58 protein-coding genes (2 of these 58 cut by a window edge) are annotated in these 57,671 nt (G+C 36.1%); 19 read left to right on the plus strand and 39 right to left on the minus strand.

Going from position 1 to position 57,671, the window contains the following annotated elements:
- From MKX29_RS02125 to MKX29_RS02140, 4 genes are all read right to left on the minus strand, one after another.
- Nucleotides 1-710, minus strand: the 5' portion of a protein-coding gene (locus MKX29_RS02125) for a DNA-3-methyladenine glycosylase family protein (RefSeq protein ID WP_341103675.1). 154 nt of this gene lie to the left of the window's left edge; the window shows 710 of its 864 coding nt (coding positions 1-710); it begins with the start codon at nucleotides 708-710; its stop codon lies beyond the left edge, outside the window.
- A 325-nt stretch (nucleotides 711-1,035) separates the two neighbouring features.
- Nucleotides 1,036-1,830: a delta-lactam-biosynthetic de-N-acetylase gene (gene pdaA, locus MKX29_RS02130; protein ID WP_341103677.1), complete on the minus strand. Its 795-nt coding sequence runs from the start codon at nucleotides 1,828-1,830 to the stop codon at nucleotides 1,036-1,038.
- Between the two features lie 125 nt (nucleotides 1,831-1,955).
- The gene (locus MKX29_RS02135; RefSeq protein ID WP_341103679.1) at nucleotides 1,956-3,506 is read right to left on the minus strand and encodes a fumarate hydratase; all 1,551 of its coding nucleotides are present in this window, start codon (nucleotides 3,504-3,506) and stop codon (nucleotides 1,956-1,958) included.
- A 167-nt stretch (nucleotides 3,507-3,673) separates the two neighbouring features.
- Nucleotides 3,674-3,856, minus strand: a complete 183-nt coding sequence (locus MKX29_RS02140; RefSeq protein ID WP_095370074.1) for an SE1561 family protein — start codon at nucleotides 3,854-3,856, stop codon at nucleotides 3,674-3,676.
- A gap of 144 nt (nucleotides 3,857-4,000) precedes the next feature.
- On the opposite strand from MKX29_RS02140, the gene yfkAB reads away from it, so the two are divergent.
- Nucleotides 4,001-5,128, plus strand: coding sequence for a radical SAM/CxCxxxxC motif protein YfkAB (yfkAB, locus tag MKX29_RS02145; protein WP_341103681.1), 1,128 nt, complete (start codon nucleotides 4,001-4,003; stop codon nucleotides 5,126-5,128).
- A 34-nt stretch (nucleotides 5,129-5,162) separates the two neighbouring features.
- On the opposite strand, the gene MKX29_RS02150 is transcribed toward yfkAB, so the two are convergent.
- Nucleotides 5,163-5,972, minus strand: a complete 810-nt coding sequence (locus MKX29_RS02150; protein WP_224935471.1) for a YfkD famly protein — start codon at nucleotides 5,970-5,972, stop codon at nucleotides 5,163-5,165.
- Between the two features lie 346 nt (nucleotides 5,973-6,318).
- Nucleotides 6,319-7,377 (minus strand): calcium/proton exchanger, encoded by a 1,059-nt coding sequence (gene cax / locus MKX29_RS02155; RefSeq protein WP_341103683.1) that lies wholly within the window; start codon nucleotides 7,375-7,377, stop codon nucleotides 6,319-6,321.
- 157 nt (nucleotides 7,378-7,534) lie between these two features.
- Here cax and MKX29_RS02160 point away from each other — a divergent pair, with 157 nt between their 5' ends.
- Together MKX29_RS02160 and MKX29_RS02165 are read left to right on the plus strand one after the other, a co-directional pair.
- Nucleotides 7,535-8,713 (plus strand): MFS transporter, encoded by a 1,179-nt coding sequence (locus MKX29_RS02160; RefSeq protein WP_251163101.1) that lies wholly within the window; start codon nucleotides 7,535-7,537, stop codon nucleotides 8,711-8,713.
- A gap of 191 nt (nucleotides 8,714-8,904) precedes the next feature.
- Complete coding sequence (locus MKX29_RS02165; RefSeq protein ID WP_224935464.1) at nucleotides 8,905-10,824, plus strand: heavy metal translocating P-type ATPase; 1,920 nt, start codon at nucleotides 8,905-8,907, stop codon at nucleotides 10,822-10,824.
- Nucleotides 10,825-11,030: 206 nt separating this feature from the next.
- Here the strand turns inward: MKX29_RS02165 and MKX29_RS02170 are convergent, their stop codons facing one another.
- Together MKX29_RS02170 and MKX29_RS02175 are read right to left on the minus strand one after the other, a co-directional pair.
- Nucleotides 11,031-11,855: a YihY/virulence factor BrkB family protein gene (locus tag MKX29_RS02170; protein WP_095370079.1), complete on the minus strand. Its 825-nt coding sequence runs from the start codon at nucleotides 11,853-11,855 to the stop codon at nucleotides 11,031-11,033.
- A 20-nt stretch (nucleotides 11,856-11,875) separates the two neighbouring features.
- Nucleotides 11,876-12,226, minus strand: coding sequence for a YtxH domain-containing protein (locus tag MKX29_RS02175; RefSeq protein WP_224935461.1), 351 nt, complete (start codon nucleotides 12,224-12,226; stop codon nucleotides 11,876-11,878).
- Between the two features lie 148 nt (nucleotides 12,227-12,374).
- Here MKX29_RS02175 and MKX29_RS02180 point away from each other — a divergent pair, with 148 nt between their 5' ends.
- Complete coding sequence (locus MKX29_RS02180; protein ID WP_191815858.1) at nucleotides 12,375-12,602, plus strand: DUF1128 domain-containing protein; 228 nt, start codon at nucleotides 12,375-12,377, stop codon at nucleotides 12,600-12,602.
- A gap of 44 nt (nucleotides 12,603-12,646) precedes the next feature.
- Here MKX29_RS02180 and map (MKX29_RS02185) read toward each other — a convergent pair whose 3' ends face one another.
- Both map (MKX29_RS02185) and MKX29_RS02190 read right to left on the minus strand, forming a co-directional pair.
- Entirely contained in the window at nucleotides 12,647-13,393 is a 747-nt protein-coding gene (gene map / locus MKX29_RS02185; RefSeq protein ID WP_224935458.1) for a type I methionyl aminopeptidase, read from the minus strand.
- Between the two features lie 114 nt (nucleotides 13,394-13,507).
- Nucleotides 13,508-14,023, minus strand: coding sequence for a type 1 glutamine amidotransferase domain-containing protein (locus tag MKX29_RS02190; protein ID WP_341103688.1), 516 nt, complete (start codon nucleotides 14,021-14,023; stop codon nucleotides 13,508-13,510).
- Between the two features lie 341 nt (nucleotides 14,024-14,364).
- Between MKX29_RS02190 and MKX29_RS02195 the strand changes: the two genes are divergently transcribed.
- Nucleotides 14,365-14,685 (plus strand): helix-turn-helix domain-containing protein, encoded by a 321-nt coding sequence (locus MKX29_RS02195; protein ID WP_095370084.1) that lies wholly within the window; start codon nucleotides 14,365-14,367, stop codon nucleotides 14,683-14,685.
- 147 nt (nucleotides 14,686-14,832) lie between these two features.
- On the opposite strand, the gene sinI is transcribed toward MKX29_RS02195, so the two are convergent.
- From sinI to MKX29_RS02225, 6 genes are all read right to left on the minus strand, one after another.
- On the minus strand, nucleotides 14,833-14,958 hold the full coding sequence (gene sinI, locus MKX29_RS02200) for a DNA-binding anti-repressor SinI (RefSeq protein WP_224935452.1): 126 nt from the start codon (nucleotides 14,956-14,958) through the stop codon (nucleotides 14,833-14,835).
- A 316-nt stretch (nucleotides 14,959-15,274) separates the two neighbouring features.
- Complete coding sequence (locus MKX29_RS02205) at nucleotides 15,275-16,180, minus strand: pseudouridine-5'-phosphate glycosidase (protein WP_341103692.1); 906 nt, start codon at nucleotides 16,178-16,180, stop codon at nucleotides 15,275-15,277.
- A 14-nt stretch (nucleotides 16,181-16,194) separates the two neighbouring features.
- Nucleotides 16,195-17,289, minus strand: coding sequence for a carbohydrate kinase (locus MKX29_RS02210; RefSeq protein WP_341103693.1), 1,095 nt, complete (start codon nucleotides 17,287-17,289; stop codon nucleotides 16,195-16,197).
- A 118-nt stretch (nucleotides 17,290-17,407) separates the two neighbouring features.
- On the minus strand, nucleotides 17,408-18,175 hold the full coding sequence (motB, locus tag MKX29_RS02215) for a flagellar motor protein MotB (protein WP_289433188.1): 768 nt from the start codon (nucleotides 18,173-18,175) through the stop codon (nucleotides 17,408-17,410).
- Nucleotides 18,172-18,960 carry a flagellar motor stator protein MotA gene (gene motA / locus MKX29_RS02220; protein ID WP_289433187.1) on the minus strand — a complete coding sequence of 263 codons (789 nt, stop codon included), beginning with the start codon at nucleotides 18,958-18,960 and terminating at the stop codon, nucleotides 18,172-18,174. The genes motB and motA overlap by 4 nt, the downstream gene beginning before the upstream one ends.
- A gap of 205 nt (nucleotides 18,961-19,165) precedes the next feature.
- On the minus strand, nucleotides 19,166-19,543 hold the full coding sequence (locus MKX29_RS02225) for a DnaJ family domain-containing protein (RefSeq protein ID WP_341103695.1): 378 nt from the start codon (nucleotides 19,541-19,543) through the stop codon (nucleotides 19,166-19,168).
- A 94-nt stretch (nucleotides 19,544-19,637) separates the two neighbouring features.
- Between MKX29_RS02225 and MKX29_RS02230 the strand changes: the two genes are divergently transcribed.
- On the plus strand, nucleotides 19,638-19,799 hold the full coding sequence (locus MKX29_RS02230; RefSeq protein WP_224935434.1) for a hypothetical protein: 162 nt from the start codon (nucleotides 19,638-19,640) through the stop codon (nucleotides 19,797-19,799).
- Nucleotides 19,800-19,850: 51 nt separating this feature from the next.
- Here the strand turns inward: MKX29_RS02230 and hutH are convergent, their stop codons facing one another.
- Nucleotides 19,851-21,338, minus strand: coding sequence for a histidine ammonia-lyase (gene hutH, locus MKX29_RS02235; RefSeq protein WP_341103697.1), 1,488 nt, complete (start codon nucleotides 21,336-21,338; stop codon nucleotides 19,851-19,853).
- A 312-nt stretch (nucleotides 21,339-21,650) separates the two neighbouring features.
- Between hutH and MKX29_RS02240 the strand changes: the two genes are divergently transcribed.
- Nucleotides 21,651-23,744 carry a DNA topoisomerase III gene (locus tag MKX29_RS02240; protein ID WP_341103699.1) on the plus strand — a complete coding sequence of 698 codons (2,094 nt, stop codon included), beginning with the start codon at nucleotides 21,651-21,653 and terminating at the stop codon, nucleotides 23,742-23,744.
- Between the two features lie 198 nt (nucleotides 23,745-23,942).
- Complete coding sequence (locus tag MKX29_RS02245; RefSeq protein ID WP_095370091.1) at nucleotides 23,943-25,175, plus strand: aminopeptidase; 1,233 nt, start codon at nucleotides 23,943-23,945, stop codon at nucleotides 25,173-25,175.
- 220 nt (nucleotides 25,176-25,395) lie between these two features.
- On the opposite strand, the gene MKX29_RS02250 is transcribed toward MKX29_RS02245, so the two are convergent.
- Together MKX29_RS02250 and MKX29_RS02255 are read right to left on the minus strand one after the other, a co-directional pair.
- Nucleotides 25,396-25,566, minus strand: coding sequence for a hypothetical protein (locus tag MKX29_RS02250; RefSeq protein WP_341103701.1), 171 nt, complete (start codon nucleotides 25,564-25,566; stop codon nucleotides 25,396-25,398).
- 174 nt (nucleotides 25,567-25,740) lie between these two features.
- Complete coding sequence (locus MKX29_RS02255; protein WP_224935421.1) at nucleotides 25,741-26,820, minus strand: hypothetical protein; 1,080 nt, start codon at nucleotides 26,818-26,820, stop codon at nucleotides 25,741-25,743.
- A 295-nt stretch (nucleotides 26,821-27,115) separates the two neighbouring features.
- Here MKX29_RS02255 and mscL point away from each other — a divergent pair, with 295 nt between their 5' ends.
- The 6 genes from mscL (at nucleotide 27,116) to tatC (ending at nucleotide 31,890) form a co-directional block, all read left to right on the plus strand.
- On the plus strand, nucleotides 27,116-27,547 hold the full coding sequence (mscL, locus tag MKX29_RS02260) for a large conductance mechanosensitive channel protein MscL (protein WP_341103703.1): 432 nt from the start codon (nucleotides 27,116-27,118) through the stop codon (nucleotides 27,545-27,547).
- 122 nt (nucleotides 27,548-27,669) lie between these two features.
- Nucleotides 27,670-28,305 (plus strand): Bax inhibitor-1/YccA family protein, encoded by a 636-nt coding sequence (locus tag MKX29_RS02265; protein WP_341103705.1) that lies wholly within the window; start codon nucleotides 27,670-27,672, stop codon nucleotides 28,303-28,305.
- A gap of 120 nt (nucleotides 28,306-28,425) precedes the next feature.
- Nucleotides 28,426-29,175, plus strand: coding sequence for a gluconate 2-dehydrogenase subunit 3 family protein (locus MKX29_RS02270; RefSeq protein WP_224935411.1), 750 nt, complete (start codon nucleotides 28,426-28,428; stop codon nucleotides 29,173-29,175).
- A gap of 24 nt (nucleotides 29,176-29,199) precedes the next feature.
- Complete coding sequence (locus MKX29_RS02275; RefSeq protein ID WP_251163115.1) at nucleotides 29,200-30,909, plus strand: GMC family oxidoreductase; 1,710 nt, start codon at nucleotides 29,200-29,202, stop codon at nucleotides 30,907-30,909.
- Between the two features lie 25 nt (nucleotides 30,910-30,934).
- Nucleotides 30,935-31,141: a twin-arginine translocase TatA/TatE family subunit gene (gene tatA / locus MKX29_RS02280; protein WP_251163116.1), complete on the plus strand. Its 207-nt coding sequence runs from the start codon at nucleotides 30,935-30,937 to the stop codon at nucleotides 31,139-31,141.
- A 23-nt stretch (nucleotides 31,142-31,164) separates the two neighbouring features.
- Complete coding sequence (gene tatC / locus MKX29_RS02285) at nucleotides 31,165-31,890, plus strand: twin-arginine translocase subunit TatC (protein WP_224935404.1); 726 nt, start codon at nucleotides 31,165-31,167, stop codon at nucleotides 31,888-31,890.
- Between the two features lie 112 nt (nucleotides 31,891-32,002).
- Here the strand turns inward: tatC and MKX29_RS02290 are convergent, their stop codons facing one another.
- Nucleotides 32,003-32,287: a hypothetical protein gene (locus MKX29_RS02290; protein ID WP_224935400.1), complete on the minus strand. Its 285-nt coding sequence runs from the start codon at nucleotides 32,285-32,287 to the stop codon at nucleotides 32,003-32,005.
- A gap of 298 nt (nucleotides 32,288-32,585) precedes the next feature.
- Nucleotides 32,586-34,103, minus strand: coding sequence for a cardiolipin synthase (gene cls / locus MKX29_RS02295; protein ID WP_224935729.1), 1,518 nt, complete (start codon nucleotides 34,101-34,103; stop codon nucleotides 32,586-32,588).
- 105 nt (nucleotides 34,104-34,208) lie between these two features.
- Here cls and MKX29_RS02300 point away from each other — a divergent pair, with 105 nt between their 5' ends.
- On the plus strand, nucleotides 34,209-34,709 hold the full coding sequence (locus tag MKX29_RS02300) for a GNAT family N-acetyltransferase (RefSeq protein WP_341103708.1): 501 nt from the start codon (nucleotides 34,209-34,211) through the stop codon (nucleotides 34,707-34,709).
- A 47-nt stretch (nucleotides 34,710-34,756) separates the two neighbouring features.
- On the opposite strand, the gene MKX29_RS02305 is transcribed toward MKX29_RS02300, so the two are convergent.
- The 3 genes from MKX29_RS02305 to MKX29_RS02315 all read right to left on the minus strand — a co-directional run bounded on the left by MKX29_RS02305 (nucleotide 34,757) and on the right by MKX29_RS02315 (nucleotide 36,938).
- Nucleotides 34,757-35,089 (minus strand): SCP2 sterol-binding domain-containing protein, encoded by a 333-nt coding sequence (locus tag MKX29_RS02305; protein ID WP_095370103.1) that lies wholly within the window; start codon nucleotides 35,087-35,089, stop codon nucleotides 34,757-34,759.
- A gap of 354 nt (nucleotides 35,090-35,443) precedes the next feature.
- On the minus strand, nucleotides 35,444-35,962 hold the full coding sequence (locus MKX29_RS02310) for an acyl-CoA thioesterase (protein ID WP_224935394.1): 519 nt from the start codon (nucleotides 35,960-35,962) through the stop codon (nucleotides 35,444-35,446).
- Between the two features lie 61 nt (nucleotides 35,963-36,023).
- Complete coding sequence (locus tag MKX29_RS02315; protein WP_224935392.1) at nucleotides 36,024-36,938, minus strand: magnesium transporter CorA family protein; 915 nt, start codon at nucleotides 36,936-36,938, stop codon at nucleotides 36,024-36,026.
- 132 nt (nucleotides 36,939-37,070) lie between these two features.
- Here MKX29_RS02315 and MKX29_RS02320 point away from each other — a divergent pair, with 132 nt between their 5' ends.
- Complete coding sequence (locus MKX29_RS02320) at nucleotides 37,071-37,328, plus strand: hypothetical protein (protein WP_224935388.1); 258 nt, start codon at nucleotides 37,071-37,073, stop codon at nucleotides 37,326-37,328.
- 20 nt (nucleotides 37,329-37,348) lie between these two features.
- Here the strand turns inward: MKX29_RS02320 and MKX29_RS02325 are convergent, their stop codons facing one another.
- From MKX29_RS02325 to MKX29_RS02365, 9 genes are all read right to left on the minus strand, one after another.
- Nucleotides 37,349-37,864 carry an RNA polymerase sigma factor gene (locus MKX29_RS02325; protein ID WP_224935386.1) on the minus strand — a complete coding sequence of 172 codons (516 nt, stop codon included), beginning with the start codon at nucleotides 37,862-37,864 and terminating at the stop codon, nucleotides 37,349-37,351.
- A gap of 97 nt (nucleotides 37,865-37,961) precedes the next feature.
- On the minus strand, nucleotides 37,962-39,287 hold the full coding sequence (locus MKX29_RS02330) for an oligosaccharide flippase family protein (protein WP_289433178.1): 1,326 nt from the start codon (nucleotides 39,285-39,287) through the stop codon (nucleotides 37,962-37,964).
- Nucleotides 39,288-39,895: 608 nt separating this feature from the next.
- On the minus strand, nucleotides 39,896-41,782 hold the full coding sequence (abc-f, locus tag MKX29_RS02335; RefSeq protein WP_341103711.1) for a ribosomal protection-like ABC-F family protein: 1,887 nt from the start codon (nucleotides 41,780-41,782) through the stop codon (nucleotides 39,896-39,898).
- 207 nt (nucleotides 41,783-41,989) lie between these two features.
- A complete protein-coding gene (locus MKX29_RS02340) occupies nucleotides 41,990-42,181 on the minus strand; it encodes an RAxF-45 family protein (protein WP_341103713.1) in 192 nt (63 codons plus the stop codon).
- 431 nt (nucleotides 42,182-42,612) lie between these two features.
- Nucleotides 42,613-43,248 (minus strand): response regulator transcription factor, encoded by a 636-nt coding sequence (locus MKX29_RS02345; protein ID WP_095370110.1) that lies wholly within the window; start codon nucleotides 43,246-43,248, stop codon nucleotides 42,613-42,615.
- Nucleotides 43,245-44,288 carry a sensor histidine kinase gene (locus MKX29_RS02350; RefSeq protein ID WP_341103715.1) on the minus strand — a complete coding sequence of 348 codons (1,044 nt, stop codon included), beginning with the start codon at nucleotides 44,286-44,288 and terminating at the stop codon, nucleotides 43,245-43,247. The genes MKX29_RS02345 and MKX29_RS02350 overlap by 4 nt, the downstream gene beginning before the upstream one ends.
- The gene (gene liaF, locus MKX29_RS02355; RefSeq protein ID WP_341103717.1) at nucleotides 44,285-45,016 is read right to left on the minus strand and encodes a cell wall-active antibiotics response protein LiaF; all 732 of its coding nucleotides are present in this window, start codon (nucleotides 45,014-45,016) and stop codon (nucleotides 44,285-44,287) included. Before liaF ends, MKX29_RS02350 begins: the two co-directional genes overlap by 4 nt.
- A 98-nt stretch (nucleotides 45,017-45,114) precedes the next feature.
- Nucleotides 45,115-45,759: a PspA/IM30 family protein gene (locus tag MKX29_RS02360; RefSeq protein ID WP_289433176.1), complete on the minus strand. Its 645-nt coding sequence runs from the start codon at nucleotides 45,757-45,759 to the stop codon at nucleotides 45,115-45,117.
- Between the two features lie 26 nt (nucleotides 45,760-45,785).
- The gene (locus MKX29_RS02365) at nucleotides 45,786-46,124 is read right to left on the minus strand and encodes a lmo0954 family membrane protein (RefSeq protein ID WP_224935367.1); all 339 of its coding nucleotides are present in this window, start codon (nucleotides 46,122-46,124) and stop codon (nucleotides 45,786-45,788) included.
- A gap of 167 nt (nucleotides 46,125-46,291) precedes the next feature.
- Between MKX29_RS02365 and MKX29_RS02370 the strand changes: the two genes are divergently transcribed.
- On the plus strand, nucleotides 46,292-47,206 hold the full coding sequence (locus MKX29_RS02370; protein ID WP_341103721.1) for a VanW family protein: 915 nt from the start codon (nucleotides 46,292-46,294) through the stop codon (nucleotides 47,204-47,206).
- Between the two features lie 639 nt (nucleotides 47,207-47,845).
- On the opposite strand, the gene rraA is transcribed toward MKX29_RS02370, so the two are convergent.
- Nucleotides 47,846-48,325 carry a ribonuclease E activity regulator RraA gene (rraA, locus tag MKX29_RS02375; protein ID WP_224935361.1) on the minus strand — a complete coding sequence of 160 codons (480 nt, stop codon included), beginning with the start codon at nucleotides 48,323-48,325 and terminating at the stop codon, nucleotides 47,846-47,848.
- 310 nt (nucleotides 48,326-48,635) lie between these two features.
- Nucleotides 48,636-49,778 (minus strand): trans-sulfuration enzyme family protein, encoded by a 1,143-nt coding sequence (locus tag MKX29_RS02380; RefSeq protein ID WP_341103724.1) that lies wholly within the window; start codon nucleotides 49,776-49,778, stop codon nucleotides 48,636-48,638.
- 176 nt (nucleotides 49,779-49,954) lie between these two features.
- Here MKX29_RS02380 and MKX29_RS02385 point away from each other — a divergent pair, with 176 nt between their 5' ends.
- On the plus strand, nucleotides 49,955-51,478 hold the full coding sequence (locus tag MKX29_RS02385; RefSeq protein WP_224935354.1) for an FAD-dependent oxidoreductase: 1,524 nt from the start codon (nucleotides 49,955-49,957) through the stop codon (nucleotides 51,476-51,478).
- Between the two features lie 389 nt (nucleotides 51,479-51,867).
- Here MKX29_RS02385 and MKX29_RS02390 read toward each other — a convergent pair whose 3' ends face one another.
- Complete coding sequence (locus MKX29_RS02390) at nucleotides 51,868-53,019, minus strand: DEAD/DEAH box helicase (protein WP_341103728.1); 1,152 nt, start codon at nucleotides 53,017-53,019, stop codon at nucleotides 51,868-51,870.
- 240 nt (nucleotides 53,020-53,259) lie between these two features.
- Here MKX29_RS02390 and MKX29_RS02395 point away from each other — a divergent pair, with 240 nt between their 5' ends.
- Nucleotides 53,260-54,480 (plus strand): MFS transporter, encoded by a 1,221-nt coding sequence (locus MKX29_RS02395; RefSeq protein ID WP_341103730.1) that lies wholly within the window; start codon nucleotides 53,260-53,262, stop codon nucleotides 54,478-54,480.
- Nucleotides 54,481-54,528: 48 nt separating this feature from the next.
- Here the strand turns inward: MKX29_RS02395 and MKX29_RS02400 are convergent, their stop codons facing one another.
- The 3 genes from MKX29_RS02400 to map (MKX29_RS02410) all read right to left on the minus strand — a co-directional run.
- Nucleotides 54,529-55,791, minus strand: coding sequence for a S8 family peptidase (locus tag MKX29_RS02400; RefSeq protein ID WP_341103732.1), 1,263 nt, complete (start codon nucleotides 55,789-55,791; stop codon nucleotides 54,529-54,531).
- A gap of 439 nt (nucleotides 55,792-56,230) precedes the next feature.
- Entirely contained in the window at nucleotides 56,231-57,223 is a 993-nt protein-coding gene (locus MKX29_RS02405) for a zinc-binding dehydrogenase (protein WP_341103734.1), read from the minus strand.
- A 241-nt stretch (nucleotides 57,224-57,464) separates the two neighbouring features.
- On the minus strand, nucleotides 57,465-57,671 hold the 3' portion of the coding sequence (gene map, locus MKX29_RS02410) for a type I methionyl aminopeptidase (RefSeq protein ID WP_224935339.1). The gene runs 537 nt beyond the window's last position; the window shows 207 of its 744 coding nt (coding positions 538-744); the start codon falls outside the window, past its right edge; it ends in the stop codon at nucleotides 57,465-57,467.

Raw genomic sequence — 57,671 nt, forward strand, 5'->3', positions numbered from 1 at the left:
AGATTATCTCTCCCTAAACCAAACATCAAAAAATTCTGCACTGTCCATGGACCTACGCCTTTTAATTTAATCAGTTTATCATGAATTTCACGATCTGACAGTTCTTTTAGTTGCAATAAAGATAATTGCTTTTCTGCTAACTCTTTAGCAATCCCAATAACATACTCTGCTTTCCTACCACTGAATTGTAATGCCCTTAAATCTTCAATTGTTACATTAGCTACTGTTTCAGGATCAGGATAAAACCAAGCACCATCTTTCTCATAACCAAACTTATGCACAAACCTCATTGTAAGCGTATAAGCAAATTTCATATTCAATTGTTGATGAACAATACATTTGAGGAGCGAACCAAATAAATCAAAATCTAACACAAAAGGTGTTCCATAATGAGCAAGAAATACATGACGCAAATCCGTTTTTAGAAAATGTTGATGAACATCTGCTAAGGGAATATTCCACCGAAAAATATCTGTTAATCTAACCAACGCTTCTTCTTTTGTTGCTTCATTTAATCCTGTCATAAGAAATTTAGGTTTGTTCGTTGTACCCAAACCGGTGATCGTAACAACGACGGATTCATTTTGTAACTTAAGGGGTACCTTTAACATTCTCTTGTCTCGATTCACCCAAATAAGCGGGTCACTTGATAAGCGACTTAAAACAGCATCAAAATTATAGGGTCCACCTATTTCTTTTATTATCTCCATTCACCGTTCATCCTTCACTGTTTTTTCTCGTATTATACTAAGGATCTTTTTATGAGCTTTTTCAACTGTCTTCTATCAAGACGAATACCTGTTCTTACATATAATTATAACAAGAATTTCACAATGATTTAATGGGGATTTTTACTTCTTATAAATGATGAATACTGCATCTATTATTTATGTTGCTTATAAATTTTGATGGAACTTTGTTAGCTTTGTTTTTCGCTTTTTTATGACTTATAGATCCAAAGCACTCTCTGTTTGCCATTATCCTTTCTTTATAAATCAAAACACCTACAATGAAGTTCATTGTAGGTGGTGACTGTTAATATAAGTAGGAGCTATCCAAGGCTTGGCTCCACATAAGATCGTCTAATGATTTGAATTCATATCCTCGTTTTTTTAAATCCACAATTGCTTGTTGCAAAGCATCTGCATTATCTTTTGATACTGTGTGTAATAATAATATGCTTCCTGGATGAATCTGCTTCATAATGTTGTCATAGGAGTATTTCCAGCCTTTTTGTTGATCTGTTTTCCAATCAACAAAGGCTAGAGACCAAAAGATATGGGTATAGCCCAATTCATTTGCGTAAGCCAATCCTTGTTCGTTAAAAATACCACGAGGTGGTCTTAAATAGGACATATGTTTAACACCTGTTAACTTTTCCGTCTCAGCTCTCACTTTTTCTAATTCTTGTTTATATTTATCGCGACTAATCCTTGTCATATCTGGGTGAGTCCAAGAATGGTTGCCGATTATATGTCCGTCCTTTGCCATCCTTTTTACTAAATCTGGTGCCGTACGAATATAATGACCTGTAATAAAGAATGTCGCAGGTACTTTTTCTTTTTTAAGCACATCAAGAATTTTATCCGTATACCCATTTTCATACCCATTATCAAAAGTAAGATAAATTTCTTTTTTAGTCGGATCTCCCTTATAAACAGATTGATGCTTTGTTAGAAGATTATCAAGCATTTTTCCCGCTTCCGCCGGCGATTCATTCTGTGCTTTTTTAATTCCCCAATGGATAGGAGCATGGCTGAATTCGCTTGCTGAGACAGGGATTGAACAGATAAACAGAAAGATACTTACTAATATCATCAATTTTTTCATAGCGCTTCTCCTTCTTTTTTTCTTATTGTTTGCTAGCAACAATAAATTACGAGCGCTAAAAGTTTCCAAAATAGTTATCCATATAAAAAAGAGACACCACTCTATGTTGGTGTCTCAAGAACAAATTAAAATACACGTTCTTTAAATTTCGCTAGCTTCTCTAACGAGGATTTGTCTACATCTCTATGAAGACTATTTCCGTGAGAATCCATTGTAACTACTGCTGTGAATCCTTCTACACGTAGGTGCCACATTGCTTCTGGAATACCGAAGTTCATTAAATCAACACCTTCTACTTCTTTAATACAATCAGCATAATATTGCGCTGCTCCACCAATTGCATTTAAGTATACTCCACCATGCTCTTCTAGCGCTTTTAATGTTTTCGGTCCCATACCGCCTTTTCCAATCACGGCGCGAATACCGAATTTTTTCATAATATCTCCTTGATATGGTTCTTCACGGATACTTGTAGTTGGACCTGCTGCTTTTACATGCCATTTTTCTTGATCATCTTTCATCATTACTGGTCCACAATGATATATTACTTGTCCATTTAAATCTACAGGGGCATCGTTCTCCATTAAATGATGATGGATCGCATCACGACCTGTATACATTCGACCATTGATTTGGACCACATCGCCAACTTTAAGTTCACGGATTTGTTCCTCTGTTATTGGAGCTTGAAGCGTAACAACTTTTGTTTCTTGTTCATCTTCTGTTGTTGCAGCGGTTTCTTGCGCTGCTTCGTCAGCAAAATTAATTTTTTCACCATCTTGATAGTGCCATTCATTAATTTCACCAGTGTCAGGATTTACTTTTACCCCAAGTCTACGATATGCCCAGCAATTATAGGCTACAGATACGAAAAAGCTAGCAGGAATACGATTCATCACACCAACTTTACATCCTAATAAAGTCGTTTCTCCTCCGAACCCCATTGTCCCAATTCCAAGCTCGTTTGCATTTTTAAGAACATATTCCTCAAGTTTTCGTAAATCTTCATTTGGATTTACATCATCTACAGAACGGAATAGTTGTTCCTTTGCTAAATCATAACCAGATGAACGATCTCCGCCAATCCCTACACCTATGAATCCTGCACTACATCCCTGTCCTTGTGCTTGATAAACCGAATGCATAATACATTTACGGATACCATCTAAATCACGTCCGGCTCTTCCTAAACCATCAAGTTCTGCAGGCAAACTATACTGTATATTTTTATTTTCACAGCCGCCGCCTTTTAGAATTAAACGAACGTCTATATACTCTTCTTCCCACTGATCAAATTTAATAACTGGTGTGCCACCACCTAAATTATCTCCGCTATTAGCACCTGTTAAGGAATCAACAGAGTTAGGTCTCAATTTACTATCGTTTGTTGCCTCTGCAATAGCATTCTTAATTGCTTCTTTAATCTTTAGTTGATTGACGCCAACTGGTGTTTTGATTTTAAATGTCGGTAATCCTGTATCTTGACAGATTGGCGATACGTTATCATCTGCCATAGAGATATTATTTGTAATTGTTGCCAGACTCATCGCTGATCTCGTACCAGCACTTTCTCTTTCTTTTGCTACCTTAATTGCCCGACGAACATCCTTTGGTAAATTCGTCGAAGTTTCTACAATTAAGTCGTACATACTTTTTTGGAATTGCTCCATATTCATTTCTCAAAGTTCCCCTTTCCCTTTGCGACCGATCAATTTCTTTTGCGAAAAATTAGAATCATTATCGTATACCATTATATACTCATTCTTTAGTCAAGAAAAGACCAACTGTAGAAACAAAAAAATGGTGAAACCCAATTTTTTTTAGAGGGTTTCACCACTTCTTTTTAATCTCTATGATTAAATTCCCTTACTTTAGATTCAAGATCGTCGATCATTTCGATGAGACGATCAACATCCTCTAACTCCGTGTTTTCAGGTTCTATCGCATCTAATACGTCCATAAACATATGAAGACGTTGCTTTAAGAAAGCTACTTGATTGTCTTTATCAGTAATTGAATTGCCCACAGTATTCGCTCCTTTCTCTACACAACTTTAATCCTACATGAAATGCAATAGAGCTGCAATAAAGGTTTATTTTTCATTAAAGGTTGACAGAAGCTTACGTTAGATGAATAATGACTACAGATTTACTTAAAGGAGTTTTTTTGAATGATATCTCAAACGTTACCAATTTCACCAAGTTATGACCCTTGGGAAGCTTATATGGATATCGATGATTATGGAAAATTAACCTTATCCAATATTGAATTTACAACTACGGTTTTATGCAATATGCGTTGTGAGCATTGTGCTGTTGGTTATACTCTGCAACCAAAAGATCCTGATGGACTTCCTGTTGATTTATTAATCAAACGCTTAGAGGAAATCCCGCAATTGCGTTCACTCTCTATAACGGGAGGCGAACCGATGCTATCGAAGAAATCAGTTCATAACTATGTGATCCCTCTTTTTAAGTATGCTCACGAACGCGGTATTCGAACACAAATTAATTCTAACCTCACATTAGATAGAGGTAAATATGATAGCATTATCCCTTATTTAGATGTTTTACATATTTCTCATAACTGGGGTACCGAAGAAGAATTTATTGAGGGTGGTTTTGCTATGATGGAAAGAAAACCATCCATAAAGCAAAGACAGGTACTCTTTGATCGTATGATCGAGAATAGTAAAGAACTCGTACAAGCTGGTGTAATGGTCTCTGCTGAAACAATGTTAAATAAAAGAACATTACCCTATTTAGAGAAAATCCATAAGCAAATAACAGAAGAAATGCATTGTCAACGTCATGAAGTTCATCCAATGTACCCTTCAGATTTTGCATCTACTCTCGAAACTTTATCATTAAAAGAAATGCGCCAAGCAATCCATCATCTATTGGATATTCGTGACAAAGATTCTTGGATGTTGTTTGGAACATTGCCGTTTTATCCATGCAGCAATAATGAAGAAGACTTAGCTTTATTACAACGTCTTCATAATGAGCAGAATGTCACTGTTAGAAATGATCCTGATGGTCGTTCAAGACTAAATGTAAACATTTTTACTGGTGATGTGATTGTAACGGACTTTGGTGATACACCTCCTTTAGGGAATATACAGACAGACGCACTTCCATCTGTTTTCGATAAGTGGATGGAAACGAAGCTTGCTAAGTCTTTAAATTGCCATTGTAGTGAAGCAAGATGTTTAGGGCCAAATGTGTTAGTAAAAGACAGTTATTACCCTGAAATAGACTTCCAAACTAAAAAAGCAAATATCTCAGTTGAGAAATAGAAAAGTGCGCCAATAAAATGGCGCACTTTTCTATTTAACGTGGTCGTTCCGAAACAATAAATCCAAATGAGACATGATCCTGTATTGGAATCCATGCGCCAATTCCTTGAGAGGTAATATTTTTCACTACTAAGGTTTTTTTGCTTCCTTTTAACATTATATAAACTTCACCATAAGTAACTTTCCCTTTTTCATTAATAGCAGGTGCGTATGCATATAGGTAGCCCAAGCGGTTGATTGCAACATGATATTTATGATCTTTTTTCGTTCCTGCTCCTACAATCGTTTCAAAGGATAAGGGTAATCCACTTTTTTCTGTCGCCTTCAACAACATCATCTTTTTTACATCTTGCGCATGTGGAACCTTGGATGTAAGTCCACCTTTCACTACCTTTTGCATTTCTTGAACATAATTCATTTGAAAGACCGCATCTCCCCCGCGATTATCAAAATAATTCGTATTGATCTTTTGAAACTCCCAATTAGGTGATGTTTCTTGTGATTGATAATTGAGTGGCCATTGACCTAAATAAACAATCGCACGGTATCCGATGGCAAAAGGTGTACTATTTACTGTTGTTTCATTTAACATACGTATTAATTCAGGGTTATCTATTTTTACTCTTGATGTCTCCATTAATTCTTGTGTTAATTCACTCGGCTGTAATGTTGGTAAATCTTGAGCAGGGTTTGGATACGTATTGTCCTTTTCTACATTTAAAACAGAACTTGGTATCTCTATCGTTTCCCCCTTTGTTTCTATTTTTCCTTCAGCAGATGTCGCTGATTGAAAGGATGTCACCCCAATGGTCATCAATACTAAAGCATATAGCCATTTCTTCATTTCTCTTACTCCTTTCAAACTTATATGCATTAGTTTTTTCGTATGATGTGAATATTATCCATAAAGGAAAATAAAAAAGTAACATTTTTGTAATGTTTTGAATATTTACAAAAGTTTTTATATATTTTATACTATTTATACACTCACTCGAAAGGAGGGCAGCTTCATTACGATTCGCTTTATTTATGAACAAACACCATAAAGGAGTGGTTAATGAATTCAAGCGAATGCACACTAGCAGTCCTCGATTAAATACTTAATGAGTTTAAAACAAAATTGCAAGCGCTTCCTTTTTATTCGAAATATTTCAAAACGACTCCCGGCTAACCTCGGAGTCGTTTTTTTATTATAGTAAATAAAAGCCTATACCGATGATAAAATAAGCTGCTAGAAGGGTGCCACCCTCAAACCAATTAGACTCACCATCGTTGGAGATAACAACCATTAGAAAAACAGCTGATACCATCGTGATTAATTCTGGTACTGTAAATACGAGCGGCATCGCTACAGGGAAAAGTAGCGAGATAAGGACAAGAATGGGCGCGACAAACATAGCAATTTGTAAAGTAGAACCAACGGCAATCTCTACGGCAATATCCATTTTATTTTTCGCAGCCATAATAATCGCTGAAGCGTGTTCTGCGGCATTCCCTACAATTGCAACGATAATGACGCCGATAAACAATTCCGACCAACCAAATGTCTGTCCTACTTCCTCAAAGGTGTGAACAAGATTTTCAGAAATATAGGCTACAGCTAATGTAGCAAGGGCTAATACTAAAATGGATTTTCCTTTGCTCCATTCTGGTTCTTCCTCCACTTTCTTCTTTCCGTCTTCATCCTCTTTATTATACACACCTCTATGTGTAACTAATTTAAAGAATAATGCGGCTAAGTATAAAGCCATCAGGATGATGCTTATTCCAATACTAAAGATCATCGTCTTTTCTTCATTCATTGACATTGAAAATATTTCAGGAATAACGAAAGCCACAATGACTGCAAAGATGAGTAAGCCTGCATTATGGCGTGCATCATGGATATTAAAGCTTTGCCTTTTAAACTTTATACCTCCAATAAAAAAGGAAAGGCCGGCTACTAATAATAAGTTACCTAATACACTTCCTGTTAATGATGCTAAAACAACACCAATTAATCCCTCTTTTAATGCAAAAATCGCAATGATTAATTCAACCGCATTGCCGAAGGTCGCATTTAACAATCCACCAATTCTAGGACCAGCAATAATACTCAAACTTTCTGTCGATCGCCCCATAAAACTAGCTAAGGCAATGATAGCAACACAATAAATAATGAACATCAATGTACTTGACCAATGTAGAAGACTTCCTATTACGGATAACGGTACGCCAATAAATACGAGTATAGCAAATACTTTATTCATCCCATCCTCCTCAAAAAATCGCTTTACATTTCTTAAGATAAACATTTTTAAGGATTGTTATGAAAAGATTATGATTATTCTCTTGTCAATTTCTTCTTCCACATATAATATCTATTGTGGTAGAAGATTTATTATTTTCATTTATTGAGGTTATTTTATGGACAAAAAACTAAGAGTAAGGTTTTGGATTTTAGTATTCATTGTTGCGATATCAGGTTTTAGTCAAGGGATGCTATTACCGCTCATCGCTATCATTTTTGAAGGTGATGGTGTATCTTCAAGTTTAAATGGCTTAAATGCAGCAGGTTTATATATTGGTATTTTACTTATTTCACCTTTCATGGAATATCCCCTAAGAAAATATGGATATAAACCAGTCATTATTATCGGGGGACTTCTTGTAGCTACTTCCCTCTTATTATTTCCACTATGGAAGAGTTTTTGGTTTTGGTTTATTTTAAGGTTATTGATTGGAATAGGCGACCACGCCCTCCATTTTTCAACACAAACATGGATTACGTCATTTTCTCCTGAACGCAATCGAGGGAGAAATATTTCCATCTACGGATTATTCTTTGGGATTGGGTTTGCTGTTGGACCACTAATGACACCATTAGTTCATATAAGTGAATCTCTTCCATTTATTATTTCTTCCCTCTTTTGTTTTATTGCATGGGGGTTTGTGTTCTTTCTCGATAATGAGCAGCCACAGCAAACAATCGCTGTTCAATCACTAAAAGGGACTTTCCATCGTTTTTACGATGTATCTACTTATGCTTGGATTGCCTTTATTCCACCATTTAGTTACGGGTTCTTAGAATCGTCAATAAATGGGAGCTTCCCTGTTTATGCCGTGCGCATGGGAATAGAAGTCTCATCAGTTTCGTTATTGCTTACCTCATTTGCTGTCGGAGCAATTATTTTTCAATTGCCTTTAGGGATGTTAAGTGACCGCTATGGACGAAGAAATATTTTAATGATTATTTTATTCTGTGGTTTTATTCTTTTCTCTTCTGCTGCGGTATTTGAACAGAATGTCAACATTCTTATGTTGCTACTATTTTTAGCAGGTATGGCTGTAGGAAGTACTTTTTCATTGGGAATTAGTTATATGACAGATTTAACTCCCACTCAGCTTTTACCTACCGGAAATCTTCTTTGTGGTGTTGCCTTTAGCTTAGGTAGTCTTATTGGACCCTACGCAGGCGGTTTATTTATTCAATATATACAATCACTAAGCTTTTTCGCCGTTATTAGTGGGATGATGCTCATTAATTTTACGATTATCGCTTATTTTGGTCGCCATAAGATGAGCAAGCAATCGTTTCACAGTTAAATTATGTTTAAAAAACGTCTAATATAGAGAATAACCCTTTTCAAAAGTTACAATATAATGTAAAATTAAAGCAATTAAATATTATCAATTCGGCACTTTTTCTGCTGTCACCTATATGGTGGCAGCTTTCGTCGTTTTTAAGGGTAATGATGTTGATTATTCTTCTCAATGAGAATGGAGGAAATGAAAATATGGAAGGAAATGTCCTAGTACAAAAACAATCGCAATCATCTAGTCAATTATTCGAAAAGTTACTACCACATATCGAGCTTATAGCCGCAATTACTTCAGGTGTTTTTATTCTTATCGGTTGGTTACTTAGTAAAGGAGGCTATGAAACAACTTCTATCACTATCTTTATCTTATCTTTTATTATCGGAGGGTTTGCGAAGGCAAAAGAAGGTATTGAAGAAACGATTGCTAATAAGGAATTAAACGTTGAAATGCTGATGATTTTTGCCGCAATCGGCTCCGCAATTATTGGCTATTGGATTGAAGGTGCCATTCTTATTTTTATCTTTGCAATGAGTGGCGCACTAGAAACTTATACAATGAATAAAAGTAAAAAAGAAATTTCTAGCCTTATGGATTTGCAACCTGAAGAAGCTTTATTAATTCATGAGGATGGTGAAGAAGTTGTTCACGTTTCTACACTCCAAATCGGAGATAAAATTCTAGTTAAACCAGGGGAACGCGTTCCCTCTGATGGAATCATTGTCTACGGACAAACAACTATAGATGAAGCAACGATTACTGGTGAATCGATTCCTGTAACAAAAGGGTTATCTGAAGAAGTGTATGCCGGCACCGTCAATATGAATGGAGCCATTAAAGTAGAAATCACTAAAAAAGCGGATGAAACTCTTTTTCAAAAAATCATTCAGCTGGTCCAATCAGCACAAAGTGAAAAGTCCCCTAGTCAGTTATTTATAGAGAATTTCGAAGGAAAATATGTAAAAATTGTACTACTGACCGTCGCACTCATGCTATTTCTCCCACACTTCTTACTTGGATGGAGTTGGAACGAAACATTTTACCGTGCCATGATTCTTCTAGTAGTCGCCTCACCTTGTGCACTTGTCGCCTCTATTATGCCGGCTACATTGTCTGCGATTTCAAATGGAGCAAGACAAGGAATTTTATTTAAAGGCGGGGTACATTTAGAGAACTTAGGCCATATTAAAGCCATTGCGTTTGATAAAACAGGTACTTTAACTAAAGGACGACCGGAAGTAACAGATTTTATTACTCTACACACTCAGCATCGTGATGATTATTTACGCATTGTTGGATCAATTGAAAACCATGCAAACCATCCACTTGCTACTGCCATCGTCACGTATACAAAAGAAGAACAGAGCTCTCCTCTAATAGAGCCCGAATCAATCGAAGATGTACCGGGATGGGGCATTAAAGCAGTGATTAACGGCGTCACTTGGAAAATTGGTAAACCATCATTTATTTTGAACAATAACGAACTTGCGCCAGAATTAAAAGAACAGCAAGAAACATTAGCATCGAATGGTAAAACGATCGTTTTATTTGAACGCGATCATGAGGTGTGTGGATTAATCGCATTAAAGGATCAGGTTCGTCAAGAAACGAAGGCTGCGGTTAAACAATTAAATGATCAAGGTATTTACACCATCATGTTAACAGGCGATAGCCAATCCACCGCTCAAGCCATTTCTGCTGAAGCTAATGTAGAAGACTTTATTGCAGAATGTTTGCCAGAAAAAAAAGTGGATCATGTTAAGGAATTAAGAAATCAGTATCAACAAGTAGCAATGGTTGGAGATGGAATTAACGATGCGCCTGCACTTGCGACTGCAAATGTTGGGATTGCCATGGGAGAAGGAACCGATGTTGCATTAGAAACAGCAGATATTGTTTTAATGAAAAACGATCTTCCTAAAATCGCTCATGCAATTGCCCTATCCAAACGCATGAACACCATTATTAAACAAAATATTGTTTTCTCTATATCAGTTATTATGCTGTTAATTTGCTCCAATTTTCTACAGATATTAGACCTTCCTTACGGTGTAATCGGTCACGAAGGTTCAACCATTTTAGTGATATTAAATAGCTTAAGGTTGTTGAAGAACTAAAAAAAGCAGCTATCCAAGTGTGTGAATGGATAGCTGCTTCTTTATTTAATGATAGCCGTTTTGCTTATTAGCCGAACTAGATGTTTTTTGTTTAGGTTTATTTTTACCTTTTTGTTTTGTGTTACCATCCTTATTTGCAGTCAATGTACTCACCCTCCTTAAGCTTAGGTTGTCCATTTATGCACCTTACAATCAGGTAACTTTTACTATGTGTTTTTCACTTTGCTGTATTTATTTAACAATGCGTTTATTTCTCCACCAATCATAATAATAATACCCGTTAAATAAAACCAAATCATTAATATAATGATTCCACCAATACTCCCATATGTCGCCGAGTAATTTCCAAAATTACTCACATAATAAGAAAACGCATAGGAAGATAGAATCCAGCCAATTGTAGCAAAAAGTGAACCTGGGATAACTGTCACATTGGTTAAACGCTTATTAGGAGCAAACCAGTACAATCCACTAAAGATAATAAAGATGATAAGCGGACTCGCCAGCCATCTAAGGGCATTCCATATGCTCAAAAATTGCTCAGTCAATCCAAATGCATCAAAGATAAATAGACCAATTTGTCTCCCAAACACAGGTAATAATAATGCTACTAAGAAAACAAAAACCATAGAAATAGTTAAAAGCATAGCAATACCTCTTGCAACAATAAATGATCGACTTTCAACGACATCATATGCCTTATTAAAAGCCCTCATGATGCCATTTATCGCGGCAGACGCGGACCACAATGTACCGATAATACCAATTGATAACAGAGCCCCATTTTTCGTTGTGACAGCACTCAAATTGTCTTCCAATAATGACATAATTTCTTTTGGTGCGAAATCTCTAACGATAGCAAATATATCCTCTTGAGTAATCGGTAAATAAGGTAGCAATGATATCAAAACAATTAATAATGGAAAAAGTGATAGAAGAAAGAAGTAGGCCAATTGTGCAGCTACGCCGAAAACATCATCCTTATCTATTTGCTCCCATAGTTCCTTTCCAAAAGTAGTGACTTGTTTCATCAGCGATCCCCCAAACCTTGTTAGTTATTCCTAACATTCCCTTCTAACGTCGCTTCTGAAACCTCTACTTCACTTTTAGGGTCATTTAAGGCTTCTCTTGTTTCAATTGCTTTTGTTTTAATATCCTCAATTGTGGTCGTTAAGAAAGCCACATCTTCGCCGATTTGCTGGGCGGCTGTTCTAACCTTTAAAGAGACACCTTTCACTTGTTGAACGGCTTCATCGGGATTTTTTATGTAATATTTTGCACTTTCTGTCGTTTCTCTGCATTTAGATTTTGCATTTTCTCTTGTATCACGGTCTAGCATCGTGAGCGCTCCGCCTGCTATCGCTCCAAGGACAACACCTTTCCAAAACAATGATTTTCCCATTTTCCTCACTCCTTTTTTTTTTTTATCTACCTATACTTTATTTTCTTTTTTTCGCTAAAAACACGCAAGCTTTACACCTATCAATGGTTGACTTTTCACTTTAACCATGGAAAGATTATACTACTGATATATTATGGGGGGAAATCAAGTGAATTTATCACAGAAATCAACTGAAAATGTCGATTTTATGATCGAAAAAATCAAGGAAAAACTAAAAGTATTAAATATTGGCGCCATTAAATCTTCTCATTTTGACGAAGAAATGTATGAAGAATTAAAAGATATTTACGATTTAGTGATGAAAAAAAATCATTTCAGTCCTAATGAAATGCAAGCAATCGCTGAAGAATTAGGAAACTTGCGCAAGAATAAATAAGTCCTTATTATAAGCAGCTGCAAATCATGCAGCTGCTTTTAGTTTTATTGCTCAGTTAAAATCGTGATACCATCTTTACCGACAGCAATGGTATGTTCATATTGAGCTGATAGACCACCATCAACTGTTCGCGCAGTCCAGCCATTTTGATCCATCTTCATATGGTGCATCCCAGTATTCACCATTGGTTCAATAGTAAAAACCATACCTTCTTTTATTCTTGGTCCTTTATGAGGGAGGCCAAAATGAGGAACATCCGGCTTTTCGTGGATGCTTGCCCCTATCCCATGACCAATAAATTCCCTTACTACCGAGAATCCTTTCTCTTCAACAAACTGTTGAATCGCATAACCAATATCTCCAATTCGGTTGCCTATCTTCACCTGCTCAATTCCTTTATATAATGATTCCTTTGTGACATCTAATAGGGTAGATACCTTTTCATTCACTTCTCCAACGCCGTACGTCCAAGCAGAATCTGCAAGAGCACCATTATAATTGACCACCATATCAATCGTTACAATGTCGCCTGATTTTAATGGTTCCCTCCTCGGAAATCCGTGACAAATTTCATCATTAATGCTGGCACAGGTAGCATATTCATACCCGCGATAGCCCTTTTGCTCAGGTGTAGCCCCTATTTTCTTCAGATAGGCATCGACAAATTCTTCAATTTCCCATGTGGTTACACCCGGTTTAATTCTCATGGCAATCTCTTTATGACATTCAGCAAGTACCTTACCTGCTTCATGCATCTTTTCAATCTCTCTAGGTGATTTCAACACGATCAATAGCAAAACCTTCTTTCAGTCACTGTTATATTAAAAGTTATTATACTCTACTTATTAATATTAGCGCTGAATGAAAAGTTTTACAAAAATCATGCAACGTTTGCTTTTCAGAAATTATCCGAGTAATTTTAAAGACTCTCTTGTAAAGGCAGGAATATCATCAGGTGTACGGCTCGTCACAAGTTGATCCTGACAAACCACTACTTCTTTATCCTGAAGTTTAGCTCCTGCATACTCCATATCTACATGAATCGATTTATAGCCTGTTGCTCCTCTACCTTCTAATGTTTTAGCAGAAATTAATAATTGTGGTCCATGACAAATAGCAAAAACAGGTTTTTTCGCATCCATCATCTTTTTCGTAAATTGAACAAAACGATCATCTGCTCTTAACATATCAGGAGAAAATCCACCTGGAATAAAGAGAGCATCAAACTCATCTGCATTCACATCATCTATACCTTTATCAATTGTCACTTGATCATTACCTTGTTTCCCTTTTACGACTTTACCAGCCTCAGATTCAATTGTAATAACCTCATGTCCTGCTTCCTTATAACTTTTTGCTGGCTCTGTATACTCAGAGTCCTCAAACATATCGGTAATTAGACAAGCAATTTTTTTACTCATTTACTATCTCTCCTTTATGGTTTATATTGTTGGTTATATTATGTCCGTTCCCTGAAAGTCTTCCCTTAAAACATATATGTATGTTAATTAATATATCAAAGAAAACATGCTCTACAACTATACTTGATATTTATTTTCTGTTAAAATTCTTTTAGAACGGTAAGAATTCAATCTATTCAGTTTATACAGTCTCATTTATATCGGCAGCTCCGTAATGTAATGATTAAAAATTTTTTATTACAATTAAAAGACTAAGCGATTACAATTTACGGACATAAGCGGTTGGATTCTCTTTTTTTGATATGATACTGTTAACAACAAAGATAGATAGGGTGAACGTGATGATTGGTAATCGAGTCAAAGCATTAAGACAAGAGAAAAAAATGTCTTTATCAGAGCTTGCAGATCAAGCAGGAGTAGCAAAATCCTACTTAAGCTCATTGGAGAGAAATTTACAAACGAACCCTTCCATTCAATTCCTCGAAAAAATCGCAGCTGTACTCAATGTACCTGTTGATCACCTTATCCATGATCAAATTAATAAAGAAGAATTAGATACTGATTGGATAAATATAGTCAAAGAAGCGATGGAATCTGGGGTTTCAAAAGAAGAATTTCGGGAGTTTCTCGACTTTAATAAGTGGAAGACTAGAAATAAATAAGACAAGCTTACAAACGAATCTATAAAGATAAAAAGAGATATGAATGAAACCTCCGATAATCACGAAGATTATCGGAGGTTTTTTTTATATTTTTTTCCATTCTAACCATAATTGTAAGCTCATTAATTCGGAGGCCTCGACGTCATGTTAATCCTCTTCTTTAGCTTGTAGAAAAATTCTCACCTCTTCTTTATTCAAACCTAATTGTTTTGCTTCTTCAATAAGGGCAAGCCATTCTTCATCTAGTGTTTCTATAACTAAAGACCGTTCCAAATTAAATCCCCCTTTAGACTTGAAGCATATTCTCCATTAGTCCTATTTTACAATAAACCCCACTTTATTTTCAGACTATTGTAGATATTTACATTTTACTACTTGTTCATTCTAAAATCTGCTAATTTTTTTCTTCATTTTCAATCAAAAAACGACAAGTGTATAATGAAAGTTGTAGAATAGAGGAAAAAATCGGAACTTTCGAGTCAAAAACTACCCATAAATAAAAAAACCGAACTTCAATTCCTCCCTTTAAAAGTTTGATTGATGTTCAGTTTCCTCTTAGATTTTATAATTGAATACTTTATATCTTGAATTATAATTGCATAGCAAGTTTTGCCCCAATTTCAGCATTATGCTTAACTAATGCAATATTGGCAGCCAAGCTTTTACCACCGGTTAATTCTTTAATCATAGATAAGAGAAATGGTGTGATTTCTTTCCCTGAGATACCTTCTTCTTCTGCGTGAACAAGAGCTTGATCAATCATCTCATTCATTTCCAATTCATTCATAGCATCCGCTTCTGGTATCGGATTAGCAATAACTAGCCCTCCATTTAAGCCTAGTCCCCACTTTACTTTCATCATTTCAGCAATTTCTTTTATCTCATCCACACGAATAGTAACATTATACGGGCTCTTTCTCGTATAAAAAGCGGGTATCTTATCTGTACGGTAGCCGATGATTGGGACACCATATGTTTCTAAATATTCAGCTGTTAATTTAATATCGAGGATCGATTTAGCACCGGCACAAACGACAGCGACATTTGTCTTTGCTAATTCCTGCAAATCGGCTGATATATCCATTGTTTCACTTGCCCCTCTGTGCACACCTCCAATACCCCCTGTTACAAATACTTCAATCCCTGCTAGTTCTGCACAAATCATCGTGGCAGCAACAGTTGTCGCTCCATGTTTCTTCGCTGCAATGACATAGGGAAAATCTCTTCTGCTAACTTTCATAATTGAATTGTTCGTTGCAAGTAGTTCAAGTTCTGAGTCTGATAGCCCAATTTTAATTCTACCTTCTATAATAGCAATGGTTGCTGGGATTGCCCCATTCTGCCTGATAATCATTTCAACTTCTTTGGCTGTTTGCACATTTTGAGGGTAAGGCATACCGTGAGAGATGATTGTTGATTCGAGTGCGACAATTGGTTTTAACTGTTTTTTTGCTTCGATCACCTCATCAGAGTAATCTAACCAATCTTTTCTCATTTGTAACAACTCCTCTAAAAATATTCTTGAAAGGCATGTTGTAGTTTCTTTTGGCTTAATTGTGGATGAACCGTTTCCTTACTTGTAAGCGTTACACTTGCACAGATTATTCCTATTTTACAAGCATCTTCTATATGCATGCCTTTATGATGTGCATAAATAATTCCTGATGCTAAGGCATCTCCAGCACCTGTTACATCAACGACCTGAACAAAAGGGGGCATAATAGCTCCTGCCTCTCCATCTTGTGTGGCGAAAACAAGGCCCTTTTCCCCTCTCGTTATTATCACTCTTTCTACACCCTTTGCTAAAATGATTTCACATGCTTTAAAGTAATCTCCTTCACTTGTAAGTTTTACTCCAGAAAGCAAACTTGCCTCATCTTTATTGGCAATAAGAAAACTCACACCTAATAGTTGAGCAGGGAGTCTTTTTATTTTCGCTGTAGATACTGTCGTAATACATAATGGTGTGTTGAATTGTTTACATTTTTCTATTACTCTTGTCAATATAACACTTGGGAAATTTGTATCGAGAACAACCATTTTAGCCGAAGTAAAATACCCCCATCGTGATTCGATTATCTCCATATCGAGGACATCGTTAATTTCCATATCAGATAATGCTATTCTCATTTCTCCCTTTTTATCCAACACTGCTGTATAAGTTCCTGTTCGGCAAGTAGGTATAATAATCGATGGTGTTGTATCTACTAGTGGCTTTAGGCGATCTAACAACCATGTACCTTCGTGATCTTCACCGATAACAGATAATAAAGAAACGGACATTTCAAGTCTAGCCAAATTCTCCGCGATATTCCTTGCTACCCCTCCTCCTGTTTGTTCAGTTTTCGCAGGATTCGATGTCCCTTCATCTAAGCTGTCCACAGCTTGCAATTTTCTATCAATATTGGCAGCGCCCACACATAAAATAGATGGTTGCTTTGGTAAAATATAAGCCCTACCTAATATATAGCCATTTTTTGTAAGAGAGGAAATATAGCCTGCAACGGTAGAACGAGAAATGCTTAAGCTGTCTGCTAGCTCAGACTGTGAAATATAAGGATTATCTTTTATGGAATTTAAAATTTGCTGCTCTTTTTCATTCAATGGCTCCCCCTCCTTAAAACATTTGTCTATATCATAAACAATAGTTTGATATTTCTGCAAATTCTAATTATATTCATGGGGGGTTCTACATAAAAAAACAGATAAACTCTTTCGAAGTTTATCTGTTGGTTGTCAATTCTCTCGGAAGTATTAAAATTTCTACTCTACGATTTCTTTCTCTTCCCGTAACCGTTTCATTCGATTCTTTAGGTTTATATTCACCAAAACCTTTGGCGCTAAACCATTCAGGATTAAGTTCTGGATTATGTAAAAGGACTTTCATGAAATTGACAGCTCTCATTACACTGAGTTCCCAGTTTGACTCAAAATTAGCATTCCGTATCGGTACATTATCTGTATGTCCGCTAATAATAATATTTCTTGGAGGATTCATCACAAGTAGTTCAGAGATTTCTTCTGCTGTTTGTATATCTCTAGCTCTTACTTCTGCACTACCTGAAGAGAATAATACATTATCTCGAATCGTCACAAGCAGTCCTTCAGTTGTAAGCTCCGTTTCAAACTTATCAGTAATATCATTACTGATAATATAGTGATCAACTTTGGCTTTTAATTTTTTAAGTTCCTCAGTATCTTGTTCCTCATCAGAAAGACCAGACAGTTGACTAGCTGACACACTTTCTTTTTTTTGAGGGGCCATACTTCCTTCTGGCATTGGGCTAGGAAAATCAATTACACCATTACCTCCAGAAAAAACCTCATTAAACGCTGTGGACATTTTTTGAAACTTTTGAACATCGATTGCACTAGAAGCAAATAAGACGATAAATAAAGCAACTAATAATGTAAGTAAATCCGCATAAGGCAGTAACCAGGATTCATCAACATGCTCATCTTCGTGACTCTTCTTCTTCCTTCTAGTCATGATTCTATGCTTCCTTCTTCTAAAAATTCTTTTCTTTCTTTTCCTGGTAAATAGGAAGACAGTTTTTGCTCAATTACACGTGGAGATTCTCCCTCCAAAATAGATAAAATCCCCTCTATCATCATCCTCTTATGTTTAGCTTCTATTTTAGATTTCCTCTTTAACTTATTTGCAAATGGATGCCACAATACATATCCCGTAAAGATACCTAACATCGTAGCCACAAATGCAGCACTTATTGCTTCACCTAATGCGTTAATATCACTCATATTTCCTAATGCCGCAATTAATCCAATTACTGCACCTAATACACCTAGTGAGGGGGCATATGTTCCTGCTTGAGAAAATATTTGCGCTGCCGATTGATGGCGCTCTTCCATTGCATCAATTTCTTCATTTAATACGTCTCTAATATAATCGGCACTCTGTCCATCCACTGCAAGTGATAAACCATTCTTCAAAAAGGGATCATTGATTTCATTTATTCTTACTTCTAATGATAACAACCCCTCTTTACGTGCAAGCTGAGCCCAATCAGCAAATTGGCTAATGATTTGAGACATCGGTAATGTCTCTCTTTCTTTGAATATTACGCCCATTATTTTAGGTATTCTTTTCACTTCAGAGACTGGAAAAGCGATTAAAACAGACGCTACTGTCCCAACGATAATAATCATAACGGCAGCCGGATTTACTAATACACCCAGTCCTACTCCTTTTAGAAACATACCTAACACAACTGCAATAATTCCTAATATGACACCTATCCAAGTTGTTTTATCCATCCTTATCACACCTACTTCAAAAAATACTTACTTCAAAACTTTTTACTCATTACTTTTTTATCAGATACTGGTTTCTTTGTTTTATTTCGACATATTTCTATGTAATTGAAGCATCTTAATAAGGTCTTTTATCCTATTTGTCTTTTTGTGTTTATATACATAAAAAAACCACACAAAAATGAATGAATAGCATCATTTTGTATGGTTATTTAAAAAGCTTGTTTTCGATTTTCTGTTTATAATTTTTGAAAATTTGTGTGTTTGTTGCCACTTTTCTTTCTGATAACAAAGATTGGAATTTTAACCTCTTTTCATTCAGCTCTTTTTTTAGTTCTCCTTCTTTCTCTTCATTCTCACAACTTGCAATTAATTGTTCAATTGTTAGCATCTCTTTCCTAAGATCGATTTCTTTTGTTGTATATCCTGCATTTTTCATTATTTTATAAGACATTCTTAGAGATTCTGGTACCCCGATTAGTTCATCTTTCGGTAATGGCTTACCATGCCCTTTTAAATGAGCAAACTCTCCCTGTCTTTGCGCTTGTTTGATTTTCTCTTCTGCTAAAATTGAGAATAAATCCATTAAATGAACACCTCACCTTCATCTTATTATACTCCTGCAGTTACATATCCCTAACGAATGAAGGGAAATATAAAATAGAAAGGAGCGATTCACTATGTCAAGAGGTAAACATTTTAATCATAAGAACAAACAGCATCCAGGTGCGTTTAATGAACAATATCAAAAAGAAAAATCAACTGAAGCGCAAGAAGACGAGGAGTTTTTAGTCGTTCAAGAAGCCTTTAAAAATCGTATTGAACAAAGTGAAAACCGTTAATATTCTTATTAGGCTGTAACCTTAGGGCTTACAGCCTTTTTTTAAAAAAAATTAATGATAAGCTTTATTTTTTAGCCACTCCGTGCACTTTTCGATATCGTTAGAAAAAATACGATCCTGGTTAATTGTTGGTACAATGGTTCGCCCTTGTTCATATAGTGAGCGGGTATGATTAGCCATTTTATCTATTCCCTTAAATTCAGCCGCTTGCATAGCACAAATCAATTCAATTGCGATCACTTTATTTACATTTTTTATGATTTGATAGGCATGCCTTGCACCAATTGTTCCCATACTTACATGATCCTCTTGATTAGCAGAAGAAGGAATAGAATCAACACTAGCGGGATGAGCCAGTGTTTTGTTCTCTGACACGAGTGAAGCTGCACAATATTGCATAATCATGGCACCTGATTGCAGCCCCGGTTCTGGGCTAAGAAAAGCGGGCAATTGATTGAGTTGTGGATTCACTAACCTTTCTATTCTTCTTTCAGATATATTTGCTAACTCAGCAACGGCAATTTTCAAAAAATCCATAGCTAACGCAATGGGTTGACCATGAAAATTCCCGCCTGAAATTACTTTTTCTCCATCATCAAAGATTAAAGGGTTATCTGTTGCAGCATTCATTTCAATTTCGAGCTTTTCTTTCACATAGTTAAGTGCTTGCCAAGTAGCACCGTGCACTTGCGGAATACATCTTATAGAGTAGGCATCTTGGACCCTCATTTCTCCTTGAACAGTAGTTAACTTACTACCACTTAAGTATGACCTCATTCGTTTTGCTGTTGCGATTTGTTCAGGATAACCACGAGCTTCATGTACTTGATGATCAAATGCATCGATTATCCCATTTAATGCTTCTACCGATATAGCTGCAATCTTTTCGCTTTCAAAAGCTAAGTTTTCTGCTTCAATATAGGCGATAACTCCTTGAGCGGTCATAGCTTGCGTACCGTTAATCAACGCAAGACCTTCTTTTGCTTCTAAAGTCAGCGGAGTAAGATCACATGCCTGTAGTACTTCTGCACTCTTTTGTTTTTGTCCATTGAAAAAGACTTCACCTTCACCAACTAGTGTAAGTGCTAAATGGGATAGCGGTGCTAAATCACCACTTGCACCTAAGGATCCTTGCTGAGGAACGACGGGATGAATACGTTGATTAAGGTAAGTAAGTAGTCTATTAATTAATACAAGACGAACCCCTGAATGCCCTTTTATGAGCGCATTAGCCCTTAACAATAACATTGCCCGAGAGACTTCCTCTGAGAACTCCTCACCCACTCCACATGCATGAGAGCGTATTAAATGGATCTGCAACTCCTCTACATGTTTGCGATCAATATGAACATCACTAAACTTACCGAAACCAGTCGTAATCCCATATACCGTTTTTCCTTCCGCAACGATTCTCTTTACAGCCATATGACTTCTTTCTACATTTTCTATACTCTTACGGGCAATTTTAACTTCTTCCCCATGAAAGACAACCGCTTTCACTTGCTCTATCGTCAGATGTTCCCCTGTTAATTCAATCATCTTATTACCTCCTTATCACATTAGCAAAATAAAGAAAAGACCCGAGTATCACCGAAATGATACTTGGGTCTTTTTATTAAAAAAAATTCATTTTTATTTACGCTCATGATACGTCACCTATTTGATCTGTCTTATATCTATATTATAAAGCGGTACTTATTCATGTCAATTCATTTTTACCATATTCTGCCTAGTTACCATGTTAGCCAAATAAAGCAATAGAGCAACCCATATAAATTCATTCCATTTTCCGCTATAATAATTAACGACCCTTTAGTTTAGGAGATTGTTTTTTTTTGGAAGGGAGAAAATATGAAATCATTAGTATTAGCCGAAAAACCAAGTGTCGGCAGAGAAATAGCCAGAGTATTAGGATGCAATCAGTCGCATAAAAACTATATAGAAGGCAAGCATTATATTGTTACTTGGGCGCTTGGTCACTTAATAGAACTCAAGATGCCCGAACATTACGATAGCAAATACAAACAATGGAAACTAGAAGACCTGCCAATTATTCCTGATAAAATGGGCATCAAGGTAATGAAGCAAACAAGTCATCAATTTAAAACGATCGAGCATCTTTCCAAGCGAAATGATGTAGGAGACTTTATTATCGCAACCGATGCTGGGCGTGAAGGTGAGTTAGTTGCTAGATGGATTTTAGAGAAGATTAAATGGAAAAAGCCAATCCACCGCCTCTGGATCTCATCTGTCACCGATCGAGCAATACAACAAGGATTTAAGAACCTTAAACCAGGGAAAGACTTTTTAAATTTATATGATTCTGCTGTTTGCAGAGCTGAAGCAGATTGGCTCATCGGATTAAATATTTCACGTGCATTAACAACGAAGTATCAAGAACCTCTTTCCGCTGGTAGAGTGCAAACTCCAACGCTTTCCCTTATTATGGATCGTGAGAAACAAATCCAGAAATTCACCCCACAGGATTATTGGATGATTCATGCAAAAGTGGGCGTATTAGAAACAGAATGGGAAAACAATGGTGAGAAACGAATCTTTCATAGTGATCAAGCTGAAACGATTAAAAAACAAGCAGCAAAAGCCAAAGCAACAGTGCAATCGATTACTCGGAAAGAAAGAAGTGAAGCACAACCACTTCCATATGATTTAACTGAGCTACAACGTGATGCCAATAAAAAATTCGGCTTCTCAGCTAAAAAAACATCATCTGTACTGCAAAAATTGTACGAACAACATAAAATCGTAACGTATCCACGTACAGACTCTCGTTATTTAACAAGCGATATGGAAAGTACAATGATGGAAAGATTAGAGGCAATTGCTGGTGCTTATAGTACAGAAGTAAAACCTTTGCTTGCGAAAAAGGGTAAGGTACTTGCCAAAAAGGTATTTAATAATAGTAAAGTAACGGATCATCATGCTATTATACCAACAGAACAAAGAGTACATCTCAGTGATTTATCAACAGATGAGAAAAAATTATTTGATATCATTGCTAAGCGATTCCTTGCTTTATTTTATCCGCCATATCAATATGAGAGTATACTATTAAAGTTAGATATAGCTGGTGAAACGTTCGTAGCTAAAGAAACCCATATCATTGACTTAGGGTTTAAAACGCTCCATTCATCTACGAATGAACAAAATTCAAAGACTGCGTTGAATCAGTTACAACAAGGGAAACAGCTGCAAGTTCATACAGTCGAGACGGTAAAAAAATTAACAGAGCCCCCTGCTCGCTTAAGTGAAGCCGATCTGTTACAAGGGATGGAGAAATTCGGTTTAGGTACACCTGCAACGCGTGCCGAAATTATCGAAAGGCTTATCTCATCAGAAGTAGTGGAAAGACAAAACGGGCGCTTTCATTCCACCCAAAAAGGAAAGCAGTTAATGGATCTTGTAAATGATGAATTAACATCTCCAGCATTAACAGCTAAATGGGAAAAAGAACTTGAAGCAATCGCACATGGAAAAGCAAAACGTGATGACTTTCTAAAGAAAATTAGACAACAAACGAAGCAAATTGTATCCGAAGTAAAGAAAAGTGATAAGTCTTACCGCGCCCATAACTTAACCGGATCGAAATGTCCTGAATGCGGCTCTTTCTTAAAAGAACGGAATACGAAAGAGGGAAAAATCCTCGTTTGTTCGAGTCTTGATTGTAACTTCAGAAAAAGAAAAGATCCAAAGCTTTCTAATCGTCGTTGTCCTCAATGTCATAAAAAGATGGAAGTTCACAACGGGAAAGCCGGCACCTACTTCCAATGTCGCAAATGTAATGTGGTTGAAAAAGCGGCAGATAAGAAACAAAAAGTCAATAAACGTGAAGAAAGAAAGCTTGTTCAGAAATACTCTGCTAAAAATGATCAATTCGGTACGAGCCTTGGTGACTTGTTAAAACAAGCAATGGAAGATAAAGAGTAAACATAACACTGTCAATCCAGTAAGAATCTTGCTGTTTTGGCAGTTTTTTTGTTATATCATGAGCAACTTCTTGCATATGTTTTACCATGTAAACCGTGTAGTTCTTCCTCTATTTTGTCATGAAGATAAAAAGTTTCTTTTTTCCTATAGAAAAGTTACAATAAGTAAGAAGTTTTTGACAAAGGGAGTGTACATAGTATGAGTACTTTTGAAGAAAAGCTCGACAAATATGCAGAATTAGCAGTTAGAGTGGGTGTCAATATTCAAAAAGGTCAATCATTAGTCATCAATACTTCTATTGATTCTGCCCAATTGGTTCGAAAAATTGTAAAAAATGCTTATGAAGCTGGTGCTGATCAAGTTATTGTGAACTGGAATGATGATATTGTTTCTCGTACAAAGTATGAATTAGCACCGATTGATTCCTTTAAAGAGTATCCGAAATGGCGTGCGCGTGAAACGGAAGAATTAGCTGAAAACGGAGCAGCTTTTATTGCGATTGTCTCTTCTAGCCCTGATTTACTGAAAGGAATTGACCCTGAGAAAATCAGCACATTCCAAAAAGCATCAGGTCAAGCATTAGCAAAATATCGTAAAGCTGTGCAAACAGATAAAGTAAGCTGGACAGTAATATCCGCACCTTCTCAAGCTTGGGCGAATATGGTGTTCCCTGACGCAAAAGAAGAGGAACGAGTCAACTTACTCTGGGATGCTATCTTTAAAGCAACACGAACTGATTTAGATGATCCTATCCAAGCATGGAAAGATCATGATCAAACATTACACGAAAAAGTAGAATACTTAAACGAAAAACGTTATAAAAAATTACATTACACCGCACCAGGAACAGATTTGACGATTGAATTACCAGAAAAACATTTATGGGTTGGTGCTGGAAGCGTCAATGAAAACGGTCATGAATTCATGGCAAACATGCCAACAGAGGAAGTGTTCACAGTGCCACATAAATATGGTGTAAATGGCACTGTCGCAAGCACCAAACCACTTAGTTATGGTGGTAACATTATTGACCGCTTCTCCATTACTTTTAAAGATGGAAGAATAGTTGATTATAAAGCTGAGGAAGGTGAAGCTATTTTAAAACAACTAGTTGAGACAGATGAGGGCTCTCATTATCTGGGTGAAGTCGCGCTTGTACCATTTCAATCACCAATTTCTCAATCAAACCTTCTTTTCTATAACACATTATTTGATGAAAATGCATCGAATCACCTCGCTATCGGCAGCGCCTACGCCTTCTGTGTAGAAGGTGGCAAAAAAATGAATAGTGAAGAGCTAGAAACAAACGGATTAAACGAAAGCATCACCCATGTAGACTTTATGGTCGGTTCCTCTGAAATGGATATTGACGGTATCCTTGAAGATGGTACAACAGAGCCGGTATTCCGTAAAGGGGATTGGGCATTTTAACGATGAATGACCAAAATTACGTTAGCACTAGACTAGAATAAATATGTTAAGCCTCTTATAGACCTAAACTCTATCGTTTAGGTCTACTTTTCGTGATTTTTTGGGAATACATACTCTTTTGTGAATGTGCATGCACGCCCCCTGAGCATTCTGTTTTTTGTGAATCATACTTTATTGTTATTCCTACTACTCTAAGTAATATTGCTATTTGAGGAACAGATTATTGCGGAGCGCTCATGCTCTGGTTTCTCTCTGAGTGACTCGCTAATCTCTTTTGCATGGCGCTCAGTTCTTGTTTTCTTGCTGAGTGACCTGCTAACTCCTTTTGCAAAGCGCCCACTCTCTGGTTTCTTGCTGAGTGACCTGCTAACTCCTTTTGCGAAACGCTCACTCTCTAGTTTCTCTCTGAGTGATTTGCTGATCCCTATTGCAAAGCGCTCAGTTCTGTTTTTCTTGCTGAGCGACTTACCATGCGAGAATCCTATGAATTTAGGCAGCACAAATAGGCTGCTACTATCTTGTTTTTAAAAATTTCGCAGCCTACCTATGATCAAAATATAATGTTTTATTGCTTGCTTAATGAGATTTGCTTGATCTCTCCTGATTCATTCGTATAGGTTTTAAGAACATATTTATCTGCAAGAAATTCAGAATAGATTAAACCGTTCTCCTCTTCTTGTTTAACTGGATCTCCTAATAACTTCTTGAGATCTGCTAATGAAGATTGTAATCTTTCCCCTGGGATGGCAACAGTAGATACAGCCCCATCTTCTCTGTTATAGTAGTAGATTGTTTCTGGATACATTAAATACTGTTGACCATGAAGTATTCCCTCTTGAATGTAATAAGGATTAGATTTTTTAATGTCTTCTATGTTCGTACCAATTGGATAAGGGCCACCCATAGGTATACCCATTTTTGCTCTTTCAATCACTTCTTTAGTCAATTCGATATTTTCATAAGGATAAAACACTTCTTCCGTCTCGCTCCAAATATCCATCCAAGACTGATCTAATAAAGTTTGATAAGCACCAGAATCTTCAGTTACCGTTGCTTCATCATAAAGTGAAAGGACTAATGGATCTTTTTGTAATTCCCAGCTGCGAAAAATCGATTCATTTTGATTAACTGGATAGGCCGATTGAAGGATATTTTGACTTAAGGATTTAAGTTTTCTATCTGTTAAGTTAAGCAATTCTCCGCCTTCAATCGGTACCTCTCTCAATATCCCTTGGTCCATTGAAATAACACGAAGTGACGATACTTCCTCACTCTTTTCAAGCGATAATATAATAAGCGTTTGTTTATTTGTATTCAGTGAATAGATATTATTCTTATTGAATTTCTCATAGGCAAGCTCTTGGCTATATGCCAGTTTACCATTCTCTTCAGCAACAAAAAATGAATATTGATTGCTATCATCTTGATTTGAGGAAATATATACTTCATAACTTTTATCCCCATCCACCATTGTTGTTTCGTAAATGGCATTTTCTTTAAGGACCGCCACCTGTTGTTTTTCTACTTCATCTGCTTCATGAGCAACAGTTGAACTTGGTTCCATTTCTTGTTTATTCACCTTTGACTCATTCATGCAACCAGACATGAGCGTAGTTAACATTAATATATATAAATATTTCTTCATTTAAATCTCCCTATCAACAAAAATCACTTGGCCCTTGCCAAGTGCTTAATATTCTAAGTAAAGTCCTTTTTTATGAAAGACTAGTTGTCAATTTTATTTTTAAGCTATCATACATTTCTTTATTGACATTCTAAATTGTAACAAATCTGAAACAATACTACAAACAGAATAAATAATCGTAAAGTAAACTTAATGTCCTGAATTCTCCCGTTTACTATGTTTAAATATTTATATACAATGTTTCTTAAAGAATTCAACATAAGAACTACTTTTTGATTTGGAGGGATTTTTTACTATGTTACAAGAATTTAAGAAATTTGCTATGAAAGGGAATGTGTTAGACCTGGCAATCGGGGTCATTATAGGGGCAGCTTTTGGAAAAATTGTTACTTCTCTAGTGAATGATCTGATTATGCCTATTCTTGGAATTTTTATCGGTGGCGTCGATTTCACAAAACTCTCTTATTCCCCTCCATTTGGGGAATCTGTTATCCTATATGGACAATTTATTCAAACCGTTTTCGACTTTTTGATTGTCGCTTTTTCCATTTTTCTTTTTGTCCAATTTATGAACAAAAGAATTAGGAAAAAAGAAGAAGAAGAGACTACGCCTGAACCGCCAGAAAAAGATGCAAAAGAAGAATTACTAATCGAAATTCGTGACTTGTTGCAAAAACAAGAGCAGAACTCACTTGATATAAGCAAAAAACAAAATCATGAGTCCTAAATAAAAATATGAAAGAACAAATGATAGACATCTCATCATATCATTTGTTCTTTTCCTATTTCCCACATAAATGCTCATGCATCTAAACACACAGGTAATCTTATATAGAAAGAAGTGGTCCAATGCCATCATCTATTCAAAAACAATATTTTCGTCGTGTTATTATTATTTTTGTGATTTCTCTTGCTATTGCCACTATTGGAGTCTTCCTTGGTACAGTTGTTCCAAGCCAATATTTTCTTCCGATCAAGATAATTGAAGTAATTATGTTAATCATCGCTTTTTTTCTTAGACGAAAAAAGGGGATTTCCTACTTTTTCTTATTCTTATTTACCTTTATATCTGGTTTGTCTATTTATCCCATTCTATATCAATATGTGTCTTCAATAGGTATGCAAACGATACTAATGACGCTCATAGCAACAACTATCATTTTTATTTTTATTGCGAGCTATGCCACTATTACAAATAAAGATTTTAGTTTTTTAGGCGGTATATTATCAATTGCCTTACTTGCCTTTATCATCATGGCTATCATACGAACCTTTTGGCCATTAGATGACACTTCACTACTCATTTATTCATTTATAGGTGTCCTTATATTCAGTGGCTATATTCTATATGACTTTAATCGTTTGAAAAAATACGGTATTAAAAAAAGTCAAATCCCAACTTACACTTTGAATTTGTATTTAGATTTTATTAATCTCTTCCTAAACTTACTTAGACTAATTGGTTTACTGAAAGATAGAAAATAACAAGTAACATGATAAAAATGACAGAATACTTCTGTCGTTTTTTTTATGCCCAAAAATGAATAAATCTGGATAATCGGAACACTTTATAAACATAATACGAAAAAAGGAGGTTTTTTACGAATGGCAGAACAACACTCTGAAAAGAAAATGTCAAGAAGGCGCTTTATTAGAAACTCTGGTTACGTAGCAGGTGGACTTGTCGGTGGAGGAATCATCGGTGGGCTCATTGGTGCCAATATGAATGATGAGCAAGAAGGTACAAATACACAAGGGGAACATCAAGGAACCAGCTTTCTACAAGCACCTCTTTATTTTACAAACCCTGAAATGTTTGCCGTTTTAGTCGCTGCTTCTGAAAGAATTTTCCCAAGCGATGATAACGGTCCAGGAGCTGATGAATTAGGCGTTGCCTATTATATAGATCACTCGCTCGCTGGTTCTTGGGGGAACAATGCTCGTGAATATATGCAAGGGCCTTTCTTTCCAGGATCTAACTTCCAAGGTTATCAATCCCCTCTTAAGAGACATGAAGTATTTGATACAGGAATAAAGGCATTGCAAAAAGTGGCCAATGACAAACACGATAAGAATTTCCCTGACTTGGAAGGCGAACAACAAGATGCTATCTTAACTTCCTTCCAAAATGATGAGGTTGAGCTCAAAGGAGTAACATCCAAAACCTTTTTTAATATTCTCAGAGCAGCCACGATTGAAGGCGTATATGCTGACCCTGCATATGGAGGAAATATTAATATGGAAGGCTGGAAAATGAAAAACTATCCTGGGCATCAAATGAGTTATTACGACAAAATTGAATCAGATGAATTTATGGAAATTGAACCACAAGCCCTACATTCTTATACAAAATAAGTGGATTGAACAGGAGGAAATACAATGGCTGAAAAATTACCTAAAACCGATGTCGTCATCGTCGGTATGGGCTGGGCTGGTAGCATTATTGCTGCCGAGCTTGGTAAGGAAGGATTAAAGGTTGTTGGATTAGAACGAGGTAAAGAAAGAGGCTTGAAAGATTATTATGTCGTACACGATGAGCTTCGTTATGCTATTCGTTATGAATTAATGCAAGATTTATCAAAGGAAAGTTTGACTTTCCGTAATAATCAAAAGGAAAGAGCCCTTCCAATGCGTCAACTTGGTTCTTTCCTATTAGGTGAAGGTTCTGGTGGTTCTGGTGTTCACTGGAACGGCCAATCCTTCCGTTTTTTGCCTTATGATTTTGAAATTCGATCAAAAACAATTGAAAAATATGGTGAAAGTAAAATCAAAGGATTACAAATTCAGGATTGGGGCATTACATACGACGAATTGGAACCATATTTTGATAAATATGAGAAGGTCGCTGGTATTAGTGGTGAAGAAGCTCATTTTGGACCGGAACGTTCCAATCCATATCCGACACCACCGATGAAAGAGACACCATTAACCAAACGGTTTAAAGATGCAACAAACTCATTAGGTATGCATCCATACCATATGCCTTCAGCTAATTTAAGTGAACCATATGAGAACATGTACGGTGCAAAGATTGCTAACTGTCAATATTGCGCATTTTGCGAACGCTTTGGTTGTGAATACGGTGCAAAGGCAGATCCAACTGTTGCCGTCATTCCTTATGCTAAGGAAACAGGCAATGTCGATATACGCAATTTTGCTAATGTAACTGAAATCATCCATGAAGGTGGAAAAGCAACCGGTGTGAAATTCGTAGATGTATTAACGAAAGAAGAATTTATTCAACCGGCTGATACAGTCGTGCTTACGAGCTATGTCATGAATAATACGAAACTACTTCTCCATTCAAAAATAGGCAAAGCCTATAACCCAGAAAACGGGACTGGTGTGATTGGTAAAAACTATTGTTATCAGATTCTCCCTGGCTCTACAGGCTTTTTTGAAGAAGAACGCTTTAACACTTTTATGGGGGCAGGAGCATTAGGTGCAACAATTGATGATTATAATGGTGATAACTTTGATCATTCAGATCTAAACTTTATCCATGGTGGCTCTATCTCCATTAATCAATCAGGTAAACGACCGATTGGCTCAAATACCGTTCCATCTGGTACACCAAACTGGGGAGCTGAGTTTAAGGCACAATCCATTAAGTATTTTACAAGATCACTCAATATTGGAACACAAGGTGCTTCCATGCCTGTACAACATAATTTTATGGACCTTGATCCGACGTACAAAGACGCTTATGGTCTACCATTGCTTCGTTTAACTTATGACTTTACAGAACAAGATAAAGAGCTTTATAACTATATCGGCAAAATTGCAGATCAAATTATGCTTGAAATGGGCGCAGATAAAGTAAATGAACGTTCGAATCTTGAAAGTTATGATATTGTGCCATATCAAACAACCCATAATACAGGTGGTGTCATTATGGGCGCTGAACCGGAAACATCTGCTGTTAATAATTATCTGCAAATGTGGGATGCTGAGAATGTATTTGTTGTAGGTGCCTCTGCTTTTGCGCATAATGGGGGCTATAACCCAACGGCAACTGTTGGTGCACTCGCATTCAGAGCAGCAGAAGGTATCCTCAAATATAGCAAAGAAGGTGGCATGCTCGCCTAATTAGTAGGAAAGGGGTTGATTTGTAATGGGTTTAACAAATATCGGAATACCAGGTTTAATCATTATCCTTGTCATCACCTTGATTATATTTGGACCAAAAAAACTACCTGAAATTGGCTCAGCTTTCGGGAAAACATTAGCTGAATTTAAAAGATCGACAAGAGAGATTATGGACGATAGCGACAAGGAAACATTGACAGTGGCTACTAAAAATGAAGAGGAATCTAAATAACATCTGTGATGGAGGCTGTAAAGATGGAGAATAATGACCAAACACTAGTGGAGCATTTAACTGATTTAAGAAAAGTGCTCATTCGATCGATTGTCTTCTTTACCTTTTGTTTTATCCTTTGCTTAGTGTTTATTAACCACCTTATTCCCATTCTAGCTAATGACTATGATCTCGTCATGCTAGGGCCATTAGATGTCATTAGACTATACACAGGGATTGCCGGTAGCATTAGCCTCGGCATTTCCCTTCCCTTCATTGCTTTTCAAGCATGGCTATTTATTAGACCTGCATTAAATGATAAAGAAGCAAAAATCTCAATCATGTTCATTCCAGGAATTATTTGTAGCTTCGCCATTGGCTTATCATTTGGTTTATTCATTGTATTCCCAACCATTTATGGTTTTCTCATGCACCTTGGCGAAAGTAATTTTTCTATGATGATTACTGCTCGAGAATATTTCTCATTTTTATTGATTTCTACTATTCCGTTTGGGTTTCTATTTGAAGTTCCATTATTACTAGTCTTTCTCACAAATATCGGGGTCGTATCCCCAGAAATGCTAAAGTCAGTAAGAAAATACGCATATGTGGTGCTTGCTGTTGTTTCTGCGCTCATTACGCCACCAGACTTTTTCTCACAAATACTCGTACTCTTTCCATTAATTGGACTATATGAACTCGGACTGTTTCTTTCAAAGATCAGCTATAGAAAACGATTGGTCATGGAAGCAGAGTTAAATAAAGGGTAGTTTACTGATAGTGAAGACGATAGTATTCTCGTGGACATCTTTAAAATAGGTAAATGAAGAAATACAATCTCTAATAATAACAAGGATCGTATGAAGAGAAATCCAATCTTAGTCATTTTTTAATTAGATTTCGATATTGCTCTATAAAATGCTTAGGTACATCTTTCATATAAAAAGGATATACACCACGATTAGTATGTAAATACAATGTACCTAGCTTTTTTTTCGATTCTCTAAATGAAATATCAAACACAGCATGTATATCTATTTCGTCTTCACTCCATATAATTTTCTTATCGAAGAGTTTAATTTCACTTTCTATTTCCTCATACTTCTGGACATTCCAATCAATTTTACGCACAACTTTTATATAAGTAAGACTAGCTATAAGTTCCAATGGCGAACCCCCAATATTTAATATCTCCATTCTATGGGATTGTTAGTGAAAACGATAATGATTTGCTTAAAAGTAAAGAAGCCATGTTAGCAACGTTAAAAATGCTACTATTATTGTTTCAATTCAAGCAGATACCTACTCCCCTATGTGACTTCTTAAATAAATCTTAACTGTATACTAGCCAGTAAAACTTAAGATCAAAAGCAAAGAAAGAATGGATGCTCTTCTTTTTGCATTTAAGAACCAGCTTCCGATTCTTTCATATGGTTACGAACAGTTCAAAACAATGTTCCGAACTTTAAAGTACACCAGAAAATAATCTCGCAAATGACTCTTTTGTTCTTTCAAATAACCCTCTTTTGTAAAACTGTACCGGACTTATTTTAAAACTATCTTTCATATCATCTTCATAATGAGCAACTAAATCTCTAATAGAACTTGTCCCGTAAAGAAAAACATTTACCTCGAAGTTCAAATGGAAACTTCTCATATCCATATTAGCAGTACCAATACTGGCTAAATTCCCATCAATAATAATTATTTTTTGATGAAGAAAACCTTTTTTATATGAATAGATCTCTACTCCATAGCGAAGAAGTTCAGAAAAATAAGAACGGCTAGCATATTGCGTAAAAAAACTATCATTGATTTCAGGGACGAGAATTCTCACTTCAACCCCTTTTGCCGCAGCTACTCTTAATGCCGTACGAATGGCTTCATCTGGTACAAAGTAAGGGGTAGCAATCCAAATAGAATAATCAGCAGACGAAATCATCGAATAATAAAAATCCCCCATAATTCCCTGTTGCGTATCTGGTCCACTGGCAACGACCTGAAGCGCTCCGTCTACCACATCATCTTTTTTATGTATAGGCTTCCTATCATTACGATATTTATCCAGCACCTCTTCATTAGCAACATATTCCCAATCTAATAAAAATATCGTGTGTAGTATATAGACAGCTTCACCTTTTAATAAAAGATGGGTATCTCGCCAAAATCCAATTTGCTTATCTTCTCCCAAATATTCATTTCCAACATTCAATCCACCCGTAAAGCCGATCTCTCCATCAATGATGATAATCTTACGGTGATTTCTAAAATTAAATTTCTGATTAAAAAAACCATACTTTAAAGGCGAGAATGGTTTTACTCGGATGCCAGCATCCAACATCTGGTTGATATCTTCCGTATGCAGTGTTAAGCTCCCAGCTGCATCGTAAATAAATAACACTTCTACTCCTTGCTTGGCTTTATCCATCAATATCTTCATTATTTCTTTTCCTAAGCGATCAGAACGAAAAATGTAATATTCCATATGAATGAATTTTTTTGCCTGTAACAGCCTTCTCTTTATTTCAAAAAAAGTTTCATCACCGTTTTTTAAAATGGTTGCTTTAGATTTCGTACTAATCGGAGTTAATGATGAATGATTAGCAAATTCCGCAAATCGAAGCTGGCCATCTTGGAGGAATGATATATCTTGTTCCTCTTCTCTATGCATTAAGCGTTTCCATTCATCTCTATCTCTGCTACGTTTACTTTTAAATAAATACCCTTTCATATATAATTGCCCTGAAAATAAATAAAATAAATATCCAAACACCGGAAAGAATACGATTACATACATCCATAATAATGTATGCTGTGGGGTTCGATCTTCCAGCATAATGGAATAGCATATCACTAATATTGCCAAACTATAAAATACAAGGCACATTATCGTAGTCATTATACTTGTTGCCATAAAAAGTCCGATATATAATGTAACCATCAGAATGAATACAAATAAAAACTCTACTCTTCTTCTACCTATCATTACCATGCCCCATCCCGTAAGTTGCTGTTATTATTAGTACCCTAATTTCCATTTAAAGAAACGAGCTCTATCATAATTTTTATAAACGTTGAGGAGAATAAAATGAAAGTCATACCTTTACATAATGAACATGCCGAAAGTTTCAAACAAATACGCTTAGTTGGACTTAAACAACATCCAGAAAGTTTTGCCTCTAGTTTTGAAGAAGAAGTACAGCAATCAATACAGGATATCGAAAAGAGATTGCACTCTAGTCAAGCAATCACTTACGGTGCTTTTCATGAAAGTAAATTAGGCGGCATCATCACTTTGTTATATGAAAGTAAATTAAAGATGCGCCATAAAGGACATATCGTTGGTTTATTTGTACGAGAGGAATATAGAGGGCTCGGAATGGCAAAACAATTAATGAACACGGTCATAGAAAAAGCACAAGTTAGTACGAATATCGAACAATTACATTTAACTGTCATGGCAGATAATCAACCTGCAATAAAATTATACAAAAAACTAGGTTTCCGCTCATATGCTCACGAACCTCGTGCTTTAAAAGTGGAAGGGCATTATTATGATGAAATTCATATGGTCTTACAATTAAAATGAGTTTAAGGCAGGTGTTTACTTGAACGCCTGCCTTAACACATTACCTCTTATAAAGATTGATATTTTTTTAATATTTCCTGAAGCTTCAATGCTAACCCAACATTACCTTCAACCTTTAAACCACCTGTCATAAAGGCTACCGTCGTGTTTAAATCACCTTTTAATAGACTAGAAAAGTGGCTATCACTCATTCTTAATTTAACCGCAGGATCGTCAGCTTCCCCTTCAATTACACTTACCTTTCCATCGCATAAAACAATTTGAATGGGGCCACTTTCTTTTAAATCCACTTGAAACACTCTATTTTTTTCATTTACAATATACTCTGGTTGATTATTCATTTTATCCGTCATTTCTTCAAGCTCAAGTAATACAGACATGTTAAGCCTCCCTTTTATCAATAAAATACCTTAAGCTGTAGCAAGGACATGGAAATGCAAACATAAAATAGAAAGAAATTCGTTACTCTAAAATTCACATGATTTTTCAATAGGATTACAGTATAGCGGTAATGATTTCAGTATCTAATTGTCCTCGAAATCTTTCATTTCATCGCAGTAACTTTATTAATATTCTATGTGGTAAATGAATCTTCCTGCCTAAAATGAATAATTATTCATTTTTCTTATTTTACATGAGGAAGTTCTTTTTAAATAAAAATAACTCGCCCATTGGCAAGCTATTTTTAGTACTCATTCATATAACCCCTGTTATTACACACTTAAGAAAGGAATCTATTCTCTCCACGGAAGTTCAGTTCCAAAGCTTTGTGCCCTTTTTTCACTATCCTTCCTTCTGCGCTTTCTATGTTCCGCTCTTTCTTTTGCACTTTCATATAGGCTCATTTCTTCGTCAGTCACGGGTACAACTTTAGGAATGGGTGCTGGTTTCCCATCTTCACCAAGCGCTACCATTGTAAGGAAAGATAGGGCACAAATATTTCTATCTCCTGTTAAGAGATCTTCTGATATAACCTTTACAAATATCTCCATTGAAGACCTGCCTGTATATGTAACAAATGCTTCTAAGCAAACCGCATTACCAGCGTAAATAGGGTGTAAAAAATCAACTGAATCAGTTGACGCTGTTACAACCGCTTTTCTAGAATGCCTCATAGCTGCAATCCCAGCAATATCATCTATATAAGCCATTAACTTCCCACCAAACAGCGTTCCATGTCCATTTGTATCTGGTGGTTGAACAATACTTGTTTTTACAACATATGATTCTTTACAAAACTTTGATTCACTCACACTATTTTCTCCCTTCATAAAAGTATCAAAGGATACCTTTATATATCATACCTCATTACCGTTATTTAAAAAATGAATTCTTCTTTTTTGGCCTGAGTGTGTCCCCTGTCCATCCTTTTTTCACCAGTAACATATAGACAGCTACAGTAGATAGAATAATAATGACCAATGCACCTGCGTATCCCCATTTCTCATCTAATTCTGGCATAAATGAGAAATTCATCCCCCAAAGAGCTCCCCATGCACTAATTGGTGTAAATAATGTCGTAATAACTGTTAAAGTTTTTATAACTTCATTTCCTCGATGGGAGGATACCATTTCTTCAAAATGTACAAGGTGATCAATTTCTTCAATATACTCTTTCGTTAACATATTTCCTCTTTCTAACCTTTTTCTCATATTTTTAAAATGCTTTGTCTCAACAATTTCCCTTGAAAATGCTTCTTCCAAGCCAAACGATAATTCTATAATTGGAATCATAAAGTTTTTCCAAACTAACACTTCATGTCTTAGCTGAAAAATTTCTTCTAATCGATCAATACTGTTCTTTTGTTTGATTTCCCAAAGTAAATCGTTTAATTTCAACTCAAAATCATCAATTCTTTTAATACTATTCTTTAAAATCTCCGCTAAAAGAATAGAGAAACCCGCAACTGCATTTTCAGCTTCCAACATATCATCATTTATATGACTATCCTGTTCAAATTCACTCGTTATCAGTACATGTTCTGTTAGAAAATAATGGAGAAGCTTATATTCTTTTTGTTGATTAAGCTTTTGTTCATAGATGAGCGATCCACAAATGTAGCTTTTCCCTTCCGTTGATCGCAAATGGAGATGATTTGATTCTTGAGAAGATATATGCTCGATCCACATTTCAATTTCTTCTTTATAAAAAGGGAATGCTAAATGTTTGTTTGCTTCTGGTTCAAAAAAATTAAGCCAACGCCAATTATTCATCTCTTTTGTATCCATTCATTCTCACCCTCCTACTTTAACATTCCCTGAAAATGAACATAACAAAACCATATGTTTATATTTAAATGAAACGGGTAATTATAATACATGCAAGAAATAAACTTTCCATAAAATGAAGGAGGAGTTAATATGAAATCTCGTCCAAAGAACTTTATTATTGCAGGAGTTGGCGTAACAAGTTTACTATTACTTGCTAAGAAGGAAAATCGTGAAAAGTTACAGACACTCACACATAAAATGAAAAGTTATCTTCCAACTAATAGTGAGGATCAATATGAAATGAAAGCCGGACATCCCGATCCACAAGACACCCGCGATAATGAAATGGTCAGTGAAGGTGCTATGACTTCCGTTAATTATTATAATAATCAACAAGAAGAAAAATAACCTAGGGATTTTTCCTTAGGTTATTTTTCTTCTACAATCATTGGATGAAGTTTAGCTTTTCCTCTCCTCAACCTTGTCTTAATTGTCGAGAGAGGTAGCTTTGTTGCTTCACTTATTTCCTTTAATGACATTTGTTCGAAGTAATAAAGATATAGTGGTTCTTTATATTTTTCAGGTAGACAAAAGATAATCTTCTCTACTTCTTCTCGATTACTTTTTTTAACAAACAATTCATCGGCCCCTGGAGATTTGGCTTCCTCATATAGAGTAGGTAGCCTCTCTTCTAAAAATTGTCGTTCACTTTGTTGTTTTCTCCATTGATCCCTACATTTGTTTAATGCAATTTTATATAACCAATTTTTAATATTCGTTTCTTCTTTCAAGGAAGGGAAAGCTAAATAAGCTGAAATCAAGGCTTCTTGGAGTAAATCCTCCGCTCTTTGGGGATGTTTAATTAAAGAATAAATGTATCTGTATAATGATTGAGCATACTCGCTCACATAATTTTCGAATGTGTAATTAATTGTTGCTTCCATACTTCATCTGGGTCTATTACCCTTTCCTCCTTTATATCTTTTCTTACCCTAATAGACGAATGATAGACCTTCTTCCCCTACAGTGTTTTTTATTTTTTTAATAAAAACTTGTTTGTTTTGTAAGAAACCAAGTAACACCAATCTTCTTACATATCGTCATGTAATGCATGAACATTAATAAAATGGCTCCCATATTAATGCCTAAAATTACGCCATGCATTTGCAGACTTTCCATTGATCCAAATACATACATCGCAACAAAAGATATAAGTGTTGACCACACAGCATGATAAAAGGCATCTTTCATAAGACCCAAACCAATAAGAAATGCTTGCATAGGGAAAATAAAAAAGTGTAACAGAAAGAATGGCCACAGTAATTGCACATATATACTTGCTTCTATTGAGTGGAAAAATGTACTAGTTAATGGTTCGGCAAAGAAATAAAAAATGGTAACAGATGGAACACCATACAAGAAGGTGATAAAAAATACTTGTTGAAGTAACCGCCGTAAGTAATTATGCTTCTCTTCAGCATATGCTCTTGAAACAGTAGGAATGAGCATAACCATAAAGGAATGAGCAATAAAAGCAGGAAACATTCCAATTGTCATTGCTACACCTGCAACCATCCCAAAATGTTCAGTGGCAATATCCGTACTGATTCCAGACTTTAGCAATGCCGCTTTTATTAAAAATGGTTGGATCGCATGGGTTAAAGCATGAAATATCCGTAGACCAGTTGTAGGGATAGACACCCCCATCAAGTTTTTCCACACACTCATACCAGACATCTGCTCAAACGGCAATTTCTTCATCCTTTGATACTGGATGACAAATAAATGAATGAAGTAAGCAAAAATCGCTATTTCACTGCCAACAAATGTACAAACAGCTATAAAAACTGCCGTTTCCGTTTCAAAGCGAAACAAATGAAAAAGTAGAATCAGCAATGAAAGCTGAATGAATTTTCTCAAAAAATTGGCAGAAGCAATCTTCCCCATTTGTTCGTTGCCCATAAAATAACCTCTAGCAATAGAAGAAAATGAAATAATCGGTATGAGAATTATAGCCATCCACCTTAATAGTGGATGATAATCATCAAAAACAGTAATAAATGGGAGAATCGCTGATGCTAACGGGATTAATATAAGTGAAAAGATAACCGTCATTCTAATCACATGATTGAGCATACTATAGTGATATTTTCTATCCTTTTCCGCAATAAATTTAGAGATGGAAACAGGCATTTCAAAACTTGCTAATAAAACAATCAAAAAAATGGTTGGAAGAATAGACATATAAAGCCCTAAACCATGTTCACCTAACTGCCTAGCAAGCACCATATTAATCAGAAATTCAATACATTCACCTGCAAAAGCCGCTAGAATTAATAAAAGCAATCCCTTGAAGAACTTGTTCATTTCGCCTCTCCTTTTTGTCCCCACAAATAAATAATCTCTTCTATCCTATGAGACAACCCTAAAAATTATTAACCTAGTTGAATATTTGTTTACTGATCACTTCACTCTATTTTTGTTTTTTTCTAACCTAAAAAGGGATATACGTATGGAACAATGGATGGTAGATAAAGTCGATATAGCCCCTGCAGGGCCGGTTCACTTGCATTTGCTAGAGAGCGGATATTTGTCTTTCATCAAATATTAATGAAGAAAAAGGGTAAGAAACCGTATAAATAATTTTGGGAATTGATCACCTCATTTTTGGTATCTTTGTTATATACCAAGGCTTTGAAAAGAGTAAAAGGGTTGCCTAAAAGTCGAAGAAGTGACTTTTGGGCAACCCTTTTTACTGTGCTATTCTGTTTGCTCATCCATCAACTGCCTGCACACCAAAAATGAAAGATAGATGTGTGGGGATGTTTCATTTGTCAACACTTCTTGCGGATTTTTATATCCATTTGCACAGATATAGACAGTCTGATTTTCCGTTCCTATTTTTAGCTGTCATGCTACCCATGTATAGCTGGCACAGATAGTAGCGACCCATTTTTCTATTCTCACTTTTCTATCTATTCTTCCAATAAAGATGCTGACCACTTCTTATATAGGTAATCTAGCTCTCTTTGACATTGTTCCTTTTCACATTGTAAGTCTTGCAGCATGCTCAAGGCTTCACCAGTCATCATCTTTCTTTCTATTATCTGTAATTTTTCTTCTAGCTCTTCCATTTCCTCTTCTATACCATCTGTTTGATGAATATTTTGCTTTACTGTACTTTCCCTTTCAACCTTTTTTATCGCTTCCTTAATTGGAGGTGCCATCTGTTGAATTTGGTTGCACCACTTTTTCCATGCATATGTGAATGATCCATTAAAATAGGAAAGCCTTCTCTGATTCAATATATACGTTTGGTTGAATAATAGCTCGATGAAATAACGATCATGAGAAACAGCTAAGATCGTTCCTTGAAATTCCTGCAGTGCCTGTTCAAGCACTTCTCTCGATTCAATATCGAGATGATTTGTGGGTTCATCAAGGATAAGAAAATTCACATTTTGATACATGAGTTGTGCTAAACGCAGTCGCATGCGCTCACCACCACTTAACTGTTTCACCTTCTTATAGACGGCATAACCATAGAAAAGAAAATTTGCTAGAATCCCTCTCGCTTCTCCCTCCGCTACAGCATGTATGTCCCTGAACATTTGTAGTACGGTTTTTTCTTGGTTTTCGCTCTCTGTAAATACTTGTTGTGCTAAGTAGCCAATTTGACAATTACTACCTATTCGCACTTCTCCTTCATCTGGAAGTAAATGATGTAAAATTAATTTTATTAATGTCGTTTTACCGCTGCCGTTTTCTCCAACAAGCACTGCACGATCTTGAAAACGTAAATGCATGTCAATACTTTCTAACACAAACTCTCCACTAAAAGACTTTGTCATATTTTCTATAACTAACGTGTCTTTCCCACTTCTCTCTTCTGCTGCCAAATTCAAATGTATTTTGCGATGAGAAACGGGTTTTTTTACCTTTTCCATCCGATTTAGTGCCTTTTCCATACTACTTGCTTTTTTATGGAGCCCGGCATTAGGTGGGTTGGCTTGATTTGCCCACTCTCTTAACCTTTTTATCGATTCTTTCATCTTTTTTATTTTCTTCTGTTGATCTTCATACTTTTGAAATTCCTGTAATAGTCGACTTTCCTTTTCTTTTACATAATCAGAATAATTGGTATGATAATTCGTTAATCCTTCATCTTCTAAATCCATAATCATCGACACGGTTTGATCAAGGAAGTACCGATCATGTGAAACCATAACAATTGTCCCCTCATAATCTTTAATAAAACTTGTTAACCAATCAACAGCTTGGAGATCAAGATGATTTGTCGGTTCATCCAATAATAATAAATCTGGTTTCTTAAGTAGCTCTTTGGCTAAGCAAACTTTTGTTTTCTCACCACCACTAAGCATTTGAAACTTTTTCTCCATTAATGCTTCTATACCAAGCCCATTAATGACTGTTTTTATTTTTCCCTCTATTTCATAGCCTCCGTCATTCATAAAATAATCTTGTAACTTCCCATATTCATTGAGTAGTTGTTCCATCCCATTCGTGGTTTGTGATTGAGCTAATTTTTGTTCCATATCTGTTAGTTTTCTTTTCACCTCAAGTAAATTAGAAAAGGCTTCCTCCACTACATCCAAAGCAATAACCGATTCATTATATTCTGGTATTTGATGTAAATAGCCAATCACAATATGTTTACGCCAATGTATTTGACCTTGGTCAGGTTGTTCTACCCCAGCCATGATTTTTAACAACGTCGACTTTCCACTACCATTTCTTCCAACAATACCTACTCGCGAGTGGTTCCGTATGTCAAAACTAATATTAGTGAAGACTGTATCACCACCGTACAATTTCGTTATATTTTGTCCGCTCGTTATCATTTCATTTTCCTCCATATAAGAATAGCTCATTTCGTCACTTGTCTGTGTTAAAGCTCTTTTTTTCCTACCACCGCAAGCAACATGAGCTAGACAGAAATTTGATTAGGTGAAAAAAAAGGGCCACAGAGAATAAACTTCTCCTGTGACCCTTTTCTCATTTAAATATAAATACTCACCTGTATCCATACAAGTAAATATTCAGTATTATCATTGTGCTCTTTGACGGGTGTAAAGAGATGTTTGACTGCTTATTTTAGCTATGCAATGGTTATAAAAGGACAGACGTATCCCGTTAACAGTCATTGCGCCAAAAATTGCACAGAAAATAGTTATATGTTCAAGCCATTTTCCACGCGTTAAAACAGTTCCACTCATCTCTTCTACACCTCCTTTTTCCATTCAATTACTACTAGTTTAAATGAAATATTCTAAAATAACAATCATTTTCAAACATATATTTTTATCGTTTTTTTGATTTCTATGCTGTGGGAAAAGACTAATATACCCGATATATTGATGCGCACTCTACAATGCCTATTTTGAAATTTCTAAATATCATAATAATCTACTCACTGTTTCTGAATGTAGGCTTATTATAAATTGGGTGGTTAATACCCTTGCTCCTTTATTCTGAGTAAAATTTTCTAAGTTAACTATCCTCTTAAGCATCCCCAGTAAATAGCAGTGCAAAAGCAATATCAATATCCCTTTCCCTTGATTAATTGACTAAAAGGACATCAACATTTGACATAGAGTTAAGGTAAATGCATCTCTACACCAATCGGTTAAGGCCAAAAAAAAGAGAGCTTCATCACAAAACTCTCTCTAAACTATTCTTTGACTATATGATTCTTAAATGCATAGATTACGGCTTGAGTGCGATCTTGGACATCAAGTTTACTTAAGATATTACTTACATGTGTTTTAACGGTTTTTAAAGCAATGTATAGTTCATCAGCAATCTCTTGATTAGTTTTTCCTTGCGTCATATGAAGTAGAATTTCCATTTCTCTACTGGTTAATTCTTCATGGAGAGGTTGTTCTTTTTTTCCTCTCATCTTTAACATCATTTTTCCAGTGACCTCAGGTTCTAAGACAGATTCTCCTTGTTGTGTTCTGCGTATCGCGTGTGCAATTTCACTTGCTTTTGATGTTTTTAACATATAGCTAGTAGCTCCTGCCTCAAGTGCGGGATAAACCTTTTCATCATCTAAGAAGCTCGTTACAATTATTATTTTTGCTTCTGGCCATTGCTCAACAATTTGCTTTGTCGCTTCAATCCCATCCATTTCTTTCATCACTAGATCCATTAGAATAATATCTGGTCGTAATTCCATTGCCAGCTCGATCGCTTGTTTACCGTTATCCGCCTCGCCAATTACTTCTATATCAGGTTGAGCTGATAAATAAGCGGTCACACCAATCCTCACCATCTCATGGTCATCTACAAATAATACGCGTATCATTTTTCATCGCCCCCTTCACCTTCAATAATGGGTACTTTTACTTCTAATCTTGTTCCTTTATTAGGAAGGCTGATCATTTTTAATGTACCACCAATCTCTAGTGCTCTTTCATACATATTTTGAATACCGTATGAACCTGCTTTTGCCTTATCTACATTAAAACCGATACCATCATCAATAATACGTAGAATAGCAAATCCGTCACGTTGAATAAGTAATACATCTAAGGTGTCTGCTTTTGCATGACGCAAAGTATTGGAAACAGATTCTTGTAGAATGCGAAAAAGGTGATCCTCAATCCCTTTATCTAAATAAAAGTCCTCTGCTCTCCATTTGATATTCATGGTGACTTTTTGTTTTAACTCAAGCAGCAGTTCCTCGATTCCTTCTATTAGCTTTTTTCCTTTTAAGGCAACAGGGCGTAGGTGAAGCAATAAAGCACGCATTTCTAGCTGGGATTGATGGATCATCCCTTCTACTAACTGCAATTGCTTGACCTCATTGGCCGATTTTTCCTCTGTTTGTTCCATAATCGCTGACATTAACATAGAAGCAGCAAATAATTGTTGACTGACTGAATCGTGTAATTCTCTTGCCAAACGATTTCTTTCTTCATAAATAATTTCTTGCATACGATTATCAATATCTTTCGCTTTTTCATTTGCGAGCCGTTGCGTATACTTGGCCTGTTCTGATATTTGCTTCTGTATTTTGATTATTCTTTGGTATATGTTTTGAATATCAGCACTTACTTCTTCATGATTAACCGTGAGTACTCTTCCTTCTTCTACCTCATGAAGCCAGCCTTCCATCTCTTTCAGTTGCTTCTGCCATCTATAACCAGATAATAACCCATAAAAAACACCTAATAAGATGCTTATCATTGGTGCAAACAATGCAAAGGGAATATCAACGACTTTAAAATGCCAGAAATCAATCAGGCGAATAGGGAAAACAAAATAAAAGGACAACATCATGCTGATAAGTAATAGTAGTGAAAGAAGCACTCCATATAAGATCTGACGTTGAGCCATATTCATGAGCGCTTCACCTCTATATCACCCACAATTAAAGAGGTGACGATTTTCACCTTTTGTTCAGTTTGGTTATAATTTTCCGTCTCAAAAATATAATTGCGGTTAAAAGCTCTTTTTTCTACCAAATCGAAAATCTGGCTAGAGCCAACAATAACAGAATGATTGATTGACACCTCTACATCATAAGGAATATATATGCGTACATTTCCAATAAGGTTTTTGATAAAGATGATATTCTCTTGATTAGGTAATACCGTATAGCTCAAATCAATCTCAGTATCCCCTAAGCCACATTGGATATTTATATCTCCCCATTCATATACCTCTTCAGAAGTATTTTGGTGCCCACTGATTTTATTCGTTAATAAATTCTTCTTCTGAACCACAGCCTCTTTTCGCTCATCTGCTTTTCGCTGTTCTGCTCTAGGCTGAACCTTCTTTGGTTTCTTTTTCGTTAAGTAAAATTGATAACCAAAATGAACAATAAGTGCAAGGATTAACAACTTGAATGCCATCATATTAAATATAGTAATCGCAAAAAGTAAAATTCCTAGCCAAAAAAGGACCTTGCCCCTAGTTTTCGGCATCCATTTACGACCAATATAGATCATACCAATTTCAATGATAATTGAGAAGATGAGCCCATGATTAAAAAAGAACACTTCTAAAATAATCATTGCTAAGGCAATGAAGATCCACATTTTATAGTCCTCATTCCATTTTTCAAACATGTGACATCCCTCCTAATCATGTTGTTTAAAAGGCGCAAGTCGGCCTTACGCCTTTCAATGCTTGTTTCTCGGTCAATTATCTTTAGCATACCATGTTTTTATGACTGCAAGGAATCATCCTTTTTCATTTTCAATTCTAAATCAGCAATTTTTTTATCAATATGATTATGGAAGTATTGATTTTGCACTTTTTGTTCTAACTCTGAAATATATTTCTCCATATCATTAAACTTATCATAAGCAGTTTGGTGGGAGTGTTCTTCTCCTAATACTTTATTCATTTTTACTTGAGCACGGGTTACATTTTCTCTCCCCATTAATTGCATGCGGCGAATTTGCATATCCTTTAGTTTATGCTTCATTTCTTCATACTGTCTTTCTAACTTTCCAAGCTCCTCTGATGCTTCTGCCACCATCGTTTGTAATTTATCTGCTCTTTCAGAAAAGTACTGTGTTTCTGTCTTCGCAAATGTTGCTAGCTCCTCTTCACCTGCTCGTTCTGCAACTTCCGCTTGTCCTTTTCTTTTAGTTGCCATATCCATGGCATGGGCAAGTTCTTTACGAAATTCTTCTCTCAGTTTAAATTGTCTTTCTATATATTTTTTCACTTTTTCTGTTTCTTGCTCACTTTGCCTCAAATACTGATTTAATATTGCTATGGGATTTTTACTTTCTTTTTTATCGAGCACCTCATTGATATCTGTTACAATCGTGTTTTTAATTCTTGTTAATAGATTTACCATAATGTCTCCTCCTATTGTTTCCATGATTATTTATGAAGATCGGACCATTGCTTCTCAAAGTTCACAAATGGATCATCGCTTTGTTTTGTTTTTGGCTTTTCTTTATTCCAATTTTTATAAATCAGGTAAATGACATAAAGAGCTAGAACAGCTAAAATTGCTGGGATATTACTGATAGAGAACAATAGTAATACGACACCTACAGTACCCCAAGCTACTTTTTCCCAACCATCTGTTTTGATAAATTGTTTAAATACTAAATAAAGTAATGCAGCTGTAATCGCTAATGCGATAAGTGAACCTAAATTCGCCAATACAACTATTGCCGCAATTCCCCCTGCTATGATTAAAAGAAATTTTTTCATTTCTCTGCCTCCTTTCACTATTTATCTTACCTATTTATAAGATCGTACATAACGTGCCACAGCTTGATTTTGCTCTAAGACTTAAGTCTGAACGAGAGCTGAGCCCCCATTTTATTCTATACATGTAAAACTAATTTAAGTTCATACTACAATTGGGAGGTGTGACAATGTCTCATTCTTGGTTGCTTTCATTTTTGTTAATGATTTCACCTATCAATGATGATTCCATATTCACAATTGAAAAAGAAGATAAAGTAATCACACAAATACAAAGAGAAGACTTTGCTATTCCACAGTCCAATTTACCGTTTATTGAAATGAAAAAATTCGAGACATTTTTGGAGGATCTCGATAAAAAAACATTTATTGCCCCTAAAGACGCTTATATAAAAGGAAATATGATTATCTCAGAAATTGAAGGTAAGCGTTTATACCGTAAAGAATTCAAGAATCAATTTTTTCGCTATTATTTCTCCAAAGGAATCTCAACTATCCAGCTTCCTCTTATTTCTGTACCAGCAAGAGTGGATAAAGACTTAATCAGTCAAATCAATGTGAAAACAATTGGACAGTATGTCACTTACTTTAATAGCAATAATCAAAATCGCTCTCATAATATTTCTTTAGCTACCGAGGCCATTAATAATTATGTCATTTTCCCTGAAGAAACATTTTCTTTTAATGAGGTTGTTGGGAGAAGAACGAAGGATAAAGGATACCTACGTGCGCCCGTAATTGTAAGAGGGGAACTGTCTGAAGATATTGGTGGCGGGATATGCCAGGTGTCTTCCACACTATTTAATGCCGTCGATCGTGCCGGTGTTGAGATCGGCGAGAGATTCTCGCATAGCAAAAGAGTCCCTTATGTACCAAATGGAAGAGACGCAACGGTAAGTTGGTATGGACCAGACTTTACCTTTACAAACCCTTATGAGTTTCCTTTACTTATAAGCGCACACGTTTATGGTGGCCAAATGATTGTTGTAATCAAATCTTCAGACGAAATCGAGACTACACCACGCCATGTTCCCAATGCTTCAAAAATATTACCAAAAGAAATACGTGCAAACGGGGATACTTAAAAAGGAGAATTATATTTGACCCTTATTTTAGTAACCATCTGGGCATTAAAAGTGCCAGCCTTAGTTCTTAAATAACGAATGTTCATGTCCCCTTCAAGTAGACATAAAAAAACCTTCATGATTCCATGAAGAAAAGAATACTACTTGGAGGAGGTTTTTTTCTATGCCAAAGAAATCTAAAAGAGGCCGTCTCCTTATTACAGATGATTTAGATGAATATGGGTGCTAAATTAATTACTCTGATAATGACAGCAATGCACATACCACTTATCATTCGAAAGCTAGCCAACAGAAATGAATTGAACTTATATATAAAACGGTAGCAAAATAGGCAAGAGAAACATAGTTAGCCGTTCTCCGTTTTAGATCAAGTCTCCGAATATAACTTAAAGCTATTCAGCTGCCGATTAGGGGTATATATGAAATTAAGAGCAGCCACTCACGCAAAGGAAAGCTGTATAGGATTACTCTTTTCACTTCACCCTACCGCATAGCAGTATATAAGTAATTGGAAGGCAGGAGACAAACGGAGATAAAAAACGCGTGCCTATTAAATATTATGACACGCGTTCATTGCTTAGCTTTTTATGTTGACTACTTGAAAGGGGCAAGACCAAGGATCATTTTTATTATTCCCTTTTATAACAATGGCTTTTCTGAAACAATGACACCATCTTCATCAGCGTATACATATTCGTCTGGCAACCAATCAAGCCCCCCAAATGTCACGATCGTATTCCTATCTCCTTTGCCAGCTTTTCTACTTTTTAATGGACTACTACCAATTGCTAATACTCCAATATCCATTGATGCTATATCTGCTGTATCTCGCACACAACCATATATAATGACACCCGCCAACCCGCGCGTTTCTGCAATTTTTGCTAATCGATCGCCCATAAGTGCACATCGCCTTGACCCACCACCATCAACAACAAGCACATGACCTTCTGGGATACTTTCCAGTGCTTCAAGTACAAGTACATTATCTTCAAAAACCTTAACTGTTGAAACTTTACCATGGAATCTCTTTTTCTTACCGTATGAATAGAATACTTCTTGATTTACCTTTACATATTCATGATGGTCGTCACATAAATCTGCTGTTTTAAAAGACATGATATCCCTCCTCACTCTACTAATTAATTTCGTCATCCGATGAAAAGTTTCCTTTGTCTAATGGAAAGAAAAAGTGATAACTTGCATATAAGTGTAATGAAAGGGGTGGATCATTATCGCTTATTTATGGATAGCAACAAGCGCTTATTTACTCATCGTTGGTTTGGCTGCTGGCGTTTTTGTTTACACATTAAGGTACGCGCTTCATTCAAAAGATTCTACCCAAATAGATGAAAAAAAAGAAGAGATAGATGACCTCTTAAATTAAATATTTTAAGGCTGTGACCACCTTCCGTCACAGCCTTTCTTTTTACTTATTCATTGCTTGCTCAATAGCCTTGGAAATCTGTGAAATAATATCTTCGTAATGTTCAATACCAATGGAGATTCTAATCAAATGCTCATTAATGCCTAACGCCTCACAAGTTTCTTTTGGTACCGCACGATGCGAAGTTGTAATTGGATGTGAAACAGAAGATTCTACACCAGCTAAAGTAGGTACAATTTTTATCCACCCTAGTGAACAGAAAAAAGTTGATACATCCGCTTGTTCTTTTAGTTCGATCGTGACCATTGCCCCATATCCATATGCTCCATTTTGTTCGAAGGGATAATAAACTTTCTCCACTCCCTCATGAATAAGTAAAGCTTCTGCTACTTTTTTCGCATGATAAGATTGTTCCTTCATCCTTAATGCTAATGTCTTTGCCCCCCTTACTGTTAACCATGCCTCAAAAGGACTTAAGTTCACACCAAGATTTACGACTTTTGCTGAAGCCAGTTCGATTAACTCTTTACTACCAACAATGACACCAGCAGTGACATCACTATGCCCACCAATATATTTGGTCGCACTATGAACAACCATGTCTACCCCAAGCTCAATCGGCTGACAATGAAACGGTGAAGCAAAGGTATTATCAATCAATGTCTTCAGATTGTATTTTTTCGCCAATGATACAACAGCTTTAAGATCTTCTACTCTTAATAATGGATTCGTAATTGATTCTGTATATAAAAGCTTCGTGTTCTCTTTGATTGCCGCCTCGACTTGCGTCATATCGCTAAAAGGAACAATTGTTACGTCTATACCAAATTGCGTGAGCTCTTCCACAATAAGATGAAAGCTTCCTCCATACACATCATCAGTAGCAATAATATGATCACCACTTTTAGCCACTGCTAATATTCCTACCATAATGGCACCTAAACCTGATGCAGCTGCAACTCCTGCTGCTGCACCTTCTAATCTGGCGACAACTTCTCCCAACTCATCGGTGTTAGGATTGCCTGATCTCGTATACAAGTAGTTGCCGTTTCCACTATAAAAACCCTCTAGTTCTTCTAAACTTTTAAAAGTAAATGCAGAGGTTTGATAAATCGGTGTTGCTTTACTTTGAATTGTGCGCTTTTCTTTTTTGTCTCCATGTAATAAAGCCGTCTCAAATTTCATTCTACTGAATCTCCTTTTTATACGCTAAAAGTATAAATCACCTTGTTTTATTTTCATAAATTTCTTAATTCTATCATTATAGCTCACTGTACTTTTTTACGTCAATTGAGGAAAGAAGTATAAGAAACACCCATAAGGCTATATTAAACGGAGATATATATTTTAGAGGTGATTGTATGAATAATGAAAAAAATAAGATGCCGAAATACCCTCAATCGTATTGGTTGGAAGCAAAACAACTCCAATATCAATCATTGGACGGTAACACTAAAACAGATGTAGTTATCATTGGCTCTGGTATAACAGGGATTACTTCAGCCTACTTATTGGCAAAAGAAGGCTTGAAAGTGATTTTATTAGACGCCGGGGAAGTTTTAGCAGGAACGACTGGTCATACAACGGCAAAAGTGACCGCACAGCATGGTTTAATATATGACGAGTTGATTGAACATTTCGGCATAGAGCAAGCAAGACTGTATTATGAAGCCCAAGCTGATGCAATAAAAATGATTGAAAAAGAAGCTGCAAATATAAATTGCGATTTTAGTAATGAAAGCTCTTTTATCTATGCAACCAATGATCAATACAGTGAAAAATTAACTTTTGAATATGACGCCTATAAAAGATTGGGGATTATAGGGCAATTAAAAGAGAGTATCCCATTCTCCATTCCAACTACAGGTGTGCTTGAAATGAACAATCAAGCACAATTTCATCCGGTTAAATATTTAGAAGGCTTACTTCAGCGTTTCATCGACTTAGGAGGTACTGTTTATGAACATACAACGGTCGTTGATATCGAGGAAGGTAAACAACCTGTTGTCATAACGAATAAAGGGCATCGTATTTTATGTAATTATGTTGTGATGGCATCCCATAGCCCATTTTTAAAATGGAAAGGATTATATTTCTCCAGGCTTTTACCTGAACGGTCCTATGTAATTGCTATCGAAAGTGACGACGATTTTGAAGGAAACATGTACTATTGTGCCAATAACCCTGTCCGTTCGATCCGTGCTACAACTTCAGAGGAGACTGGGAAGAAACTTATTCTTATTGGCGGAGAGGGTCATAAAACAGGAAAAGGCATTAACACTTTTCAGCATTACGAGGCATTACAGGCTTTCTCTAATGAGGTCTTCGGGGAAAAACCAATCACCTTTCGCTGGTCTGCACAAGATTTAACTTCATTAGATAAAATACCTTATATTGGTCCTATCACATCTGATGAAAATAATATCTTCGTGGCTACTGGTTATCGCAAATGGGGTATGACAAACGGTACAGCTGCCGGAATTTTGTTAAAAGATTTGATAACTGAACAGCATACACCTTATCAGGAACTTTTTAACCCATCAAGATTTCATGCGAACCCTAGTATTAAAAACTTTATCACTTATAATGCAGATGTTGCAGGACAATTAATTAAAGGGAAACTCGAGCCAGAATTTAAGCACCCTGAGGATCTAGCAAATAATGAAGGCGGCCTGGTGAAAGTGGATGGAAAACGCCGAGGCTGTTACCGCGATGATGATGGCCAACTTCATATTGTTGACACGACTTGTACTCATCTAGGTTGTGAGACAGAATGGAATGCAGGCGAGCGCACTTGGGATTGTCCATGTCATGGATCCCGTTTTTCATATGATGGCGAGGTCATTGAAGGTCCAGCAACTGAACCTTTGGAAAAGATGGATTAATGCATATGACCTTAAAGGTCAGCTAAGTTTTATCTGGTAAGCGATTAGAGCGGCTTCCAAATAGAATAATGTCACATAAGTGGTTGGAAAAATAGGAGAAGGTATGTTTACGCACATAATGTAGAGGATAGAAGCAGAGAACTGCCTGTAAGTCGTCTTTACGTACAAATCATAATAAAACGGATGAAGTATGGGTATTCAATCCCCGTACATATAGATGTTTTTGTCCATTCTTAATTAATCAAAATCGGCATCGATAGATTGAAGTTGTTTCCATTTCCATCCTGAAATGTAGCGATATAGAACAAAAAGATAAAAAATCCGCAACCATCAAACCTTGTTGCGGATTTTCTATGATTTCTTATTGTAGCGTCTTACACCATTACTCCTTAGCGTCTTTTTTCGTTTGATTGACGTTCTGGATTGACGATTTTTCCACCGTGCATAATTTTTTCTTCTAATTGAAGATTTAATTCTTTAGCAAAGCGCTTTAAATCTCTTTCTTCATTCATGGTAACAAGTGATACCACTGTTCCATCTGCACCAAAACGTCCTGTTCTCCCTGAGCGATGGATATACTGCGTTTTCTCACGCGGTAAGTCAAAGTGGATGACATGGGTAATTCCCTTAATATCTAAACCTCTCGCTGCTACATCTGTTGATAAAAGTAAGCGAGCATCCTTTTTCCTAAAGCCATTCAAACTTTTAGATCTTTCGAATTTATTTAAATCACTGTGAAGTACATTTACGTGAATATGGTTATACTCTAGCTTTTCTTTCATAATCATGATATTGGGGATATCCTTAACAAATACCAGCGCCTTCAAATGATCCATTCGAGAAAGCTTTTCCAATAATTTTACTTTTTCCCGTTGTTCCACGTTAAAGTAAATATGCTTCACATCACCTGCTGTAATCGTCTCATCTTTTTCAATGGTGATAATCTCTGGTGATTTCATCCAACTTTTAGCTTCCACTTCTATTGTTTTAGGTAAAGTAGCAGAAAACAGCACTACTTGTCTTTCCTTTAAAGTCGCCTTTATTATACTTTTCACATGTTCTAGATGTTCGGGAATGAGAAGCTGATCACCTTCATCAAGGACAACTGTTTTTACCGCATGCATTTTTAATTTCTTTTGCTTAATCAATTCAAGTATTCTACCTGGGGTACCCAAAACGATATGTGGACGTTGTTTTAATTTTTCTAACTGTCGCTTTACATTCGCACCACCGATAAACGATGCACTACGGATATTACTATCTCTTCCCCACTTTTGTGCTTCACTTAAGATTTGCATAATTAACTCTTGAGATGATGCGAGAATAACTACCTGCACATCCTTGCTTTCTGGTTGAATCTTTTCTAAAACAGGTAATAAATACGCTAACGTTTTTCCGGTACCTGTTGGGGATTGAGCAATAAGATCTTTTCCCTCTAATACAACAGGAATCGCCTCTTGCTGTATATTTGTTGGTTGTTTAAATTGCGATTGTTCCCATACTTTTTTAATAAACGGCTTTAGTTCGCCAATAACTTCCATAGATGATATAACTCCTTTATTTAACGATAAACAGTTTAAAACGACTTCATACAGATGAAATACGTTTATAATACATAATATAAAGGTATCCTGTTCAAATAACAATGGCTCATGTTAAAACGACTTTCGTTATTTATAAGGTAATGTCGTGTAAAAACCTTTTCCTTTTTATTTTGGTTGAGTTCGTTTATGATAAATTTAGTGTTACGAAATGTTTAAATGAGAAAGAAGTGTTCGTTCATGATCCATCCACAAGTAAAGACAAATATAAAAATTATGTGGTTTGCCAACTTCTTTGTTTCAGCTAGTATGACGATGGTCTTGCCCTTTATATCATTATATATTGAAACCTTTGGTCAATTTTCCGACGCTTATATTCAAAGATGGTCGGGTTGGATTTTTGCCATTACATTCGTTACTGCCTTTATTGTAGCTCCAATTTGGGGAAGAATTGGTGATTTGTATGGAAAGAAAAAGGTGTTAATCATTTCTGCTTCTGGAATGGCCCTTTGTATTTTCCTATTAGGTTTTGCGACAAGCGTATGGCATTTGTTTTATCTAAGGCTATTTATGGGTATCTTCACAGGTTTTATTCCCCTTTCACAAGCTTTTATTTCTACACAAACACCAAAAAGAATGGCAGGACAAGTGCTTGGCACCTTACAAACAGGTAGTATAACAGGCTCACTTTTAGGACCTTTAATCGGTGGTGCACTAGCTGACATGGTCGGTTTTTCTTCTACTTTCAATTGGACATCATTAGCCATTTTTGTTTCTGCAATTCTCGTTATCTTCACGAAAGAATTTCAAATCAATGAAGTGAAGAAATCAGAGAAGCAGAATTATACGAGTAAAGAAGTATTAAAACATATACTTACAAACCCTGTCCTTGTGACTGTTTTAATCTTATCGATGTTGATTCAAGTCGCTCATTTTAGTATTCAACCGATTCTGTCCCTTTATGTCAGCGAAATACATGGCCCAGAAAATTTAGCTCTATATGCAGGTATTGCTTTTTCCGCAGCAGGTGTAGGTAACTTAATGATGTCAAAAACTTGGGGAAAGCTGGGGGACAATTATGGTTATATTAAAATATTAATGGCCTTATTGTTTTTAGCTGGTATCGTCTATTTTCCAGGTGGATTTGTCACTGAAATGTGGCAGCTTATTATCATTCGTTTTGCACTCGGGGTAACTATTGGAGGAATTATTCCTGTGCGTATTGCCTATATTAGACAGGCTGCACCTATAGCCATGCAAGGAGAGGTATTGGGATATAATACCAGTTTAAGATTTCTAGGAAATGTCATCGGACCTGTTATGGGAGGAATGGTTGCTGGGGCCTTTGGATTTACTGCCGTTTTTATTACTACCAGTCTATTACTCATTGCAAGCGGGGTTATTCTTCTCGTTTCGGTTATGAAAAATCCTAGGTATTTAAAGAATTCTAGTACGTCATAATCATATATAAAAGAGGTTGCTACTTCAATATAGCAACCCCTATTTTATTTATTTTACTCTAGGGTAACCAAATCCTGATGCATAGTCATCGCCTGTTGTTGCACCAACGCCACCTTTAATATCATAAACCTTGGCACGTTTTTGTAATTCTGTTCTTAAAGTAGATTTACTCCATGAAGGATTCGCAGCCCAAATCTTTGCTGCTAAACCAGCTACATGTGGTGTAGCCATAGAAGTACCACTAATTGTGTTATAACCGCCATTATACCAAGTGGATTCCACTGCTGCACCTGGGGCAGACACTTCAATATCACGCTCTTGGATGACATAATCTCCATCAGTTGATGGGTTACCTCTTGATGAGAAATTCGCTACGCGATAAGTCCCATTTTGTTGCACATTCTCTAAAGCTGCAACGGCAACGGCATTGACCAATGCTCCTGGATAACCAATCGTATTACTACCTGAACCACTGTTTCCTGCCGCAGCAACAACTAATACACCTTTATTGTATGCATAGTCTACTGCACTTGAGATGAGTGAATCTTTACCAGAAGACCCAAGAGACATATTAATAACTACTTTAGATCCTGTGCTAGTTGCTTGATCTGCTACATGTCTAATCGCTGCAGCAATATCATCTGAATAACCAGAACCGTTATCACCTAACACTTTATATGCCCATAGCTTCGCATCAGGAGCTACACCGTAAACACCTTGTCCATCACTACCTCCATGTGCTAAAACAGTTCCTGCTACATGTGTACCATGACCTTGACGATCAGTACAAGAGCCATTTACTAGTGGGCTTGATTGTGTAAAGTCTTTACACTGTTCTGCTGATCCTGCTAAATCAATATGATTTGTATAAACTCCTGTATCAAGCACAGCTACTTTAATACCATTACCACCTGATGTTGCTGTTAAAGATTGATTATTATAAATTGATTTTATTCCCCAAGGTGTTTGTGAACTTGGCACAGCTGTTACTTCTGCTTTGGACACTTCTCCTGTTACAGTTGCTATACTCATTTCATTTACCTTTTGTACTTCGACATTTTTTGTCGCTTGTAATGTTTGTAACTCCTTAGCATTCACATCTGCAGTGAAACCTTCTTTACCAAAGTCCCATCGTTTTTCATACTTTGTTTCTAATGCATTAACAGAATTGCTAGGGGCTTGTATCAATACGCGATATGTTTCACTCCCCTTGGCTTCATCTGAAACTTGTGCGGAAATACCTGATGTAAAGACGGACATCCCTAACGTAAGACTAAGTAGTGCAGCTGCGACTGTTTTCTTTTTCGTCATTTACTTGTTCCTCCCCAAATTTTAATGTCTTACTTAGGGGTTATTATATTTCAAAAATTCAGACTAAAACAATGTGTAAAATTCAGCATTTATTTATTTGTAAAAAACAGTAAATTTGACATATTATTTTCCAAGTAGCAGGCCATCAGACATTTTTTTCAACATTAAATCAGGTATTTTTTTCCACAAAATCAATATTCATGATAATTACCCTTTTTATTACTCGGAATTAAAAGTGAATTTAGGTCTCTAGAAAGGTATTAAAGTGTAATATTACATTATTATTTTCCATGAATTTGAAGGAAAAGGTGCTTTTTGAGCACCTCCCTCTAAGAAAAGCACTCATTTTTTTAGCGGATACAATATCCGACACTTTTTTATGTTGGATAATAGAAAAGAGTGAACGAAGTTTTTTCATTTCTTCGTTCACCCTCATTACTCATTTACCTATTTGAAACACGATTTTCCCTAATTGTTTTGCTTGTTCTAATCTAGCAAATGCCTTTTGATAATCTGCTAACTGATAAACTTGATCCATAACCGGCTTGATTTTATGATTATTCATAAATGTAAGCATTTCTTTGTATTCTTCAGCACTTCCCATTGTGCTGCCAAGAATGTTTTGCTGTGCGTAAAAGAATTGTCGAAGATTTACTGTCACCTCGTCTCCTGTAGATGAACCGAAAATCACTAGTGTGCCTCCTTTACGAAGAACAGCTAAGGATTGGTTGAAAGTTGCTGCTCCAACTGATTCGATGACTAGATCCATCTCGCCCCCAATTTGCGCTTGCCAATCTTCCCCACTATCAAGAGCTTCTTTAGCACCTAATGATAAAGCTTTTTCTCGCTTTTCTTCTGAGCGAGAACTAACGTATACTTCCGCACCAGCTGCTACAGCGAATTGTAAAAGAGAAGTAGCCACTCCTCCACCAATGCCAGGGATAAATACTTTCATCCCAGACTTTACTTGCCCTCTTGTAAATAGGGCACGATAAGCAGTTAAACCTGCTAAGGAAAACACGCCAGCCTCTTCCCATGACATATGTGGAGGTTTAGGGAAAGCATTCATGGCAGGAATAACAATATGATCGGCAAAAGTACCGTGATAGGGAAAGCCAACAATTTCAAACCCCTCTGGCGGTACGTCACTATTTTTTTCCCAACCTAATCCTGGATTAATGACGACCTCATCTCCGACTTTAATATCCGTCACCTCTGCACCAATTTCCACCACGACACCCGCACCATCAGAACCTAATACAAGTGCTGGTTCAGTTGATTGATGTCGATGAAGAATAAATAAATCTCTATGATTTAATCCTGCCGCCTTTAATTGAACTTTTACTTCTTTATCACCAACAGGAAAATCATTTATTTCCTGATAACCCGTTCCATTCATTCCTGCTTCACCTTTATGTATCACTGCTTTCATTCGTTCCCACACTCCTTTTTTATATCTATCATAAGGGTAATTTATTGTTGTGAAAAGTGAAAAACCTTAAGAAATTGCAAATCTCATCCAGTCATCTTCAACATACACAGGGAGATTCTGATTACAATTAAATCCTTACCCCTTTTTCCTGTTCAGCTGAGGCTATAAATTCAATAGCATACTTTCTTAAAAAACAAAAAAGAACGGTACGTCTAGATATCGCTACCGCTCTTCATTTGATTTACTTCGTAATAATAATCGGGCCTTCCTTAGACACGATAACTGTATGTTCACATTGCGCAACAAAACTTTTATTAGGTGTAATGAAAGTCCAGCCATCACTTTGTTCACGAACTTCTTCATCTCCAGTGGAAATAAAGGGTTCGAAAGCGATAACCATCCCTTCACGTAATAATTGATTATCCCAGTTATCAAAATAATTAAGAAT

This window comes from Cytobacillus sp. FSL R7-0696, from assembly GCF_038006865.1.
Taxonomy (GTDB): Bacteria; Bacillota; Bacilli; order Bacillales; family Cytobacillaceae; genus Cytobacillus; species Cytobacillus kochii.

Coding starts and splice junctions, on each gene's coding strand:
- pdaA (WP_341103677.1), bottom strand. CDS start 1,830: ATGAAAAAATTGATGATATTAGTAAGTATCTTTCTGTTTATCTGTTCA.
- MKX29_RS02135 (WP_341103679.1), bottom strand. CDS start 3,506: ATGAATATGGAGCAATTCCAAAAAAGTATGTACGACTTAATTGTAGAA.
- yfkAB (WP_341103681.1), top strand. CDS start 4,001: ATGATATCTCAAACGTTACCAATTTCACCAAGTTATGACCCTTGGGAA.
- MKX29_RS02150 (WP_224935471.1), bottom strand. CDS start 5,972: ATGAAGAAATGGCTATATGCTTTAGTATTGATGACCATTGGGGTGACA.
- cax (WP_341103683.1), bottom strand. CDS start 7,377: ATGAATAAAGTATTTGCTATACTCGTATTTATTGGCGTACCGTTATCC.
- MKX29_RS02160 (WP_251163101.1), top strand. CDS start 7,535: ATGGACAAAAAACTAAGAGTAAGGTTTTGGATTTTAGTATTCATTGTT.
- MKX29_RS02165 (WP_224935464.1), top strand. CDS start 8,905: ATGGAAGGAAATGTCCTAGTACAAAAACAATCGCAATCATCTAGTCAA.
- MKX29_RS02170 (WP_095370079.1), bottom strand. CDS start 11,855: ATGAAACAAGTCACTACTTTTGGAAAGGAACTATGGGAGCAAATAGAT.
- MKX29_RS02175 (WP_224935461.1), bottom strand. CDS start 12,226: ATGGGAAAATCATTGTTTTGGAAAGGTGTTGTCCTTGGAGCGATAGCA.
- MKX29_RS02190 (WP_341103688.1), bottom strand. CDS start 14,023: ATGAGTAAAAAAATTGCTTGTCTAATTACCGATATGTTTGAGGACTCT.
- MKX29_RS02195 (WP_095370084.1), top strand. CDS start 14,365: ATGATTGGTAATCGAGTCAAAGCATTAAGACAAGAGAAAAAAATGTCT.
- MKX29_RS02205 (WP_341103692.1), bottom strand. CDS start 16,180: ATGAGAAAAGATTGGTTAGATTACTCTGATGAGGTGATCGAAGCAAAA.
- motB (WP_289433188.1), bottom strand. CDS start 18,175: ATGACTAGAAGGAAGAAGAAGAGTCACGAAGATGAGCATGTTGATGAA.
- motA (WP_289433187.1), bottom strand. CDS start 18,960: ATGGATAAAACAACTTGGATAGGTGTCATATTAGGAATTATTGCAGTT.
- MKX29_RS02225 (WP_341103695.1), bottom strand. CDS start 19,543: ATGGATTTATTCTCAATTTTAGCAGAAGAGAAAATCAAACAAGCGCAA.
- MKX29_RS02230 (WP_224935434.1), top strand. CDS start 19,638: ATGTCAAGAGGTAAACATTTTAATCATAAGAACAAACAGCATCCAGGT.
- hutH (WP_341103697.1), bottom strand. CDS start 21,338: ATGATTGAATTAACAGGGGAACATCTGACGATAGAGCAAGTGAAAGCG.
- MKX29_RS02240 (WP_341103699.1), top strand. CDS start 21,651: ATGAAATCATTAGTATTAGCCGAAAAACCAAGTGTCGGCAGAGAAATA.
- MKX29_RS02245 (WP_095370091.1), top strand. CDS start 23,943: ATGAGTACTTTTGAAGAAAAGCTCGACAAATATGCAGAATTAGCAGTT.
- MKX29_RS02255 (WP_224935421.1), bottom strand. CDS start 26,820: ATGAAGAAATATTTATATATATTAATGTTAACTACGCTCATGTCTGGT.
- mscL (WP_341103703.1), top strand. CDS start 27,116: ATGTTACAAGAATTTAAGAAATTTGCTATGAAAGGGAATGTGTTAGAC.
- MKX29_RS02265 (WP_341103705.1), top strand. CDS start 27,670: ATGCCATCATCTATTCAAAAACAATATTTTCGTCGTGTTATTATTATT.
- MKX29_RS02270 (WP_224935411.1), top strand. CDS start 28,426: ATGGCAGAACAACACTCTGAAAAGAAAATGTCAAGAAGGCGCTTTATT.
- MKX29_RS02275 (WP_251163115.1), top strand. CDS start 29,200: ATGGCTGAAAAATTACCTAAAACCGATGTCGTCATCGTCGGTATGGGC.
- tatA (WP_251163116.1), top strand. CDS start 30,935: ATGGGTTTAACAAATATCGGAATACCAGGTTTAATCATTATCCTTGTC.
- tatC (WP_224935404.1), top strand. CDS start 31,165: ATGGAGAATAATGACCAAACACTAGTGGAGCATTTAACTGATTTAAGA.
- MKX29_RS02300 (WP_341103708.1), top strand. CDS start 34,209: ATGAAAGTCATACCTTTACATAATGAACATGCCGAAAGTTTCAAACAA.
- MKX29_RS02305 (WP_095370103.1), bottom strand. CDS start 35,089: ATGTCTGTATTACTTGAGCTTGAAGAAATGACGGATAAAATGAATAAT.
- MKX29_RS02315 (WP_224935392.1), bottom strand. CDS start 36,938: ATGGATACAAAAGAGATGAATAATTGGCGTTGGCTTAATTTTTTTGAA.
- MKX29_RS02320 (WP_224935388.1), top strand. CDS start 37,071: ATGAAATCTCGTCCAAAGAACTTTATTATTGCAGGAGTTGGCGTAACA.
- MKX29_RS02325 (WP_224935386.1), bottom strand. CDS start 37,864: ATGGAAGCAACAATTAATTACACATTCGAAAATTATGTGAGCGAGTAT.
- MKX29_RS02330 (WP_289433178.1), bottom strand. CDS start 39,287: ATGAACAAGTTCTTCAAGGGATTGCTTTTATTAATTCTAGCGGCTTTT.
- abc-f (WP_341103711.1), bottom strand. CDS start 41,782: ATGATAACGAGCGGACAAAATATAACGAAATTGTACGGTGGTGATACA.
- MKX29_RS02340 (WP_341103713.1), bottom strand. CDS start 42,181: ATGGAAAAAGGAGGTGTAGAAGAGATGAGTGGAACTGTTTTAACGCGT.
- MKX29_RS02345 (WP_095370110.1), bottom strand. CDS start 43,248: ATGATACGCGTATTATTTGTAGATGACCATGAGATGGTGAGGATTGGT.
- MKX29_RS02350 (WP_341103715.1), bottom strand. CDS start 44,288: ATGAATATGGCTCAACGTCAGATCTTATATGGAGTGCTTCTTTCACTA.
- liaF (WP_341103717.1), bottom strand. CDS start 45,016: ATGTTTGAAAAATGGAATGAGGACTATAAAATGTGGATCTTCATTGCC.
- MKX29_RS02360 (WP_289433176.1), bottom strand. CDS start 45,759: ATGGTAAATCTATTAACAAGAATTAAAAACACGATTGTAACAGATATC.
- MKX29_RS02365 (WP_224935367.1), bottom strand. CDS start 46,124: ATGAAAAAATTTCTTTTAATCATAGCAGGGGGAATTGCGGCAATAGTT.
- MKX29_RS02370 (WP_341103721.1), top strand. CDS start 46,292: ATGTCTCATTCTTGGTTGCTTTCATTTTTGTTAATGATTTCACCTATC.
- rraA (WP_224935361.1), bottom strand. CDS start 48,325: ATGTCTTTTAAAACAGCAGATTTATGTGACGACCATCATGAATATGTA.
- MKX29_RS02380 (WP_341103724.1), bottom strand. CDS start 49,778: ATGAAATTTGAGACGGCTTTATTACATGGAGACAAAAAAGAAAAGCGC.
- MKX29_RS02385 (WP_224935354.1), top strand. CDS start 49,955: ATGAATAATGAAAAAAATAAGATGCCGAAATACCCTCAATCGTATTGG.
- MKX29_RS02390 (WP_341103728.1), bottom strand. CDS start 53,019: ATGGAAGTTATTGGCGAACTAAAGCCGTTTATTAAAAAAGTATGGGAA.
- MKX29_RS02395 (WP_341103730.1), top strand. CDS start 53,260: ATGATCCATCCACAAGTAAAGACAAATATAAAAATTATGTGGTTTGCC.
- MKX29_RS02400 (WP_341103732.1), bottom strand. CDS start 55,791: ATGACGAAAAAGAAAACAGTCGCAGCTGCACTACTTAGTCTTACGTTA.
- MKX29_RS02405 (WP_341103734.1), bottom strand. CDS start 57,223: ATGAAAGCAGTGATACATAAAGGTGAAGCAGGAATGAATGGAACGGGT.